Raw genomic sequence first — 57671 nt, forward strand, 5'->3', positions numbered from 1 at the left:
GGTATTTATATCTGACATAAAAGAAGACGATGTTAAAGTATTAGATACTTTAGACTATAAAATTATAAAAAGTATAAAGGTAGGAAAAGAGCCTACCACAGTTATATGTAAGTAGGCTACTTATTAATTAGAAGTTGTATAATCTCTCCGTATATGTCTGGAGCATTTTTTTTCCAATTATCACAGATGAGTTTAGCTTGTTTGTTAGAAGGTACATTTAAATCGATATTTATAAGCTCTGTTTGATTTTCTATTACCTTTAAATTTACTATGAACTCATTATTTCCTACTTTGGAGAAATTAGATTTAATTTGAGTTTCTTTTAGGATATTTTCTTTATTGTTCATTACGTATAAATCTATTTTTTCTTTTGTATCATCTGGTATTCTAGAGATAAAATACTCTAAGGTTTCTATACTTTTTTGAGTTAATGAGTAGTAGTCTTTTCCATCCTCTTTAACAATTTTAATAAATCTAGAGTCTGTAAGCTCAGAAATGAATTGCTGAAGAGAAAAATAATTTACAAACTCATTTTCCATTATTACTTGTGTTATTTGTGAATTAGTCAAAGGAATTTCCATTTTATTTAAAACATAAAGTATTAATAATTTATTTATTGCTAATTCTTCAGATGATCTTTCGAACATAGCACATCATCCTCCGTGTAATTGTTCTATATATATATTAAACCATTTTTATAAAAAATAAAAGAAAAAAATAAAGAGATTGCTAGGCAATCTCTTTATCTTGTGTTATTTTCCTGACATTTGTCTTTCAGCCATCTCAACTAGCTTCTTAGTCATGTATCCACCTACATAACCATTTTGTCTTGCTGTTAAGTTACCTTTGTCAACAGTGTCATAGTTTGATATACCAAGTTCTGTCGCTGTTTCTAACTTCATTTGATTTAATGCTGCTTGTGCCTCAGGAACTACTTTTCTGTTTCTGCTTGCCATAGTAAATTCCTCCCTTAGTTGTTATGTTGTTTCAACACCTTTTCTGATGTTGTAGTATTAATTTAACCAATTATAGAAAATATATGTTGGTAAATGTTGAAATATAAACATATATATGGAATAAAATATACAATTTAGTATAATGTTTTGATACAGAACACAACAAGATTATATTGTGAAAACTAGAGTGATTTTATTCAAAAATATAAGATAGGAAAAAATTCCCTATCTTATATATAAACTCTAAGAAAACTTTTTATGAATTCTTATTTTTTTATCCTTTCTTATTCCTTCGTGAATTGGATGAGCTTCTCTTAGATAGTGTCTAGGTTCTAATTTGTTAGTAACTCTTCCAAATTCAACTTGCTTTCCTTTGATATTAGAGAATTCGCTTCGTATATTAGACATACAATCACCTCCATTACTAATTTTCCCACTTTATAATATTAATCTTCTAGTAATTTTTTGAAGATGAAAAAAATAAGATTAATATAGAAAGATTATCATATAAGGAGGGTTTGAATTGAGAATATTTATAATACCACTCAAAAAAGCAATTATATCATTATTATTATTTGCATTGGCTATCATAGTATTACTTGTTGGTTTATATATGGTAAAAGATACTATGGCTTTAGTTCCGGAAAAGAAAATTCCTATATACAGTGTTGATACTAGAGATAAAAAAATAGCTATAAGCTTTGATGCTGCATGGGGAGAAACATATACTAAAGATATACTAGATATATTAGATAAATACGAAGTAAAAACAACTTTCTTCTTAGTTGGATTTTGGGTAGATAAATATCCTGAAATGGTTAAGGAAATTAGCAATAGAGGTCATGAAGTAGGAAATCACTCAACTTCTCACCCTAAAATGTCTCTTTTAAATAAAGATCAGATAATTAGAGAACTTGAGAATACTTCATCAAAGATAGAAAAAATAATAGGGAAAAGAACTACAGTGTTTAGACCGCCGTTTGGAGATTACAATAACACTTTATTAGAAACAGCCTCTGAACTTGGATACTATACTATTCAATGGGATGTAGATTCATTAGACTGGAAAGAATTGGGTGCAAATCATGTTGTAGATAGAGTAGTTAAAAATGTAAAAAATGGATCTATAGTTTTGTTTCATAACAATGCTAAATATGTAAGAGAATACTTGCCTTTAGTTCTAGAAAAATTAAAATCGCAAGGATACGAAATAGTTCCAGTATCAGATCTTATATATAAGGATAACTACACTATAGATTCTACGGGAAGACAAAAAAGTAATAATTAAAAATATCTTAAATATACCCATGTCATTATGTTAATATAGTGACATGGGTATTTATTAATTGTAAAAAGGTGTGATTTAAATGTTTTTATTTCCTAAAACGACTTTAGTAAAAAAAGTAATGTCTACACAAATGATAGTTGTAAAGCAAAATGAGTCCTTGAAAAAAGCTATATCTTTAATGCTTAGAAATAAATCAAATGACATTTTTATAATAGATGAAAATGATAAACTTATAGGATTAATATCTTTAACGGATATATCTAAACTTAATATAAATCAGTGTAATAAAGAGCTAGAAGTTAAAAATTTTATGTCTAAAGACTTAATAACTGTAAGCAAGGATGATAACTTATTAAAATGCAGGGATACAATGCTAAAGTATAAGATAGGCAGACTTCCTGTAGTTGAAAACAATAGTTTAATAGGGGTTATAAGAGAAGAACAAGTAAGAGATTACTTTTATATGAAAATAGAAGAATTAGGTGAAAAACTAAATCAAGTAATAAATAGTGTACATGAAGCTATAACTGTTATAGATGAAAATGGAAAAGTAGTTATATGGAATAAAAATGCAGAAAAATTATATGGAGTCCTTAAGGAAGAAATAATAGGTAAAGATATGGAGATATTTTTTCCTAATGCTTTAATGTTAGAGGTTCTCAAAACTCATAAGCCTATAGAGAACATATATCATTCACCTAGAAAAGATACATATGTTGTAGTAAGTGCAAAGCCTATATTTCTAGAGGGGAAATTAGTTGGAGTGGTTTCTAATGATAAAGATATTACTCAAGTTAAACAGCTATCATACCAACTTGAAAAAGCTAATGATACACTTAAATTTCTAGAAAATGAGGTTAGGAAGTTTTCTAATGATAACTTTGGTAATATAATCGGAAAAAGTGAAAAACTGATGAAAACTATCGATGTAGCAAGACAAGTTGCTAAAACTAGTGCAAGTATATTTATACAAGGGGAAAGTGGAACTGGAAAAGAAGTGTTTGCAAGAGCTATACATAATAATAGTCAAAGAGAAGGTTTGTTTGTACCTGTAAATTGTAGTGCTATACCGTCTGAATTATTTGAGAGTGAGTTCTTTGGATATGAAGGAGGAGCATTTACAGGAGCTAATAGGAAAGGAAAAATGGGTATATTTGAACTTGCAAATAAAGGAACAGTATTTTTAGATGAAATAGGAGATTTGCCTATGTATATGCAGGCAAAACTTCTTAGGGTACTTCAGGAAAATGAAATAAGAAGAGTAGGCAGTGAGAAAACGGTAAGTATAAATGTAAGAATAATATCTGCTACTAATAAAGATTTAAAAGAATTAGTCCGAAAAGGAGAGTTTAGAGAAGATTTATATTACAGATTAAATGTTGTTCAGATAGATTTGCCACCTTTAAGAGAAAGAAAAGGTGATATAGCTATACTGATAAATGAATTTCTAAGAGAAATATGTATTAAAAATAATAAGGAAATACCTAAGTTAAACAAAAATGTAATTGATATATTGCAAAAATATGAGTGGAAAGGAAATATAAGAGAACTTAAAAATACAATTGAGCATTTAGTTGTTTTGTGTAAAGACAATATTATAGATGAGGAGTTATTACCAAATTATATAGTAGAGTCAGTTAATGAGAATAAAAATGAAAATGAGTATCCACTTGATTTAAATGAAGCTGTAATGAAAATCGAAATAAATACAATAAAAAGAGCACTTAGTATGTCTGGTGGAAATAAAGCGAAAGCTGCAAAACTACTAAATATACCAAGAAGTACTTTGTATTATAAAATAGATACTTACAAAATAGAGTGTCAGTAAGTTGGCATATGTCAACTTACTGACACTTTTATTTTTGGAAGTATATAATGCTAGAAATTTAGTATTAATATATAGAATGTTGCATAAAATATGACGAAAAACTGACACATTTATTTTTTATATATTGTTTAATAAAATTTCATAATGGAGATAAATAAAATTAATAGAAGTAATTTCAAGTATTATAAAAAATTATATCTATAACTATATATTTTGGCATGATAATTGCTTTAGATATATAGTGTGGATGGGAGGTGATAGTGTGACAATAGTAATAAAATTAAAACAACATATAGGATCGCCTTGCAAACCTATAGTTAAGGTAGGTCAGAAAGTTAAAAAAGGAGAATTGGTTGCAGTGCCAGATGGACTAGGAGTTAATATGCATTCTAGTGTGTATGGTGAAGTAGTTGATATAAACGAGCATGAAATAATAATAAATGCATTTGATGAGCAACCAGAAGAATATGTAAAAATAAAAGATACTGACGATTTGCTAGAAAGCATAAAAGAAGCTGGAATAGTTGGAGCTGGAGGAGCAGGTTTTCCAACTCATGTAAAGCTTAACATCAATTTAAATGGTGGATGCGTCATAGCTAATGCAGCTGAATGTGAGCCAGTATTAAGTCATAATGTAGAACTTATGGAGCAAAACCCTGAAATTATTGTAAAGGGATTAAAGTATGTAATGAAAATTACTAATGCTTCAAATGGATATATAGCTATAAAGCCAAAGTACAAAAAAGCTGTGATAGCTTTAGGAAAGGCTTGTAAGAATGAAGATAATATAAAAATTAAGTTCTTAAGCGATATGTATCCAGCTGGAGATGAGAGAGTTATAGTAAGAGAAGTTTTGGGAATAGAACTTAAACCTGGTGAACTTCCACTTTCTGCAAATGCAGTTGTTTCAAATGTAGAAACTCTTAAGAACATAGTTTTGGCTATAGAAGATAGAAAGCCAGTTATATCTAAGGATATAACTTTAGGTGGAAGAATAAAAAATGCAAGAGAAGGTAAGGTATTTTTAGATGTTCCTATTGGAATGCCAGTAAAATACTTTATTGAAAAATGTGGAGGATATGAAATTCCGCATGGAGAAATAGTTTTAGGAGGCCCATTCACTGGAAGACATGGAGAAGAAGATATACCTATTGATAAAACTTTAGGTGGTATACTTGTAGCTATGCCATATCCTAATGAAAAAAGAAAAGTAGGAATAATCGCTTGTGAATGTGGAGCAGACGAAAAAAGATTAGAAGAAATAGCAAAAGGAATGGGTACCCAAGTAGTAGCTAAAGAAAAGTGCAAGAGAATGGTTGAGGTAAATGGAAGATATAGATGCGATATGCCTGGAATATGCCCAGGACAAGCGGAAAAAGTATTATCTCTTAAAAAGCAGGGTGCTGAGGTTATAATAACAGGAACATGTGAGGACTGAACTAACACAGTTATGAATGTAGCTCCTAGGTTAGGAGTGCCAGTTTATCACAGTACCGATCATGTCTTAAGAGCCTCAGGATATAGATTATATAGAAGAAAAAAATAAATATAAAAGGAGGATTTCTCATGGCAATTACACAAGAAACAGCGAAAGCTCATGCTAATGACCCAGCAATATCTTGCTGTAGATTTGAAGCTGGTACTGTGATTGAAGCATCAAACTTAGAAGATCCAGCAATATTCCCAGACTTAGTAGATTCAGGACTTTTAGAAATTCCTGATAACTGCTTAAAAATAGGTCAGGTTCTAGGGGCCAAACTAAAAAAGACAGTAGATGCATTAACTCCATTAACAGAAGATGTATTAGAGGGAGTATCTAAGTCTGAATCTAAAGAAGAGATAGTTAAGGAAGAAAAAACCACTCAAGAAATAAAGCCAGTAGCTCCAGTAACTCCGGTAGCTCCTGTTAATAGCTTAGGTGGAGTAATTAAGATACACATAGGAGAAGGAAGAGATATTAATTTAGAAATTCCTTTAAGTGTAGCTAGTCAAGCTCAATCTTTTAACACTTATGAAGTAAAAGAAGAAATAAAACCACAAGTACAAGTAAATGAAGAAGTTGTAGCTGACAAAGTAAAGCCAAAAGCAGTTAGAAAACTTACTAAGAAGCACTTTAAAATAGATAAAGTAGAATTTGGTAGTGAAACTAAGATTGAAGGAACAACTCTTTACATAAGAGAAGACATAGCTAAAGACGCTATTGATAGTGAAGAGTTAGTTGTTGATCTTAAAGTGGATATAATAACTCCAGATAAATACAACACTTACAGTGAAACAATTATGGATGTTCAACCTATAGCAACTAAAGAAGAAGGAGAACTTGGAACTGGAGTAACTAGAGTTTTAGATGGAGTTATAATGATGGTAACAGGAGTAGATGAAGGCGGAGTTCAAATAGGGGAATTCGGTTCTTCAGAAGGTGAATTAGACAGAAACATAATGTGGGGAAGACCAGGTGCTCCTGACAAAGGAGAAATATTTATAAAAACAGAAGTAGTTATAAAAGAACATACAAATATGGAAAGACCTGGACCTTTAGCTGCTCATAAAGCTTCTGATTTTATAACTCAAGAAATAAGAGAAGCTTTAAAGAAAGTAGATGATTCTTTAGTTACAGAAACTGAGGAACTTGTTCAGTATAGAAGACCAGGAAAGAAAAAAATAGTTATAGTTAAAGAAATAATGGGTCAGGGGGCAATGCATGACAATCTAATACTTCCTGTTGAGCCAGTAGGTACTTTAGGAGCAAAACCAAATGTTGACCTTGGAAATGTTCCGGTTGTATTATCTCCTCTTGAAGTTTTAGATGGTGGAATACATGCATTAACTTGTATAGGACCTGCGTCAAAAGAAACATCAAGACATTACTTTAGAGAGCCTTTAGTAATAGAAGCTATGAATGATGAAGAAATAGACTTAGCTGCAGTAATATTCGTAGGATCTCCACAAGTAAACTCAGAGAAATTCTATGTTTCTAAAAGACTTGGTATGTTAGTAGAAGGTATGGATGTAGATGGTGCTATAATAACTACTGAAGGATTTGGAAACAATCATATAGATTTTGCAAGTCATCATGAAGAAATAGGATCTAGAGGAGTTGCTGTTGTAGGTATGACGTTTGCAGCTGTTCAAGGTGCGTTAGTTGTAGGAAATGAATATATGAAATATATGATAGACAACAACAAATCTAAGCAAGGAATAGAAAACGAAATATTATCAAACAACACTCTTTGTAAGGAAGATGCAATAAGAGCACTTGCGATGGTAAAAGCTGTAATAGCTGGTGAAGAAGTTAAAGCACCTGAAAGAAAATGGAATCCAAATGTTAAGTCAAACAATATAGAAATGATAGAAAAAGCTACTAATTCTAAGGTAGATTTAGTTGAAAATGAGCAAGTTCTACCAAAGAGCAAAAAGAGAATGGAGATATACGAAAAAGAAGAGGCATAAAAATAGGTGATAAAAATGGAAAAACTAAAATATGCATCTACGGAAAGATATGTAGAAGGTGTAATAGTAGAAATAAGAGATGGAGCAGTTGGTATAGACTTAAAGGGAAGAATAGGTCATCTAAAAATACCAAAGAGAATGCTGATAACTAATTATGAGCTAAAACTTGGTCAAGAAGTTGGTTTTTTAATGAGCTACCCTGAAGTATTAGGAGAAGAAATAAACGAAAAGTATGCCCAAAATGTAAAGCATAACGAAAATAAATAAAGGAGGTAACGATATGAGTTTTACAGTGGTAAAAGGACTACAATCAGAAATATTTGTTCCTATAACACCTCAATCAGTTTGGACTCCGGTCACTAAAGAACTGAAAGATATGACTATAGCACTTGCCACAGCTGCTGGTGTGCACTTAAAAAGTGATAAAAGATTCAATCTAGCAGGAGATTTCACATACAGAGTAATCCCTGGAGATGCTAAACCTGAAGAAATGATGGTATCTCATGGAGGATATGACAATGCAGATGTTAATAAAGATATTAACTGTATGTTCCCTTTAACAAGACTTCAAGAATTAGCAGAGGAAGGATTTATAAAAGCAGTTGCCCCAGAGAACTTTGGATTCATGGGTGGTGGTGGAGACCAACAAAAATTCACTGAAGAAACTGGCCCAGAGATAGCTAGAAGACTTAAAGAAGAAGGCGTTGATGCTGTACTCCTTACTGCTGGCTGAGGTACTTGCCACCGCTCTGCCGTGATTGTGCAGAGAGCAATTGAGGAAGCTGGAATTCCAACTATAATAATAGCAGCTCTTCCTCCTGTAGTAAGACAAAATGGAACTCCAAGAGCAGTTGCTCCTTTAGTTCCAATGGGTGCTAATGCTGGTGAGCCAAATAACAAAGAAATGCAAACAGCTATAGTAAGAGACACTCTAAAGCAATTAATAGAGATACAAACACCAGGAAAAATAGTACCACTTCCATATGAATATGTAGCTAAAGTTTAGAACAAATTCCCGCTTCATTAATTAAAGGAGCGGGAAAGTTTTAATAAAATTGAAGGTGAAAAATATGGATAATGAAATAATATTGAGAAGGCTTGTTATAAGAGCCTTTCATATTAATAAAGTTATGATGGATGAAAGATGTAAAATAGAAAATAAAGTATTGATGATTGATAAAAAAATATCAAAACGTATATGTGAAAAAGAAGAATTGATAGAAGATATAACTGTAAATATAATAAATCCAAAAGAGCATGACATATATGTAAACAGTATAATGGACATTATTCCTGTATCTACAAAGGTTCTTGGAAGCTTAGGAGAAGGAATTACTCATACTTTAACAGGAGTTTATGTAATGCTTACTGGAGCTGATGTTGATGGAAATCAAATGGCTGAATTTGGCTCATCAGAAGGAATACTAAAAGAAAAGCTAAAACTGAATAAAGCAGGAACTCCATCAATAAATGATTATATAATTCATTTTGATGTAAAATTAAAATCAGGTGCTATGTCAAGTAGAGAGTATCCACTTGCAGCACACAGAGCGTGTGATTTATTTATTCAGGAGATAAGAAATGTTCTAAAAGATCTAGAAGGAAAAAGCGCAGATTCTTCACATGAATATTTTGATAAGATAAGACCACAAGGCAAGAAAGTAGTAATAATAAAGCAAATAGCAGGTCAGGGAACCATGTATGACAATATGCTATTTCCATCTGAGCCAAGTGGTTTCGCTGGAGGCAAATCTATAATAGATATAGGAAATGTTCCTATTATGATGTCTCCTAATGAATACAGAGATGGCGCATTAAGGGCCATGACTTAAGGTGGTGTATTTATGGGAATAGGACCGTCAACAAAAGAAACTACTCTTCATCACTTCAAAGATCCACTGCTTGATATAGTAGCTAATGATAAAGATATAGACTTGCTAGGGATCATGTTCGTTGGGACACCACAAGATAATAAGGAAAAATATTTTGTAGGAAAAAGAGCAGCTGTATGGGTAGAGGCATTAAGAGCAGATGGAGTTATAATTTCTGTAGATGGATGGGGAAACTCTCATGTTGATTATGCTAATACCATAGAAGAAATAGGAAAAAGAAATATCCCTGTAGTTGGACTAAGTTTTGTAGGTAAGCAGGCAAAATTTGTAGTAACTAATAAATATATGGACACAATAGTTGACTTTAATAAATCAAGTGAAGGAATAGAAACTCAAGTTGTAGGAGAGAACAACGTAGATTCCTTAGATTCAAGAAAAGCTTTAGCACTATTGAAACTTAAAATAAACAAAAAGGGGGAATATAAATGATAGCTATAAGAAGTATTCACGCAGTTGACTCACATACTATGGGAGAACCTACAAGAATAATCATTGGAGGTATTCCAAATATTCCAGGAAAGACAATGGCAGATAAAAAAGAGTATCTAGAAAAAAATATGGATAATTTAAGAACTGCTGTTATGTTAGAGCCAAGAGGTCACAATGATATGTTCGGTTCGATTATTACAGCTCCAGTTAACGAAGAAGCTGACTTTGGAATAATATTTATGGATGGTGGAGGATATTTAAATATGTGCGGCCACGGATCCATAGGAGCTGTAACTGTAGCTATTGAAACAGGTATGGTAACTCCTTTAGAACCTATAACAGAAGTTACTATGGATACTCCAGCAGGTTTAGTTAAAGCAAAGGCAAAAGTAGAAAATGGAAAAGTAAAGGAAGTATCTATAATAAATGTTCCTGCATTCCACTATAAAAAAGATGTAGAAATAGATGTCCCAGAAATAGGGAAAATAACTCTTGATATATCTTTCGGAGGAAGTTTCTTTGCTATATTACATGCAAATCAATTAGGACTTAAAGTAGAACCAAAAAATGCCCAAAAACTAACAGAACTAGGTCTTAAAATAAGGGATATAGTTAATGAAAAAATAGAAATATCTCATCCAACTTTAGAGCATATAAAAACTGTTGATTTAGTTGAAATATACGATGATCCTACACATCCTGAAGCTAACTATAAAAATGTAGTTGTATTTGGCCAAGGTCAAGTAGACAGATCTCCTTGTGGAACGGGAACATCAGCTAAGATGGCAACTCTTTATTCAAAAGGAGAACTGAAAAAAGAAGAATTATTTGTGTATGAAAGTATACTTGGAACTATATTTAAAGGTAGAGTACTTGGAACTGAAAATATAGGAGAGTATGAAGCTGTAATACCGGAAATAACAGGTTCTGCGTATATAACAGGATTCAATCATTTTGTTATAGATCCAGACGATCCAGTTAAATATGGGTTTATACTAAAATAAGTCTGATTTTTAACAAAATATGCACTTTTTATTAATCTATTGAATATAATGAGATAGATGGTATAATTATAAATATTTTATAAGGAGGTATCATAATGATAAATATTGTTTTAGGAATATTAGCTGTCCTTACTCTTTGGTTTACAGTTGTATTCGTAAGGGACTTTGCTGCAAACAAAAATAACCTAGAGGATAACTCATGGGCTAAAGTTTTCGGAATTGGATTTATAACAGACTTTTTCGATACTTTAGGAATAGGGTCGTTTGCTCCTACAACTGCACTTTTAAAAGGATTAAAGCAGACAAAAGATAGAATTATACCAGGAACACTTAATGTTTCTCATACTATTCCTGTTGTTCTTGAAGCATTTATATTCATGACAGTTATAGAAGTTGAAGCTGTAACTTTAATAGGTATGCTTTTAGCAGCAACTGTAGGAGCTTGGGTAGGAGCAGGTATAGTTTCTAAATTACCAGAAAGAACAGTTCAGTACGCAATGGGTATAGCTTTATTTATTACTGCATTTTTAATGTTCTCATCTAAAATGGGATGGATGCCAGGTGGTGGAGACGCTATAGGGCTTGAAGGTGGAAAGTTAATAATAGCAATAGTTGCTAACTTTATATTAGGAGCTTTAATGACTGCTGGAATAGGTCTTTACGCGCCATGTATGGCACTTGTATATTTCTTAGGAATGTCTCCAAGAGTTGCTTTCCCTATAATGATGGGATCTTGTGCATTCTTAATGCCAGTTGCATCTATTAAATTTGTTAAAGAAGGAGCATATGATAGAAAGGCTTCTATGGGTATAACAATAGGTGGAGTAATAGGAGTTATTATAGCAGCATATATAGTTAAGGAATTACCGCTTGAAACATTAAGATGGTTAGTTATAGGAGTTATACTATATACTTCAATAACAATGTTAAGAGCAGCATCAAAGAATAGAGAATTACCAGAAAAACCTGCTGAATAAATAAAAAGCTGTTGACATGTGTCAACAGCTTATTTTAATAGCAAATGTATGTAATGAGCAGATATACCAGCGAATATACCACCTATAGTATGAGATAATATAGCGTTATTAGTAAGCTTTCTGCAATTCAAAGCATCCATCATTCCAACATGAGTACTTAAATATCCACTCCAGCACATTCCCATAGCCGTAAACACTGCAATTTCATTAGGCCCTGCAATCCCATCACTTATAAACTTTGGAACTAAAGATATAGCAGCTCCTACAGCACCTAAAGAAGTAATAGGAAACGCTATAGCCTCAGATGATGTAAATCCGAATAAAGGATTTAATATAAACATAAATCTTTTTCCTATTGCAGGTAAAAGTCCAACACCCTCATAAGCAACACCATTATATACTTCCATTCCAGATGCAGGATCTATAGAAGGACCGAATGTCAAAATCATAACTAAAGTACATATAAATAAAACACCAGGTATTATAGCAAGTCCCATTTCAACTCCAGTTTTTCCACCTTCTAGTATAGAATCTAGAACTCTTTGAAATAGACCTTCATTTTTTATTTCTCTATACTTAAATACCTCAGGGTCGTAATCTGAAGTATCTTCAGTGTTTGAAGTATTTTTAAAATGCTCTTTAGTAAAGTAAATCATAAGTCTAACACTTATTATACTACCTATAATTGCCCCTACATTGCCTATTATAGCTGCTTTAATAAACTCTTTTCCTTGAGACATCATAAAAGTAGTTACTATAAGCCCCATACCGAATGAAGTTCCAAGATTGCATAAAGCAGGTAACTCGTAATCTTTAAAATACCTTTTGAATGTTTTATCATTAGCTAAAGATATTACTGCTGGGTTATCTGACAAATAAGTAGTTATTGCTCCGACTATAGCAGCACCAGGAAGGTTATAAAGTGGCTTCATAAGAAAAGCAAACATGTAATTAATTAGCGATATAACCCCAAACTCAGATAGTAAATTTGCTATAGCTCCAGCAAGAACTGCTATTGCCATGATAAAGAAAACCGTGTTCAAAAGCAGGTCGTGTGCAGTATACATTATGACTTTAAACATTGTTCCAACACCCATTTTCTGCGATAGATATAAGAATATGCACATAGATACTAACAAAAATGAAAACGTTTCCAAATTAACTGCTTTGACCCTTTTTTTCTCTGACTCTCTCTCTGTTATCAAGTTGTTTACCCACCTTTCAGATATATTTCATTAAGATTTTATCACGGTAAATAGTTAAATAGCAATCAAAAAATATCAAATATTTAGAATAAAACAATTATTGGAATAATATAATTATTTTAGATAACACATAAGATCATTGGGGGGAGCGAAAATGAGTAATTTAAAAGAAATCACAAATGTTGTAAATCTATGTGGTGAAATATGTAGTGAATTAGAAATGAGCCACGAAATATTCGGAGAAAAGTTTTATAACACTGCAATAAGAGTTAAAAGATTAAGTGATCTAGATGATGTTTTACCTATAACTATATCTGAAAGGCTTATAACAGATATGGAGCTAACACTTGGAAAACAAGTTAGTATTACTGGTCAAATAAGGTCTTACAATAAATTCTTAGAAGGAAAAAATAGACTTGTAGTGACAGTGTTTGTAAAGGAGATATCTGAAGACTTTGAAGATACTAAAGATCCAAATACTATATTTTTAGATGGATATGTTTGTAAACATCCAATTTATAGAAATACTCCTTTAGGTAGAGAGATAACAGATTTATTAATTGCTGTTAATAGGTCATACAACAAGTCTGATTACATACCTTCTATTGCATGGGGAAGAAATGCCAAGTTTTCTAAGAACCTTCAAGTAGGAGATAGAGTTCAGATCTGGGGAAGAATGCAAAGTAGGGAATATGAAAAGAAAACAGAAAATGGAGAAGTAGAGAGTAAAGTAGCATACGAAATATCTATATCAAAAATGAAAAAGATGCCTGAAAATAATGCCAAAGAATAAATTGTATTGATGAATGGAATTATATTTATTATAATGTTTACATACATTAATACGAAAGAGAAAGTAGTGGGTGAAAAGACTTGGGTAGTATATGCACAGAGGGTAAAATTGAGATAAATGGAAGTATTTGTCCTGATAAAAAACGAAACAACGTACAGAATTTCGTAGAGCGTATAAACCCTACTGTAGGAGAAAAAATATTGCTAGTAGGTAATGTATCTAATTATGGTAAATATCTAAATAAACTAGGTGTAGAAGTAACTATATTAGAAAATGAAAACGATATATACAAGTCTGCCGCATTGCAAAATTGCAACTGCAATGTTATAAAAGGAAACCTTGAGTATATACCTTTTAAAAAAGGATATTTTGATAAGATAATATTTTTAAATTATTTCAATTCATTTCAGGATGAAGAGAAAGTATTAAAGGAATTATGCAGGGTACTAAAATATAATGGAAATATAATAATACAAGAAAATAACCCTAAAAGTCTATATAGTAAATTAATAGCTATTAGTAAGAAGGTTTCTGGATGCAAGTGTAAATTTTATAACCTAGATGAAATTATGAATATGTTTCAAGCTAGTGGTTTTGATGGGATTTGCAAAAATATAGATAAATATAGTTTCATCTACGTAGGTAGAAAAATAAAAGAAACAATGGACTAGGGATTTCCTAGTCCTTTTTTTGAACAAAGGAGGAAACTATGAAGATATACTATAATGAGATATTTCTTGTGCTATTACTTATAATATTAATATCTATTCAGTACTCTATAAATAAGATTATAGTAATTCTAAAAGAGATAAGAAACATACTATGTGAAGTTAAAATAAAGGACAAGATGTAATATGATAGGATTAAAGCACATAAAAGAAGATATTGAAAATATAGCAAAAGTAATATCAACAGTTCTTAATGTAGATGTTACTATAGTTGATGAAGATTTAATAAGAATAGCAGGTACTGGCCACTATAAGAATAAAATAGGAGAAAAAGTAAGTGAACGATCTGCATTTGGAATATCATTATCAAGTGGCAAAAACTTTATAATAGAGAATCCAAGAGAAGATAACATATGTAATATGTGTAAAATAAAAGACATTTGTAATGAGTATGCAGAAGTGTCCTGTGCAATAAAGTTAGATGAAAAAGTTTACGGTGTTATAGGACTTATAGCTTTTAACGAAATTCAAAAGAACAACATAGTACAAAATAAAATAAAGTTAATGGACTTTTTAACGAAAATGGCTGATCTTATATGTAGTAAGATTATAGGTGAGAATAAATCATATGAGCTTAAAGTAGAAACAAGGAAACTTCAGATGCTTTTAAACACAATGGATAAAGCTGTAGTTTCTATAGATAAGTATGGAAAAATAGACAAATGGAATGAAAAATTCGTTGAAATATTTAAATTAGATAGTAATCTCAGAAGTTTGAACATATCTAGCATATTAAGTTTTATAGATATTAATAATTTGACTGATCAAAAAAATAGCTCTTCTTTTACGTATTCAAAGCAAGATTATACATTTAGTGGAATTTATAATGCTAATCCTATAATGATTGATAATGCTATACAAGGATATGTTTTTTACTTTGTGGATAATTTATCTACCATAAAGGACTTTAATGAAATCACAGCTAATGAATATGGTGTAAAGTTTAGCAATATAATAGGGAATAGTCCGTTGATGAGAAAAGTTAAAACTAAAGCTAATATAGCTTCAAAGTCTCTTTCTACAGTTCTTATAACAGGAGAAAGTGGAACTGGAAAAGAAATTTTTGCAAGAGCTATACATAATAATAGTGATAGAGCTAATAATTCTTTTATAGCTATAAACTGTGCAGCCATCCCAGATGCACTTTTAGAAAGCGAACTTTTTGGATATGAAGAAGGTGCATTTACTGGTGCTAAAAAAGGTGGGAAAGTAGGAAAGTTTGAACTTGCGAATAATGGAACATTATTTCTAGACGAGATAGGAGATATGAGTATACATCTTCAGGGAAAGCTTTTAAGAATACTGCAAGAAAGAGAAGTTGAAAAAGTAGGGGGGAGTATCAGTATACCTGTTGATGTAAGGATAATAGCAGCTACTAATAAAGACCTAGAAAAGATGGTCAGGTGTGGCGAATTTAGAGAAGATTTATATTACAGACTAAATGTAATACCTATAAATATTCCACCTTTAAGAGAAAGAAAAGAAGATATTCCTGATTTATTAGAATATATTATTTCAAAATATTCTAATAAGCTAAATAAAAGAATTTATAAAATAGATGATATAGCTATGGATAAAATCTTTGAATACCAATGGTATGGAAATGTAAGAGAACTTGAAAATGTAATAGAGTATAGTATAAATATGTGCAGTACAGGTATTATCAGATATGATGATTTACCAGAAAAAATAAAAAATAATGACAAAAGTTTTATGTATGATAATTATGAAAAAATAACTCCTCTTTGGGAGCTTGAAAGAAGAGAAATAATAAAAGCATTAGATAAATTCAAGGATTTTAAGAAAGATAAAGAAAAAGTAGCTGATTCTTTAGGGATATCTAGAGCTACATTATATAGAAAGTTAAAAGAGTACAAAATAGTCTCAAAATGATACTCAGTATCGTTTTGAGACTATTTTGTTTATAATATGATACAAAAACCGATAACCTAATTGCGTATATATTGAAATTTAGGCACATGAAATTTGGCATGATTATTGCTAAAAGATATAGTATAAAGATCAATTAGGGGGTTTTGATATGAAAAATATACTTTTAGAAATATTAAAGTCAGAGGTTAAGCCAGCTGTTGGCTGTACAGAACCTGTAGCTGTAGCATTAGCATGTTCAAAAGCGAAGGAAATACTTGATGATACTATAAAAGAATGTAGTGTAGTTGTAAGTTCTAATATATACAAAAATGGAATGTGTGTTGGAATACCAGGAACAGAAAGAATAGGTCTAAAAATAGCATGTTCAATGGGATTAGTTGCTGGAAAGTCCAGTGATGGACTTAGAGTGCTTGAAAATCTTACAAAACAAGAAGTATCAGCTTCTGAAGAGTTTGCAGACAAAAATATGATAAAAATAAATTCTATTAATACAAAGGAAAAAGTATATGTAAGAGTTGATTTGAAAGGAAAAAATAACACATCTAGTGTTATTATAATGGGAAAACATGATAATTTTGTGCATATACAAAAAAATGATGACATCATAATTGGTAAAGATATAAATTTAGAAATAGAAGAAGGTATAACGCAAAGTCCAATAGCTGAAATTACGATTAGTGAGCTTATAAAAGAGATAGAAAAATTTGATTTTGAAGATATAAAGTTTCTCTTAGAAGGTATAAAAATGAATGAGTCTATAGCTAAATTTGCTTTAGATAATAAAGTGGGTGTTGGAGCAGGATATGGAATAAAAAAAGCTATAGAAGATAATATACTATCAGATGATTTGATGAATAGAGCTATGATGATAACCGCAGCTGCATCTGATGCTAGAATGAGTGGTATAAATATGCCTGTTATGAGCTCAAATGGAAGTGGAAATCATGGTATCACAGCAATACTTCCTATAGCAGCATACAATTATTTATATCCACAAAGTGAAGAAAGACTAGCTAAGGCACTTGCTATAAGCCATTTGGTTACTGCGTATATAAAAAATTACACTGGAAGATTATCTGCTGTTTGTGGCTGTGGTGTAGCAGCTTCAACAGGAGCGTCAGCTGGTATTGTATGGCTTATGGATTGTGGGTATGATAAGATCAAAGGGTGTATAGATAATATGATTGCAAATCTAAGTGGAATGATATGTGATGGTGCAAAAGCTGGGTGTGCTTTGAAACTTGCATCTGCCGCATCTGCTGCAGCTCAAAGTGCACTTATGGCTAAATACGACTGTATAGTTCCCCCGCTTAATGGAATAGTTGGAAATCAAGTTGAGGAAAGCATCAAAAACCTAGGAAAAATAAGTACTGAAGGAATGATAATAACTGATGAGGTTATAATAAATGTTATGGAAAGCATGAATAGTAATTAATTCAATTGACAATATTCTACTTTTTAATTAAAATAGAGTATAAAATTATTAATTGGAGGTACCTAAATGGATATAGAAAAAAAGAAGTGGGAAATCCTATGTTCAGAGGATGATATAGCTAATAGACTTAAAGAATTAGGCAAAGAAATATCAGATGAATATAAAGATAAAAACTTAATGGTTATTTCTTTGCTTAAAGGAAGTTTTATATTCGCAGCTGATCTAGTGAGAAATATAAGTGTTCCTGTGAAAATAGGGTTTATGACTACATCAAGTTATGGTCATGGAAAAGAAACATCAGGTTCTGTTAGCATGCTTGCTGATGTTACTGATGATATAAAAGGATACGACGTTTTAGTTGTAGATGATATAACTGACTCAGGACTTACGATGAAATATGTTCTTGATCACTTAAAAACAAAAAATCCTGCAAGTGTTAAATCTTGCGTTCTTTTAGATAAGCCAAGTAGAAGAAAAGTTGAATTAATTCCTGATTATGTAGGATTTACTATAGAAGATAAGTTTGTCGTTGGATATGGATTAAACTATGGAGATTACTATAGAAATGTTCCATATGTATTTGTTGTAACTGATGAAGATAGATAAAAAAGGTGGCGTATGCCACCTTTTTTTATCCTCTTAAATCATCCAAAAGCTTTGTTTTTTCTTTGGTTTTATCATCTTTCATTTTGATTACCCTAGCAGGAGAACCTGCAACAACAGCATTTTCAGGAACATCACATGTTACTATAGCTCCGGCTGCAACCACAGAACCTTTTCCTACCTTAACACCTTCAAGTATTACAGCGTTAGCTCCTATCAATACATCATCCTCTATAATAACAGGATTAGCAGAAGGGGGTTCTAAAACTCCGGCTACAACAGCACCAGCACCAAGATGTACATTTTTTCCGAGTTTTCCTCTAGCTCCTATAACTGCATTCATATCAACCATTGTATTTTCGCCTATTTCTGCACCTATATTTATTACAGCTCCCATCATTATAACTGCATTTTTTCCTATAGAAACCATATCCCTAATTATTGCACCGGGTTCTATTCTAGCCTCAGTATTTAATGGATTATACATAGGTATAGCAGAGTTTCTTCTATCATACTCTAAGTGATAATCTATTATAGTATCCTTATTTTCTTTCAGTAACATATCTACATCTTCATATTCTCCGAAGATAGTATACAGATTCTCATCTCCAAATATTTTTAAATTAGGATACTTATTAGAAGCTATCTTTCCTTTCAAAAAAAGCTTAACTGGAGTTTTTTTCTTAACATTTTTGATGTACCTTGCGATTTCGTATGGATCAGTCATATTCATCATTAGTACAAATCCCCCCTTATAATGTATTTATCATATTTTTCATATTATAATAACCAGCTTGCTTAGTAACTATAAATTTGGCAGCTTTCTTAGCACCTTCAGCAAATACTTCTTTAGATAAAGCCATATGATTTATCTCTACTATTTCATCAGGACCTGCAAATATTGTTGAATGCTCTCCAACTATAGTTCCACCTCTTACTGCATGAATACCTATCTCAGATTCGTTTCTTTTTGCATCCTTACCATATCTTCCATAATTAAACTCACATTCATCGTTTAAAGCTGATTTTATTTCATTTGCTATCATTAAAGCAGTTCCACTTGGAGCATCTACCTTTTTATTGTGATGCTTTTCGATTATTTCTATATCAAAACCTGAAAGTGCTTTAGTAGCTATCTTTACTAAATCTAGGATTAAGTTTACACCAATTGACATGTTAGAGCTATGGAATATTGGGATATCTTTTGAAGCTTTTAATATATCATCAAGCTCTTCATTACTATAGCCTGTTGTAGCTATAACAAGTGCAGTTTTGCTATTTTTAGCATATGATAGCAAATCATTTAAACTTTCAGGTCTTGAAAAATCTATTATGACATCTACTTTCTCTTTAATATCTAAAGGGTTATTATAAACAGGAAAACTTAATGAAATATCTGTTTTTTTATCAATACCTGCTACTAGATTAAAATCAGGATCCCTACTTATAGAATTGATTAAAACCATTCCCATTTTTCCGAGGCATCCATTCAAAGCTACATTAATCATAAAAACCTCCTATGATAATTTAAATCCGTAGTTTATCAATTCTTTTTTCAATACTTCTAAATTATTTTCACTCATTTCTGTTAAAGGAAGTCTAAATTCTCCCATATTAAATCCTAAAAGGTTCATAGCAGTCTTAACAGGTATAGGATTTACTTCTATAAATAGAGAGTCTATTAGAGGTTTCATATCAAGTTGAAGCTTTCTAGACCCTTCGATATCTCCTTCTAAGAATTTATAAACTAAATCATGAGTATCACGTGGACATATATTAGCAACAACTGAAATAACTCCAATTCCACCTAATGATAATAAAGGAAGAATCATATCGTCGTTTCCAGAATATATAGCAAAGTCTTTAGGACAAATTCTAGCTATTTCAGCAATCTGAGAAATATCTCCGCTTGCTTCTTTAACACCAACTATATTTTTGATTTGTGCAATCTTAGCTAAAGTAGATGGCAATATATTTACGGCAGTTCTTCCAGGAACGTTATAAACTATTATTGGTATATTTACAGAATTTGCTATAGCCTCAAAATGAGTTATAAGTCCCTTTTGAGTAGCTTTATTATAATATGGAGTGATAACTAAAAGACCATCAGCACCTAATCTTTCTGCCTCTTTGCTAAGGTGAATAGAGTGAGCAGTATCGTTAGAACCAGTTCCTGCTATAACGGGTATTCTTTTATTAGTTTTTTCTATAACAAACTTTATAGCAGATAACTTCTCATCATCAGTCATAGTGGAAGCTTCTCCAGTAGTTCCACAAACTATAAATGCATCAGTTTTTTCTTTGATGTGAAATTCGATTACTTTTTCGAAAGCATCAAAGTCAATTTTACCATCTTTAAAAGGAGTAACAAGAGCAACACCAGAACCTTTAAATAGCATAAATAACCACCCTTTCTAGATTAAATTATATTTTAATATATATTCAGCAATTTGAACTGCATTTGTAGCCGCACCTTTTCTTATGTTGTCAGCTACTATCCACATATTAATTCCATTATCTAAGCTAAAATCCCTTCTAATTCTTCCAACGAATACTTCGTCTTTGCCAGTAACATTTAAAGCAAGTGGATATTCGTTAGAACTTGGATCATCTAAAACAACCACTCCATGTGCATTTCTTAAAGTTTTAAATATATCTTCAATTTCAAAAGTTTTTTCAAACTCCACATTCACAGATTCGCTATGGCAATTAAAAACTGGAACTCTAACAGTTGTAGAAGTTATTTTTAATGAGTAATCATTCAATATCTTCATTGTTTCATTTATCATTTTCATCTCTTCTTTTGTATATCCATTTTCTAAAAACGTATCTATATGAGGAAGACAGTTATTTGCTATTTGATGAGGATAAAATATATTTTTATTTCCTTTTAATCCTTCTTCAAGATCGTTAATACCATTTACCCCAGAACCTGAAACAGCTTGATAAGTAGAGTATACTATTCTTTTAATTTTGAATTTATCGTGAAGAGGTTTCAAGGCAACGACTGCTTGAATTGTTGAACAGTTAGGATTTGCTATTATTCCATTATGATTTTTTATATCTTCTGGATTAACCTCAGGTACTACTAAAGGAATATCTTTATGCATTCTAAATGCACTACTATTATCAACAACTATAACTCCTTTTTCCTTAGCTATAGGAGCGTACTTTAAGCTTACATTTCCTCCAGCTGAAAATAAAGCAATGTCTATATCTCTATCGAAAGAGTTTTCGTTTAATTCTTCAACTATGTAATTTTTACCTTTAAATTCTAAAGAAGATCCTGCAGATTTTTTAGATGAGAACAGATAAAGGTTTTCTATAGGAAAGTTTCTATCTTCTAAAACCTTTAAAAATGTTCTTCCTACCATTCCGGTAGCTCCTACTATTGCTATATTAGCCATTTTCAATTTACATACCCCCTATAAAGAATATATGATAATATACTTATATATAGTATAGTTCATTATAAATATATTCTAGATATCAAAATAGGTGAGTACTATTTTGTAAGGGGTGATTGCATTTATGATTAATATATTTAAAATAAAGGATAATGTGATAAATCATAGAAAAAAGCTAAGAGATATGGCAGAAATAGGAATGAAAGAATACAACACATCTAGATATATAAAGGAATATCTAAAAAGTATAGATGTAGAGTATGAGGAATTTTTAGACACAGCTATAGTGGGGATGATAAAAGGAAAAAAAGGAGATAAAACAATAGCGTTTAGAGCTGATATGGATGGACTAGATGTAGGTGGCAAAGTTAAACACTTATGCGGTCATGATGGACATATGAGCATACTTTTAGGGTTGATAGAGTATATAAAAGCTAATATAAATAGTTTAAATGAAAATATAGTATTTATTTTCCAACCCGCTGAGGAATCTCCAGGGGGTGCATTGCCACTTATAAAAGAAGGTGTTTTGGAAAAGTACAGAGTAGATGAAATATATGGCCTTCATATATACCCAGAAATCGATGAAGGGATAGTTGGTGTAAGGCCTAAGTATTTTTTAGCACAAACTGGGGAAATAGATATAGAAATAATAGGCAAAAGTGGACATGGAGCTATGCCACAAAACACTATAGATTCAATAGTTATAGCATCTAACTTTATAAACTCTATTCAGACTATAGTATCTAGAAATATAAGACCTTTAGATGAAGCAGTTTTAACTATCGGAAAAATAAATGGGGGAAGTAGAAGAAATATTATAGCTCAAAGAGTGAACATTGAAGGAACTATAAGGGCGTTTAAAGAAGAAGTGTATAACAAGTTAAAAAATAGAATACTTGAAATAAGTGAAGGTTTCGAAAAAAGTTTTAATTGTAAGATAAATGTGAGTATAAAAGATGATTATCCGGCTGTATACAATGACGAAAGAATGTTTGAGGAAATGAAAAATATTTTAGGTGAGGAATTAGAAGTACTAGAACCACTTATGATATCGGAGGATTTTTCTTATTATCAAAAGTATATACCTGGATTGTTTTTTATGCTTGGTTCTAAAAATGAAGAAAAAGGATTTGTTCACGGGCTTCACAATATAAACTTTGATTTTGATGATAAAGTTCTGTTAAGAGGAATATATATCTATATAAATATACTTACACATAAAGGGGTGTTGATTAATAATAATGAGGAAAATTACAATATCTAATATAATTTACTTGTTTTTGGCAGTACTGTTTTTGACGGTGGGTGCTTACTTTCAAAGAATGGATATAAATACTGGGTTACTTATAACTGAGTATGGAATAATTCTTATACCTGCTATACTATTTTCACTTTGGTTAAAGAAAGAGCAAAGCATAAAGACATTTCTAAGATTTAATAAGATAAATACTAAAACATTTATAATATCGATATTTATACCTGCTTTTTCTTATCCTATAGCAGTTTTTGGAAATGTTGTTTTTATGTTTATATTAAATAGTATTGGCATATACGATTCTCACTATATACCACTTGCATCTAACTTAAGTGAATATCTATGGTTTCTTATATTGATAGGAGTTACTCCAGGTATATGTGAGGAAGTATTATTTAGGGGATTTTTTCTTAGAATGAATGAAGAAAAGGGCTTTAGGTACTCTATAATATATTCTTCTTTTCTTTTTGCTTTATTTCATTTTAATGCATTTAATTTTATGGGACCGTTTGTTCTTGGAATTATATTCGCTTATATAACTATAAAAACAAATTCTATCTATCCTGCTATAATAGGTCATATAATTAACAACTCTATAGCGACAACACTCTCGTATGTACTTTTTAGAGGTGTAGAAGATATAGGCCCTGTTGATATACCACCACAAGTTGCACTAGCTCAGATGGCGTTTTGGGGAATTGTATCAATTGTTTCGTTTATTATATTGAGATTTCTGATAGGTATGATGGAAAGTAATGTAGAAAATGAGAATAAAGATGAAGAAAAGATGAATTGGAAAGCATATATTCCTGTTATCGCATGTATAGTTATTTATGTTTATTTTTCTATACAAATATAAAAAGGCCCTAAGGGCCTTTTTATATTTGTATATATTTGTTAAAAGGGGGAGTGGGAAAATATTATAATATTATTTTATCATTTATTTAAGAAAAATCAATATGTTTAGATAAAAATGATGAAATAAATCGAAAAAAGCAGAAAGAGAATAAGAATAAAAAAATATTTGAAAGTTAAAAATCAAATATATATTCTAATATAAAAATCACGGAGGGATATTAATGTCTAAAAATAAAAAGAAGAAAATACTTACAGAAAATGATATAATGAAATACGAGATAGCAAATGAACTTGGGCTTATAGATAAGGTTAATGAACTTGGTTGGGGTGGTCTTACTGCTAAGGAAGCTGGAAAAATAGGAGGAATAATGACTTCTAAAAAGAAAAAGAAAGTAGAAAATAAAGGAGAAATCGATGAATCAATATGAAGATTTTGCATTTATATATGATGAACTTATGAATGAAGTTGACTATAATGAGTGGACAAACTACATAGAGAGTATATATAAAAAAGAAAATGTAAAAGTAAAGAACATATTAGAACTTGCATGTGGAACAGGAAACTTAACTATTCCTCTAGCTAAAAGAGGGTATAATGTAGTGGGTATAGATATATCTGAAGAAATGCTTAGTATAGCTAGAGAAAAAATAAATAAAGAAGGATTAGATATAGTTCTTTTGAATCAAGATATGACACAGCTTGATTTTGATGTGTATGATATGGATTGTGTTCTTTGTGGATGTGATGGATTTAATTATATATTAGATGATGTACAGCTTGAAGAATTGTTTATAAAAGTATATTCTATCTTAAAAGAAGAAGGTTTGTTTGTATTTGATATAAGCTCTTACTTTAAGTTATCAAACATTCTTCATAATAATACATTTGGAGAAAATAGAGAAGATATAGCATATATATGGGAAAACTACTTTGATGAAAATGAGAATCTGGTAGAAATGAATTTAGCATTCTTTGTTAAAGAAGATGACAAATTCAAGAGATTCGAAGAAACTCACTATCAAAGGGCATATACAAATGAAGAAATTGTGATGCTACTTAAAAATGCTAATTTTAAAGATATAAAGGTATATAAAGACTTCACATTCCAAAGAGATGATGGAGAAGGTGAAAGAGTATTTTTTATAGCTAAGAAATAATTAATTTATAACCCTGACATGTGTCAGGGTATTTGTTAGTTTACACTAAGGAGGTAATTTTTATGAAAGATTATGTAATAAGAGCAACCAATAAAGAACATACTATTAGAATTTTTGCTGCACTTACAACTGAAATGGTTGAAAATGCAAGAAAAACTCACAACACTACTCCAGTTGCAACTGCAGCTTTAGGAAGAACTCTTACGGCTAGTTCTATTATGGGGCTTATGATGAAGGGTGAAAAGGATAAATTAACTATAACTATAAAAGGTAATGGTCCTATTGGAAGTATCGTTACCGTTGCAAACTCAAAAGGAGTTGTGAAGGGATATGTTTCAAACCCTGATGTAGATGTGCCTTTAAAGTATGCTGGGAAGTTAGATGTTTCAGCTGCCGTGGGAAATACTGGAAGTATGACTGTTATAAAAGATTTAGGACTTAAAAAGCCTTACGTAGGAAAATATCAAATAGTTAGTGGTGAGATAGCTGAAGATTTTACAGCTTATTTTGCACATTCAGAGCAGCAACCGTCTGCTGTAGCTTTAGGGGTTTTAGTTGATGTTGATTATTCTGTTAAAGCTGCTGGAGGGTTTATAGTTCAGCTTATGCCAGATGCTAGTGAAGAAATTATATCAACTTTAGAGAAGAATTTATCTAATATGCTTCCAATATCTAAATTGATAGAAGAAGGAAAAACACCACAAGATATAGTCGCTATAGTTTTAGAAGGTATTGAATACGAAGTTTTAGAAAAACACAATGTTAGATTTGAGTGCGATTGTAATAGAGAAAGAATAGAGAAAGCTTTGATAACTTTAGGAAAAAACACATTAAATGAAATTTTAGAACAAGATAAGAAAGCTGAGATTTCATGTCATTTTTGTAATGAAAAATATGAATTTGATGAAGAAAATATAAAAACAATAATAAAAAACATGGGGTAAGCCTATGTATAGCTGTCTTAGATTAGAAATACTCACAGAAGATAGGATAGGTATGGCTCTTGACATACTAAAAGAAATATTTGCAATAAACATAAGTGTTACATCTACGGAGGTATTTCTAAAGAAGGTATATATAAAGATAGATAAAATAGATGAAAATAAAAAAGATATACTAATAAGAAATATACGGAATTTAAACGGTGTATTGAATATAAAAGAAATAAAACTAATGCCAAGTGAGGAACATGAGAGAAGAATATTAGCTTTTATAGATTCTGTTGAAGAAGGAATAATAGCTATAAATAAAACTGGACAAATAGAAATATTCAATAATTACTGTGAAAAAATATTTAACTATACAAAGGAAGAACTTGTAGGAAAGCATATAACTAAGCTTCTTTCAAGTGACGCTCCTATAATAAGTCTAATAAAAGAAGGTCAAAGTTATAACAATCTAGAAATGAAGATAAAAACGAAAAGAGGAGAAAGTCACTATTTAACAACTGGAAGAGCTATAAAAGATGATTATGGAAATATACTAGGAGCAGTAGCATCCATAAAAGATATAAACAAGGTTATAGAACTTGCAAATATAGTATCTAATACTGATGAGAGTGTATTTAAAGATGTTATTGGAAATAGTATTGAAATAAATAAAATAAAGGAACTGATTAAAGCTATATCAAGTGGTAACTCTATAGTTTTGTTAAGAGGAGAAAGTGGTACTGGTAAAGAAGTTTTTGCAAAGAGTATACACCTTTTAAGCAAAAGAAGTGACAAACCTTTTGTACCTGTAAACTGTGCAGCTCTTCCAGAACAGTTATTAGAAAGTGAACTGTTTGGGTATGAAGAAGGGAGTTTTACAGGTGCATTAAAAGGTGGAAAAAAAGGTCTTTTTAAAGAAGCTCAAGGTGGGACTATATTTTTAGATGAAATAGGGGAGCTTTCTATGGTTCTCCAAGCTAAACTTCTTCGAGTGCTTCAAGAGGGTAAAATAAGAAGAATTGGTAGTAGTGAAGAAGAAGATATAGATGTAAGAATTATAACTGCTACTAATAAAAATTTAGAAAAAATGATAAAAGATGGTACATTCAGAGAAGATCTTTATTACAGACTAAACGTAATACCTGTATATTTACCTCCTTTAAGAAGTCGTAAGGAAGACATACCTTTGCTAGTTAACTTCTTTATAGATAAACTAAATAAAAAGTTAGGTAAAAAAATTATCGGGTTTGATATGAAGTTTATAAATAAGCTGATGGAGTATGAATGGCCTGGAAATATAAGAGAACTTGAGAATGTAGTTGAGAGAGCTATGAACTTATGTGATGAAAAAATATTAAAATGTAAAGACCTTATGATAGACTTTACAAATGGAATTATAGAAAATAATAAAAATAAGTCATTAGGTGTAGACCTATTTCTATCTGATGTGGTTGAGTTAGCTGAAAAAGAAGCTATATTAGAAGCTTTGAAAAAATATAATACTATACGAAAAAGTGCTAAAGCACTAGGGGTATCCCATACAACATTAGTTAATAAGATAAGAAAATACGATATAAAATGGAAATAAAAATTTACATGTGGAAATAAAAATTTACAATATAAAAAAGATGTGGAAAGAAATTTTTCCACATCTTTTTTTGATTGTAATAAATATTGATAAATGCTTAACTTTTAGAATGGCATAAAACTTGCTTTAGTAAAATTGTAAAGAACTATATTTAGTGGGAGGTAAAAATATGAAAAACTTAAATAACAAAGGTTTTGCTACTAAAGCTATACACGCAGGATATACTAAGGACCCTGTATCAGGATCTTTAGCAACTCCTATATACCAAACTTCAACGTATATATTTGATAGTGCAGAGCAAGGGGGGAGGAGATTTGCACTAGAAGAAGGTGGATATATATATACAAGACTTGGAAATCCTACATTGACTCAACTTGAAGAAAAACTGGCTGCATTAGAGGGAGCTGAAGCTTCTATGGCTGTAGCTTCAGGTATGGGAGCTATAACATCTGCGTTATGGACTGCTTTAAGAGCTGGAGATCATATGATTGCAGATAAAACACTATATGGATGTACATATGCATATTTAAGTCATGGAATTACTAGATACGGTGTTGAAGTAACTTTTGTTGATACATCTAATCCTGATAATATAAGAAATGCAATGAAAGACAATACAAAAGTTGTATACATAGAAACTCCTGCAAATCCAAACTTAAAAATAGTAGATATAAAAGCTATAAGTGAAGCAACGCATGAAAAAGAAGGGTGTATTCTTGTTGTAGACAATACATTCTGTACTCCTTACCTTCAAAGGCCAATAGAACTTGGTGCTGATGTTGTAGTGCACTCTGCAACTAAATATCTAAATGGACACGGAGATGTTATAGCTGGATTCGTAGCAGGAAGTGCAGAATTCTTAACTCAAGTTAGATTATTTGGAGTTAAAGATATGACAGGAGCTTCGCTTAGTCCATTTGATGGGTATTTAATATTAAGAGGAATGAAGACTTTAGAACTTAGAATGCAAAGACACTGTGAGAATGCTCAAAAAGTTGCTGAGTTTTTAGAAACTCATCCTGCAGTAGAAACAGTTTACTACCCAGGTCTTGAAAGTCATCCTCAACATGAACTTGCTAAAAAACAAATGGATGGATTTGGAGGGCTTATAGCATTTGAAGTTAAAGGTGGAGTTGAAGCTGGTAAAAAGCTATTAAATTCACTAGAATTATGTAGATTAGCTGTAAGTTTAGGTGACACTGAAACATTAATTCAGCATCCAGCATCTATGACTCACTCTCCATATACAAGAGAAGAAAGATTAGAAGCAGGAATTAGTGATGGACTTGTTAGATTATCCGTAGGACTTGAGAATGTTGAAGATATAATAGAAGATTTAAAACAAGGATTAGATAGATTGTAAAAAACTCCCAAAAGGGAGTTTTTTTTATAATGAATAGGAAATTATAAACTTCTTGAATTGTGGATAATTTATAATTTTCGTTATGAATTTCAAAAAAGTCTACCTTTAAAATCTTTCAAAGAAAGACTTTTTTACGGTCTTATAAACATCTGAGTCCAATAAGGAACTCCGGATTTATTAACGGCATATCCAACACCTATTTGAGTGAAATTTGAAGATAATATATTTCTTCTGTGACCTTCAGAACCCATCCATGCATTTACAACAGCTTGAGCACTTCTCTGACCGTAAGCTATATTTTCTCCTGCAGCAGAAAACTTAATACCAAAGCTTTTTATCATATCAAAAGGACTTCCATATGTTGGAGATGTATGAGAAAAATAGTTCTTATCTATCATATCTTGAGATTTATATCTAGCAACTCTAGATAACTCCCAATTATGAGAAAGTGGAGGAAGATTATGCTTAGATCTTTCTATATTAACAAGTCTTATAACTTCTTGCTCCATAGCTTTAACATTATCTATATTTGGTATTGTAAGTTTATCTCCAGGATATATTAAATCAGGATTTTTTATGTGTGGATTTGCATTTATTATCTCTGAAAGACCTATTTGATATCTAACAGCTATTTTCCACATGCTATCTCCACTTACGACTGTATACACTGTGTCTGCAAATACCATATTCAAACTAGTCAAAGTGAAAAAAGAAATTAAAATCAAAGTGCATATCTTTCTTGAAAATGATTTCACAAAAATACCTCCTCATAATTTTATTTACAGTAACTTACAATAACATTATTTCCTTGAAGACGTATAAATATATTGGAAGATACAGTATATGTTAAAAATATATGGATATTAAAAACAAGCTAAAAAAGACTTTTTTTGATATAATGAATGTAAACACTATAAAATTAGAAAATGGTGATAGCTTGTGGATATGAAATTTTCCTTAGACTTAAAGCAAACACAAAAATTGACATTAACTAAAGAGTTGAAACAATCTTTAGATATTTTGAATATGAGCAGTATAGAACTTGAAGAAAAAATAATAAGAGAGAATGAACAAAATCCTTTGATGGATATTGAAAAAAATGAAAATATAGATTGGAATAGATATATAAATGATTTATCTAAAAAAAGTAAAATAGTAAGTAGTGTAGATACAAGCGATGAAAATTATAGTTTAGAAAATATTATCAATTACAATGTGACACTATATGATTATTTAAAAGAGCAAATAAGCTATATAAAACTCGATACAGAAAATAAAAAAATATTAGAGTATATAATAGACTCAATAGATGAAGATGGATATTTAAGAATTGATATAATAGATATACAAAAAGATCTTAATGTTGATAATGACGCAATACTAAAAAATATAAAACTTATTCATACACTAGACCCATCAGGAGTAGGAGCTAGAAATCTAGAAGAATGCCTTTTGATCCAAATTAAGCAATTAGGAATCGATAATAATGTCTTAGAAAAAATAATAGGCGAAGATTTGAATCTGCTAGCTAAAAAGAAATATAAAGAAATCTGTAAAAAATATAAAATAACAACAGAAGAACTTATGGAAATATGTGATATAATTAAAAAATTAGAACCAAAACCTGGAAGAAAATTTGATATACATAATAACACTTATATAGTACCTGATGTTATAGTTGAAAAATTAGGGGATAAATTTCTTGTCAGAATCAATGAAAAAAATATACCAAGAATACACATAAATAGTTTTTATGAAGAAGTTTTAAAAAATACTAAAGATGATGAAGCGAGAGAATATATAAAAGAAAAATTAAATAGTGCTATTACATTAATAAAAAATATAGAAAGTAGAAAAAATACAATACTCAAAGTATCTAATGAAATACTAAATAAACAGCTCGAATTTTTTAGGCATGGAAAAAAACATCTAAAACCTATGACGCTAAAAGATGTAGCTAATAATCTTAATATTCATGAATCGACAGTCAGCAGAGCTGTAAATGGAAAATATATACACACACCATATGGGCTATTTGAATTAAAATACTTTTTTAGCTCCCATTTAAAGGAAAATGAGGACATAGCTTCTACAAGTATAAAGAATATAATAAAGGATATAATAAGCCTTGAGAACAAGCGTAGCCCACACAGTGATGCAAAAATATGTAATATTCTCAAAGAGAAAAATATAAACATCTCAAGAAGAACTGTAGCTAAATACAGGGAAGAACTTGGGATAGAATCTTCCTCGAGAAGAAAAACTTTCTAATTTACACAAAAATAACTTGAAAAAAAATATATAGTATTATAAAATTAAAAATGTGGGACGCAAGCTTGATATAGGGCAATAAATGTCCCACAAAAAAATTGTCTCTTTGGGACATAAAACGCATACTGGGATAAAAACAACCCCAGGGGGATAAAGATATGAGAAAGTTAATAGAAATCCAAAAAAAACTAGTTCCAGAAATTTTAGAGGTAACAGAAAGAAGATATTCTATACTAAAACAAATATCATTAAATGAACCTATAGGTAGAAGAGCATTAGCTAATTTACTAGAACTAAGCGAGAGAACTACAAGATCTGAAATTGAGTTTTTAAAAAATCAAGGCCTTATAGAAGTTCAAGTATCTGGAATGACTATAAATCAAAATGGATTAGATGTACTTGATGATTTAAAAGAGCTAATGGATGAAGTTATGGGAATTTCGCATCTTGAAGAGCAAATTAAGCAAAAACTTAAAATAAAAAAAGTAATAATAGTTCCTGGAAATAGCGATGATAACAAAGCTGTTATAAAGGATATAGGGAAATCTACATACAAATATTTAATGAGCATCTTAAAAGATAATGTAATAATAGGAGTCACTGGTGGAAATACTATGTTTGAATTTGCACAGTGTTTGCCAGAGTTCAAAAAAGAAAAGAATATCTTAGTAGTTCCGGCAAGAGGTGGACTAGGTAGAGAAGTTGAAATTCAATCAAATACTATAGCCGCTACAGTAGGCAAAAAACTTTGTGGAAGCTATAGACTACTTCATGTTCCTGATAATGTAGGAAAAGATATAATGGAAAGTTTGATGAGTGAGCCAGATATTAATACCACATTAGAATATATAAAGAATGTCAATATATTAATATTTGGAATAGGAAAGTCAGAAGATATGGCTGAAAGAAGGAAGATGGATTTAGAAGGAATTAGACTTATAAATTCAAGAGGTGCAGTTGGGGAGGCTTTTGGACATTACTTTAATAGAAATGGAGAAAAAGTCTATGAAACTAGCACGATAGGAATAACTGTTGAGGACTTCAAGTCAATAGAAAATGCCATAGGTATAGCAGGTGGAAGTAAAAAAGCAGAAGCTATAATAGCTATATCTAAAGTAAAAAAAGATTTAGTATTGATAACAGATCAAGGTGCAGCAAACAAAATATTAGAGTTAATTTAGTTTAATTATATTAGTTTATATAAAATTAAAATTATAGGAGGAATAATCATGATTAAAGTTGCTATTAATGGTTTTGGAAGAATAGGAAGATTAGCATTAAGATTAATGCTAGATAAGCCTGAGTTTGAGGTTGTTGCAATAAACGACCTAACAGATGCTAAGACACTAGCACACTTATTCAAGTATGACTCAGCTCAAGGACGTTTCAATGGAGAAATAGAAGTTAAAGAAGGAGCATTCCTTGTAAATGGAAAAGAAATAAAAGTAACAGCTGAAAGAAATCCAGAGAACTTACCATGGGGAGAGCTAGGAGTAGATGTAGTACTTGAATGTACAGGATTCTTTACTTCTAAAGAAAAAGCAGAAGGTCATATAAAAGCTGGAGCTAAAAAAGTTGTTATATCAGCACCAGCAACAGGAGATCTTAAAACAGTTGTATTTAACGTAAACCACGAAATATTAGATGGTTCAGAAACAGTTATATCAGGAGCTTCTTGTACAACTAACTGTTTAGCTCCAATGGCTAAAGTTTTAGAAGATAGCTTTGGTATAACAAAAGGATTCATGACTACTATCCACGCTTACACAAATGATCAAAATACATTAGATGCACCTCACGGAAAAGGAGATCTTCGTCGTGCTAGAGCTGCAGCAGCTAATATAGTTCCAAACTCAACTGGAGCAGCTAAAGCTATAGGATTAGTTATACCAGAATTAAAAGGAAAATTAGACGGAGGAGCTCAAAGAGTTCCTGTAATAACTGGTTCTTTAACTGAACTTGTTTGTACATTAGGAAAGAAAGTAAGTGTAGATGAAGTAAATGCAGCTATGAAAGCAGCAGCTAATGAATCATTCGGATATACTGAAGAAGAATTAGTATCTTCTGATATAATAGGAATCCACTATGGATCATTATTTGATGCTACACAAACAAAAGTTATGGAAGTAAACGGAGAGCAATTAGTTAAAGTTGCAGCTTGGTATGATAATGAAATGTCATATACAGCTCAATTAATAAGAACTTTACAACACTTTGTAAATATTTCAAAATAATTACCTAAAATATAAGACACAAAATGGTCCGGGTTTTGTAGTGATTACTACGGGACCGGACTATTTTTATGAAAGGGGATTAATTTATGTCGATGTTTAATAAAAAAACAATAGAAGATATAGATGTAAAAGGTAAGAGAGTATTAGTAAGATGTGACTTTAACGTGCCGTTAAAAGATGGAGTTATAACAGATGAAAATAGACTTATAGGAGCACTTCCTACTATTCAATACTTAATAGAAAAAGGAGCTAAAGTAATTCTTTGCTCACATCTTGGAAAGCCAAAAGGAGAACCTAAACCAGAACTTTCTTTAGAACCAGTTGCTAAAAGACTTTATGAACTTTTAGGAAAGGCAGTTCATTTTGCTCAAGATGATAATGTAGTTGGAGAAAATGCTATAAAAGCAGTAGAAAATATGAAAGACGGAGATATAGTACTTCTTCAAAACACAAGATACAGGAAAGAAGAAACTAAAAATGAAGAAAACTTCTCTAAAGAATTAGCATCTTTAGCAGATATATTCGTAAATGATGCATTTGGTACAGCACATAGAGCTCACTGCTCAACTGTTGGAGTTACAGAATTTGTTGATACTTCTGTATGCGGATACTTAATTCAAAAAGAGCTTAAGTTTTTAGGTGAAGCTGTAGAAAATCCACAAAGACCATTTGTTGCTATCTTAGGTGGAGCTAAGGTTTCAGATAAAATAAATGTAATAAACAATTTACTTGAAAAAGTTGATACTTTAATAATAGGTGGAGGAATGGCTTATACATTCTTAAAAGCTCAAGGTTTCGAAGTAGGAAACTCATTAGTTGAAGAAGATAAACTTGACTACGCTAATGAAATGGTTAAGAAAGCTAAGGATAAGGGAGTTAATTTATTACTTCCAGTTGACCATATTACAGCCGACAAGTTTGCAGCTGATGCACAGCCTGTAACAACGGAAGATCAAAATATAAAAGATGGATATATGGGACTTGATATAGGACCGAAAACTAGTGAAATTTACTCAGATGCAGTAAAAAATGCTAAAACAGTTATATGGAATGGACCTATGGGAGTATTTGAATTTGAAAACTTCGCAAATGGAACTAAAGCTGTTGCTAAAGCTATGGCAGAGAGTGAAGCTACAACTGTTATAGGTGGAGGAGATAGTGCAGCTGCTGTAAACATATTAGGTTTTGGAGATAAAATGACTCATATTTCAACAGGTGGGGGAGCATCTTTAGAATTTTTAGAAGGTATACAGCTTCCAGGTATAGTTGCTTTAAATAACAAATAATTCTAAGGGGTGTTAAATATGAGAAAACCAATAATTGCTGGAAACTGGAAAATGCACAAAACTATAAAAGAAGCCGTAGAATTTGTAAATGAAGTTAAAGACAAAATAAACAATACTGATGTTGAAGCTGTGATATGTGCTCCATTTACTATGCTTACAGAACTTAAAAAAGCTACTGAAGGAACTAACATAAAATTAGCAGCTCAAAATATGCACTTTGAAGAAAATGGTGCATTCACAGGAGAAGTATCTCCTTTAATGCTTAAAGAGATAGGTATAGATTATGTGGTTATAGGACATTCTGAAAGAAGACAGTATTTTAATGAAACTGATGAAACTGTAAACAAAAAAACATTAAAAGCTATAGAGCATAACATAATGCCTATAGTATGTGTTGGAGAAACTTTAGAAGAAAGAGAAACTGACAAAACTAAAGATGTTGTAAAGGTTCAAGTTGAAGAAGCATTTAAAAGTGTATCTTCTGAAGATGCTAAGAAAGTAGTTATAGCATATGAGCCTGTTTGGGCGATAGGAACTGGTAAAACAGCAAGCAGCAAAGATGCTAATGATGTGATCGGATATATAAGAGAAGTAATAAAGAACATTTACAGTGAAGATGTATCAGAAGAAGTTAGAATACAGTACGGCGGAAGTGTAAAACCTAGCAATGTAGAAGAAATAATGAACGAAGACGATATAGATGGAGCTTTAGTTGGAGGAGCTAGCTTAAATCCAGCAGATTATGTAGAACTGGTTAATTTTTAAGGAGTGATTAAGTATGAAAAAACCTGTAGCCTTAATAATATTAGATGGTTGGGGCATCAGCAATTCTAAAACTGGAAATGCTATAAAGGAAGCAAATACTCCGAATTTTGATAAATATATTGCTACTTATCCAAATGTTGCAATAAAAACAAGTGGTATGGATGTTGGACTTCCAAATGGACAAATGGGAAATTCGGAAGTAGGACATTTAAACATAGGCTCAGGTAGAATAATTTATCAAGAACTTACTAGAATAACAAAGTCTATAGAAGATGGGGACTTCTTTGAAAATCCTGAACTGTTAAAAGCAGTTGAAAATGCAAAGAAAGAAGGAAACAATCTTCATGTTATGGGACTTTTATCAGATGGAGGAGTACACAGTCATATAGATCACCTAAAGGGTGTGCTAAGACTTGCTAAAAAAGAAGGCTTAAACAATGTGTATGTTCATGCATTTTTAGATGGAAGAGATACTCCACCAAGCAGTGCACTACAGTATATAGCTGAAATAGAAGAATATATGAATGAAATAGGAATAGGTAAAATAGCTACTGTTTCTGGAAGATACTATTCTATGGATAGAGATAAAAGATGGGAAAGAACAGAGCTTGCCTATAAAGCTATGGTAAATGGAGAAGGGCAAACTTGTGAAAGTGCACTAAAAGCAGTAAAGGATTCTTACGATAAAGGTCAAACTGATGAGTTTGTAGATCCTACTGTTATATTAGAAAATGGAAATCCAGTATCTAAAATAAAAGAAAATGATTCTATTATATTCTTTAACTTTAGACCTGACAGAGCTAGACAAATAACAAGAGCTATTGTTGATGAAGAGTTTAATGGATTTGAAAGAAAACACATTAAAACAGTTTTTGTATGTATGACTCAATACGATATAACTATTCAAAATGTACACGTTGCGTTTAGACCTGAGAAAATTACTAATACGCTTGGAGAGTATCTAAGCAAAAAAGGTATGAAGCAACTTAGAATAGCAGAAACTGAAAAATACGCTCATGTTACGTTCTTCTTTAATGGCGGAGTTGAGGAGGCAAATGAAGGCGAAGATAGAAAATTAATACCATCTCCGAAAGTTGCAACATACGATCTAAAACCAGAGATGTCAGCTTATGAACTTACAGAAGAACTTATAAACAAAATAGATGAAGATAAGTATGACTTTATAGTCTTGAACTATGCAAATCCTGATATGGTAGGTCATACAGGAGTTATAGATGCAGCTGTTAAAGCTGTAGAAGCTGTAGACGATTGCTTAGAAAAGGTAGTTCAAAAGATAGTTTCATTAGGTGGAAGTGTTATAATAACTTCAGATCATGGAAATGCAGAAGAAATGCTAAATGAAGCTGGAGAGGTTGTAACAGCTCATTCAACTAATGAAGTTCCATGTATAGTTGTAACTAATGAGAGTGTTAAACTAAGAGAAGGTGGAAGACTTTCTGATTTAGCACCTACAGTATTAGATATAATGGGACTTGATAAGCCAATTGAAATGACAGGACAAAGTTTAATAATAAAATAATTAATATAAAAACATAAAAAGAGAGGAGCAACAAATATGACAACAATTCAAGATGTATTTGCTAGAGAAATATTAGATTCAAGAGGAAACCCAACTGTAGAGGTTGAAGTTATATTAGAAGATGGAGTAATGGGTAGAGCTGCTGTTCCATCAGGAGCATCTACAGGAGCTTTCGAAGCAGTTGAGTTAAGAGATGGAGAAAAGGATAGATACTTAGGTAAAGGTGTTCAAAAAGCTGTTAACAATGTTAACGAAATAATAGCTCCAGAACTTGTTGGTATGGACGCATTAGATCAAGTAGGAATAGACAAATTATTATTAGAACTTGATGGTACTAAAAACAAAGGAAAATTAGGAGCAAATGCTATACTAGGAGTATCTATGGCTGTTGCAAAAGCTGCAGCAGAAGCTTTAGGAATGCCACTTTTCCAATATATTGGTGGAGTAAATGCTAAGCAACTTCCAGTTCCTATGATGAATATATTAAATGGTGGAGCTCATGCAGATAACAATGTAGACATTCAAGAATTCATGGTAATGCCAGTTGGAGCTAAGTCATTTGCAGAAGCTCTAAGAATGGGAGCTGAAATATTCCACAACTTAAGAACTGTATTAAAAGGAAAAGGATTAAACACTGCAGTAGGTGACGAGGGAGGATTTGCTCCAAACCTTGGATCAAATACAGAAGCGTTAGAAGTTATAGTAGAAGCTATTAAAAACGCTGGATATGAGCCAGGAGTAGATGTTAAACTTGCACTTGACGTTGCTGCTACAGAATTATACAACAAAGAGAAAAATGCATATGTTCTTGAAGGAGAAGGAAGAGAATTAACTTCAGCTGAAATGGTAGATTTCTATGCTGAATTAGTATCTAAATTCCCAATTGTATCTATAGAAGATGGATTAGATGAAGAAGATTGGGATGGTTGGAAATTACTTACTGATAAATTAGGAGACAAAGTACAATTAGTAGGAGACGATTTATTCGTTACAAATACTGAAAGATTAAGAACAGGAATACAAAATAAAACTGCTAATGCTATACTAATAAAACTTAATCAAATAGGTACAATAACAGAAACTCTAGATGCTATAGAAATGGCAAAAAGAGCTGGATACACAGCTGTTATTTCTCACAGATCAGGAGAAACAGAAGATGCTACAATAGCAGATTTAGCAGTTGCTGTTAATGCAGGACAAATCAAAACAGGTGCTCCATCTAGAACAGATAGAGTTGCTAAATACAACCAGTTATTAAGAATAGAAGAAATAATAGGTGAAGTAGCACAATATCCAGGAATGGAAGCATTCTACAATATAAAGAAATAATTTACAGAAAATAGAATAAATTAAAATATACATGGGCAGAATAAAGCGATGTAAATAGCTTTGTTTTGCCTTGTTTTTCTGTTGATTTATGGGTATTGATGTGTTAAAATAGGTATGTTGATTTTGTTGATAAAGGGGGGTATACAGTGAGGACATTTCTAATGGTAATACAGCTAATAACTAGTATAGTTTTAATAGCTAGTGTATTGTTACAATCTGGAAAAGGTTCTGGAATGTCAGAGGCATTTGGTGGAAATTCAAATCAAATGGCAGCAAGTAGAGGAAGAGGAACGGATGCTATACTTGCAAAAGTAACATCTGTTTGTGCGACACTATTTATAGTAGTTGCTATAGCACTTGTCGCAATACAATAGTGAGTTATCCCATTAAATTGGGATTTATTATTTAAATGCAAAAACAAAAATTAATAGAGGAGGAAAAAACATGAACTACACAATTTTAGCACCTGTAGTTGGCCTTGTTGCTTTATTGTTTGCTTATACATTAACAAGCAAAATAAATAAAGTTGACGTTGGCAATGATAGAATGAAAGAAATTTCTTCTTACATACATGAAGGTGCGATGGCATTCTTAACTAGAGAGTACAAAACTCTTGTACCATTCATTGCAATCTTATTTGTTGTTTTAGCAGCTGGAATCAACGTAATGACAGCTATTTGTTTCTTAGTAGGAGCTTTATTCTCAACACTTGCAGGATTCTTTGGAATGAAAGTTGCTACAAAAGCTAACGTTAGAACTGCTAATGCAGCTAAAGAAGGCGGAATGAACAAAGCTTTAGACGTTGCTTTCTCAGGTGGAGCAGTAATGGGTATGTCAGTTGTTGGTCTTGGATTACTAGGAGTAGGGCTATTATATTTCATTCTTACTAATATGGGATATGATCCAAGTGTAGCAGCTAATATATTAACAGGTTTTGGACTTGGAGCTTCATCACTAGCACTATTTGGACGTGTTGGTGGAGGTATATATACAAAGGCTGCAGACGTTGGTGCAGACCTTGTTGGTAAAGTTGAAGCAGGAATACCAGAAGATGACCCAAGAAACCCTGCTGTTATAGCAGATAACGTTGGAGACAACGTTGGAGACGTTGCTGGTATGGGTGCAGACCTTTTCGAATCATATGTAGGATCAATAATATCATCAGTGACTTTAGGTTTAATAGCTTACGGAGTAAATGGAGCAGCATTCCCATTAGCTTTAGCTGCTGTAGGAATAGTAGCTTCTATAATAGGAACTTTCTTTGTTAAAGGTGATGAAAATTCAGATCCTCACAAAGCTTTAAAAATGGGTACTTATGTATCAGGTATAATAACAGTAGTAGTAGCATTTGTTTTATCTAGACAATTATTAGGAAATCTACAAGGGTTCTGGGCAATAGTAATAGGACTTGCTGTAGGTATGATAATAGGACAATTAACAGAAGTATATACATCTGGAGAATATTCTCACGTTAAAAAGATAGCTGATCAATCAGAGACTGGACCAGCTACTACAATAATTTCAGGACTTGCTGTAGGTATGGTTTCTACTGCATGGCCGATATTAGTTTTAGCAATAGGTATATTATTAGCTTATGGTGTTGCAGGACTTTACGGTATAGCTATAGCAGCAGTTGGAATGCTTGCTACTGCAGGTATGACAGTTGCAGTTGACGCTTACGGACCTATAGCAGATAATGCTGGTGGTATAGCAGAAATGTGTGAACTTCCAAAAGAAGTTAGAAAAGTTACTGATAAGCTAGATGCTGTTGGTAATACTACAGCTGCAATCGGTAAAGGATTTGCAATAGGATCAGCTGCTTTAACAGCTCTTGCACTATTTGCATCTTATACTGCAGCTGCTAATTTATCATCTATAAACTTAACAAGCCCAGCTGTTATAGCAGGTATGTTAATAGGTGGAATGCTTCCATTCTTATTCTCAGCTATAACTATGGAAGCAGTTGGTAAAGCTGCATTCCAAATGATAGAAGAAGTTAGAAGACAATTTAGAGAAATACCAGGAATAATGGAAGGTAAAGGAAAGCCAGATTACGCAAGATGTGTTGATATATCAACTGGAGCAGCATTAAAAGAAATGAGAATCCCAGGATTCTTAGCAGTATTATCTCCTTTAGCTACAGGATTATTACTTGGAACTGAAGCATTAGGTGGATTACTTGCTGGATCATTAGTATCAGGAGTTCTTATGGCTATAATGATGGCTAACGCTGGTGGAGCATGGGATAATGCTAAGAAGTATATAGAAGAAGGACATCACGGTGGAAAAGGTAGCGATCCTCACAAGGCTGCTGTTGTTGGAGATACTGTAGGTGACCCATTCAAAGATACTTCTGGACCATCTATAAATATATTAATTAAGCTTATGACAATAGTTGCATTAGTATTCGCTCCATTATTTGTTCAATATGGTGGAATGCTACTAAAATTCTTTGAATAAAAAATAAAAGCTTCTGGGTTATAACCCAGAAGCTTTTTTCGTTAAATTTAATTATAGAAATACTACATTTAGTAGTATAATAGTATTAATACAAGTAGAATATATTGGAAAGTAACATATAGTTAATATAGAAAGGAGAGATATATATGCAAAAGCAGATATATAAATCAAATCAAAATAAAATTATAGGTGGAGTATGTGGAGGTATAGCAGAATACTTCGAAATAGATCCTACGCTAGTTAGATTGTTTTGGGTCTTAATTTCTACTATGGGAGTAGGGGTAGGAGCATATATTATATGTCTTATAATAATACCAGAAAGAAAAGATGCTAGTGCATTGGTTAAAGAAAATGAGTATAAAAAGGAATATAATGGTCAAAATGATAAAAATAGGATTTTATTTGGAGCAGTGTTAATTTTTTTAGGTATAGGATTTATGAGTAGAAGATATTTAGGGTGGATAGATTTTAAAAGTCTAATTCCAGTTATAATGATATGTGCAGGTGCTTTTCTTATATTAAAAAAGGAAGGGGATAAGTAACTTGAACAAAAATAATTCATCTTTAGGTATATTCCTTGTTATGTTAGGTGGATTTTTGATACTTAAAAATTTAAATATTATTACTTGGTCTATAATACCAGGAATATTTGATCTTTGGCCGATTGTATTAGTTATAATTGGGATAAATATAATATTTAACAAAAATAAAATGATAAATACTATAAGCTGGATTTTATTTTTTTTGATTCTTGTAGCTTACGGCTACATACAGGAAGAAAAATATATAAATATGAATGCTATGGGCAACGAAAGCATAATTATAGAGAATAAGTTAGATGTAGAAAATGGGAGTTTAGATTTAAAGCTTGGTGCAGTGAATTTAGATATAGATTCAACTGAAAGTGTACTAGTTAAGGGGTATGTTCCAAAAGGAAGAGTAGATTATAATGTGGATTTTAAAAATGATAATAAAAGAGCTATAGTAAGCTTTGAGGAAAATAATAATTTGAATATGTACAATAGAATAAGAGAAAAAGACTATATGTTTTATATAAATGAAGATATATTATGGAATATAGATGCTAAGATAGGGGCTGCAAATTCAAAGTTTGATCTTAGTAATTTAAAAGTAAAAGATTTAAATATAGATTCAGGTGCTGGGAACTTTAAGTTAATATTAGGAGATAAATTATACAATAATAATATTAATATAAATATGGGTGCAGGTAATATAGAAATTTTTACAAAAGAAGATTTAGGACTTAAAGTAGATTTTAAGGGTCTTGTTAAAGATATAGAATTGCCAAATTCAAATTGGGAAAAATTTGATACCTATTATTTGTCCCCAAACTATAATACTTCACAGAAAAAAGTAAATATAGATATTAAAATGGGAGCTGGAAATATTAAAGTGATTGAAAAATAATATAAATTAATTTAGAAATGGATAAAATATATACATTAAATATATGTTTTAATATACACCTTATTAGGAGGAAATAAAATGAATGTAGAGTTAAAAAACTCATTGCTTCAATTTATGAAAGAAAAGGCATACAATCCTTTAAGTGCAGAAGAACTTGCAAGTATATTTGATATACACAAATCAGAAAAGGCTATGTTTTTTAATATGCTAGATGAAATGGAGCAAGATGGGTATATATACAAAACTAAAAAGAATAAATATGGATTGCCAAGTAAAATGAATTTATTTGTAGGAAGACTCTTAACTCATCAAAGGGGGTATGGATTTGTAATTTCAAATGAAGAAGCTATGGAAGACTTATTTATACCTGCTAATTGTATGAATGGAGCACTTCACAACGACAAAGTAATAGCAAGAATAATGGAAAGCTCAACAGAAAGCAAAAGAGCTGAAGGAGAGATAATAAGGATAATAGAAAGAGCAACCAAAACTGTTGTTGGAACTTATGAAGGAAGCAAGAATTTTGGATTTGTAGTTCCGGATAATAAGCGTTTTGGAATGGATATATATATACCAAAAAGTCAAAATATGAATGCCAGAGATGGATACAAAGTTGTATGTGAAATAACCCAATGGCCACAAAAGGGAAGAAACCCTGAAGGAAGAATTATAGAGATCTTAGGTAAAAAGGAAGATGTAGGTATAGATATATTATCTATAATAAGACAACATGACCTTCCTGAAGAGTTTCCTAATAAAGTATTAGCAGAGGCTGACAAGGTAGATGAAAATATACCTGATGAAGAAATAGAAAGAAGATTAGATTTAAGAGATAAAATAACATTTACTATAGATGGAGCAGATGCTAAAGATTTAGATGATGCTGTATCAATTGAAGTTTTAGAAAATGGAAATTATAAACTAGGAGTTCACATAGCAGATGTTACTCACTATGTAAAAGAAAACTCTAAACTTGACAAGGAAGCTTTAAAAAGAGGAACTTCAGTATATTTAGTAGATAGGGTTATACCTATGCTTCCTAAGAAACTTTCAAATGGAGTATGTAGTTTGAATCCGAATGTAGATAGATTGACACTATCTATATTCATGGAAATTGATAAAAATGGAAATGTATTAAATTATGACATAGCAGAAACAGTTATAAATTCTAAAGCTAGAATGGTATATACGGATGTATCTGATATACTCGAAAATGAAGATCAAGATTTAATAAAAAAATACGAAAATTTAGTTCCTTATTTTAGAAATATGGAAAAGTTAGCAAGAATACTAATGGAAAGAAGATATAAAAGAGGGGCTATAGATTTTGATTTCCCAGAAGCTAAGATATTATTAGATAAAAAAGGTCGTGTGGAAGATGTAGTAAAATATGAAAGAAGAATAGCTAATAGGATAATAGAAGAATTCATGCTTGTAAGTAATGAAACTATAGCTGAGCATTTCTATTGGTTATCAATTCCTTTTGTCTACAGAGTTCATGAAACTCCACACGTAGAGAAAATTGAGAATTTTAATAAGTTCTTATCGGCTTTTGGATATTTTATAAAAGGAGATCTTGAAAGCGTACAGCCAAAAGCTTTACAACAACTTCTTGAAGAAGTTGAAGGAAAAAAAGAAGAAAGAGTTATAAATACACTTATGCTAAGGTCTTTAAAACAAGCAAGATATTCTCCTGAATGTATAGGACACTTTGGTCTTGCTGCAAAATACTATTCACATTTTACATCTCCTATAAGAAGATATCCTGATCTTCAGATACACAGGATAATTAAAGAATTCTTAAACAAAAAGATAACTAGCTCAAGAAGTGAAGCTTTAAAGCATATAGTAGCATATTCAGCTGAACAATCTTCACTAAGAGAAAGAGCAGCAGAAGATGCAGAAAGAGATGTAGAAGATCTCAAAAAAGCAGAGTATATGTCAAGTAAAATAGGAGAGGAATTTGATGGTATCATATCAAGTGTTACCTCTTTTGGAATATTTATAGAACTTGACAATACTATAGAGGGTCTGGTAAGATTATCTTCGCTAGATGATGATTACTATATATTTGATGCAAATAGCTATACCTTAAGAGGAGAACATACTAAGAAGACATATACAATAGGAGATGAAGTTAAGGTAAAAGTTAGCAAAGTGAATATAGAGCTTAAAGAGATAGAGTTTTCAATACTTCAAGACTAGGACCCCCTAGTCTTGACACTTAAAATTTATTGTGGTAAGATAGATTTCACAGTAAGGATTCAACAAATAGAGGGTGGGTTTATGAGTGAAGGAATAAAGATTTTAGCACAAAACAGAAAAGCAAAATACAATTTCTTTATAGAAGAAACATATGAAGCAGGGATAGAGCTAAAAGGTACCGAAGTAAAATCTATAAGAGGTGGAAAAGTAAATCTTGCTGAAGGTTTTGCATCTGTAGATAATGGTGAAGTTTTTTTAAAACAAGTTCATATAAGCCCATACGAACAAGGAAATATATTTAATGTTGATCCTGTTAGACCTAGAAAGTTATTACTTCATAAACATGAAATAAGAAAATTAATAGGAGCAATAAAAGAGAAAGGATACTCACTAGTTCCGCTTAGTATGTACCTAAAAAGAGGAAAAGTTAAAGTATCTATAGGACTTGCGAAAGGTAAGAAATTATACGATAAAAGAGAAGATATAGCTAAGAAAGATGCTCAAAGACGTATGCAAAGAGAATTATCAGGAAAGTATTAAACCCTTAACATGGGGGCGTAAAGGTTTCGACGGGGGTTTGGACCCTAGAGTAGCGAGTCGTGTTTCTCTGGACACGTAAAAAACTGGGGATTAAATATAAACGCAAACGATAATTACGCTTTAGCAGCTTAGTAGCTGCTCGTCCTACCTAGCTGCCCACAAGCTAGACTAGGGCGTCGACTCAGTGGGGAACTATCTTTAGGGTGTCTCGACTAAAGATGGATTGATTGAGACTAGCTGATCTCAAAGCCTTCTATTGGGCGTTGGGTGATGCGAAGCTCTAAAACAATAGATACGCTCGTAGAAGCTTTAGGCAAAGGACTTTCGGACAGGGGTTCGATTCCCCTCGCCTCCACCAATATGCTATATCCTATTGATACGATACTAACCTGCTGATTTTAGTGGGTTCTTCTGTTTTTGGGAAATTTGTTCACAAAGGTGATTTTAAAATATATATTAAAAACAAGAGGCATAGAAAATTATATACTATTAACGCATAGAAAAACCTATTTTAGTCTTTATACATAGTTTTTTTGAAACCTTAGTCAAAATAGATTGATTAATGTCTAGAGCAGTATAAAATTCTTATACATATTATGGATAGGATTTAATTTAACAGTTGAAAAAACTGATTTTGGGGAGTTTTGAAAAATGACCTATAGGACTTAAATCTTTCAATGGTTTAAGATGGGTACAGAGGAAGTAAATGTGACATGTTTGAAGGGATTAGTATTTTCTATAGATATAAGATTAAAAAGTCATGACATTTTAATTTGATATTAAAAAAAAGAAGCAGATAGTGAACGAACATGTTTACTACCTGCCTTTATTTTTGCCTGCTGACTTATAATCTTCCAAAAAACTAGGGGGCGGTAAAGCGGGCTTGAAGTATTTAAAAACTTAGAAAATCATCTATTAACTAAGAAAAAGAAACAATTTGACAATTTAGAAAACATACGAAAAATAGATAATCATAAGGGTTGTAGACTACCTATGAGGGATTGAAATGTTCTATAACTTTATGTAAGACTTTTCTCTAGCTATACTTTCAATAAGATGAAGTATATACCTGGTGAGACGCTGTAAAGATATATACTGACTTTCACGTTACGGTGATGTTATTATTTTGACAATTCTATCGGAGTCAGCAATAACAAGAGCATCTTTAAGGTCAGTTTTATCAATATCTACAAAGGAATTCTTGTAATCAGCAATAATTTTTGGATTCAGAGAGTAACTTTTGATCTAAACCGATAATTCCCCATGAGATGATAAGAAATTTGCTAAGTGTCAGCTATGGAGTAGGGTTGATTCCACAACTAAGGTAAGATATGACAGATTCTTTCCTGAAGGTAGTGCAGTATTTTGACACTATATGGTTGATTATTTGTTGCCTAAAATGATAAAGGAAACACTCTTAAACAGAAGCAGCACGATAGTGGCCAAAAGGTAGAGTTAGAATATACATATACTGATTCATCTCTTCTACTACTATGCAGGGGTATATCTGCACTAGTCTTATACTATATAATTTCCACCAATTTTATTGTTTTAATGGTAAGCTTAGTCACAGGAAATTAATTTAAAACTGACTACTAAATTAATTATAAGAGGAGTGATACAATGTTAAATATTATTGCACTTTTAATAGGATTAGCACTATTTTTATTGATGGCACCTGTTTTTATTTTTTTACTTGTAATGTTTATTATTTATAAAATTTATGAGTCTCTGTACTTTAGAAGTAAAAAATTTAATCAAATTAAAGAGGAAATAGAAGCTTATGTTAATGAATGCAATGATTTAAATCAACATATTGAAGAATTAAAGCAATCCTATGTAATTTTAAATAAAAAAGACTATGGTTTAGCGTAGGTAAAAGATAATAGTAAATATAATTATAAGAGAAAAGAATTAGATAAATTTTCATGTTCAAAGCATGTCTATAATTGTAGCTTAAGTGTATGTAGAAATGCACAGGTACAACCATTTAAATATATCTCCAAATACTTTAATATTGATAAAAATGAAGAGACACTTGAACACTTTGAAGAGTTATTAAATAACTTTTCTGCTGTTGAAGAAGGTAAAAATTATTTGATGATCAAGAAAGAAAAAATACTTAAAGATATTAAAAATAGAATTACGTTCTTAATAAAGCATCTTTCAAAAAAGAAATTAGAAGAAAAGTTGGGATTTGAAGAAATTGATTTTTCAGATTTGTATTTTCCAAAGTATACCTTTCAATATATTAGTCCTGGTGGAAATTCTTCTATGAGTGTAGATGTTAAATTTGATCTCGAAAATTTAGAAAAATTTATTGAGTACCTGAGTGAAAAGATTAAATGGCAAAATAGTGTAGAAGGACAAAGAGCTTTAATGACACCAAAATTAAGAGAATTTATAAAAGAAAGAGATAATTATACATGTCGTATTTGTCATAACTCAACAGAAAAAGAACCTAATTTGTTATTAGAAATTGATCATATAGTGCCTATATCTAGGGGTGGAAAGACAGAAGTAGAAAATTTACAGACACTTCGTTGGAAATGCAATCGTAGAAAAGGTGCAAAATTGGTAGTGTAAGTATTTAAAATAATCTGTGCACTTTAAATAATTTATTTTTGGTTCATTGTTAATAGCTAGGGTGGGCGTTTATTAAAATGCCTGTCCTTTCTTATTTGATAAGTATTTTAGAAAGATAGGCTTGAAAGGGAGACATCTACCTTAAAAATTACATGACAAAAAGAGCAACGGAAGTGGTTTATGATGAAATTGTTAATGTCCACTTGTTGGATACTTCCTTTCAGATAGTATTTTGTGTGTAATTTAGTTTACCAGGTATCTAAAGCAGGTGCACATTTTGCGTAAAAAATATACTGGGGATACGTCTCAACATTTATTTAAAAATACATAGTAAGAAGAAGGGACACTAAGGATTATATACAATTAACGTATAGAAAAAACTATTTTAGTCTTTATATATAGGGCTTATAAGTGATTTTCTGCATGAGCTTTATTTAATTGCATGATTAGATCATTACAAGAAATAAAGTAGTTAATATATCTTTTCTTAGCTGCAGCTATTCCTAGTGCACAGCTAAGTGAGTTTTTTATCAGCCCCAGAAGATCCAAAAATAAAACGTTTTCTTTATTTTCCATAAATCTCAAACTCTCTAAATCTAATAACCGAGATTTATTGATATAAGGTTGAAAATCAAAATCTGATAGAGTTTTATTGTAGGGGAAAGTAGAAACGGCTATTTGTATTTTAGAAGCCCTTTCATTTCTAAAATCAAGTTCTTTTCCAACTAGCTCTAGAAGGGCGTCTGTAAAAGGAATTTCGCGCTTAGCTACCTCATTTAAATAATTAGGTAAAAAGGTTCTAAACCTCTCTAATTTAAGAGACTCTAAGTTATTGAGTAGTTTAGTATATGAACTCATTCAATTAATCCTCAAAAAGAACATCCGTATTTTTAAAATTTTGCTCAATGAATAACTCAATATCTTGGTCAGAGCAGTGCCTAAAAGCATCTGACTGCAATATGTGCTTTGCATGGGTCTTTTTTGTACTGGAGAATTTTATCGGAAATTTGATGACAAACAACCAAGTCTTTATTAAAATAAATGTATAATTGAGAATCAATTTGTTATACTGTTAAATAGCTACCAATATAATTGGTTGAAACAGAGTATTTTTTACCTTTATATCTGATCATGGATTCGTTAGTATCTTATATTGTTTTTCTTGGTGGAAATATGATAAAAGGATATCCATTGTAGGTAAAGGGTTTAGATACTCTTTTTCTTTTTCATATCTTAAGGCTGGGATTTTGTTTGTTGCTTGTGGAATTTAATTATTTATATCTTCCTTCATTAAAAGATTTAGCGATACTTTCTAACTAATCAATGTATCAAACTCTCCATTATACGGCGTTAGCTTATCTACTAGCTTTGCAAGTGCCTTAACCTTTCCTTTACTTTTTGGTCGGTAAAGACTACATGTTATTACTTCAAACCCAGCATCCATTTAAAAATGTTTAAGAACTTTATTTATTAAAACATTTTTAAAGGTATTATTATTTCTATCAACAACTGTTGACATATTATCAAATAGAATTTCTAGAGGCACATCTTCATAGTATCTAAAACCTTCAAACAAACACTCAAATAGTGTTTCTTGAGTTCTATTAGTTATGAGTTTTAAGAAATTAAGTCTAGAATAGCCTAAGACTATTAAAAATATATTTAATTTAAATATTTCTCCATGCCTATTAATCATTTTTATACTTTCCTTCCAGTCAACCTGTGCTTGAAGACCACAACTAGTATAGAATCTAATAGTTGCTTTTTCTATTTCAGATTTTTTGTGCCTTTTAATAAGGTTGTTTACGGTCTAGTAACCTCCATCATATCCATTTTGAATGAATTTAAAAACTGCCATAGAATTTGAACTAGAGTTATCAACGTTATCTATTAGGATTTCTTTATATTAATCAAGTTTACTTTTTAATTTTCTTGGTTTTCTTAATTCATTTCCTAGATTGGCAATGGATCTACCTAAAGTTCCTCTATCACAGTTAAATCTTCTAGCTAGTTCATTTTTATTCAATAGTCCAAACTCCTCTCTCATAAGTTTTATTTGATTAGACATATCTTTATGCATAATATTTCCCCAATTGTTTTTGAAATATTATACTAAAAAGTGTACAAATCTGTGTACTTTGAGATTAGAATTTTTGGCTAATTTAATTATGTAATCTAGAGCTATTTCTTACAGACATAAGACTTAAAAGTCATGACACAGCAATTTGATATAAAAAAAGAAGCAGAGAGTGAGAGAACATGTTTCTATTTGCATTTATTTTTGCTGTCAACCTATAAATCAGACAAAAGGGTATTCTCAAACACGGCCTGCTTACGCTAATATAGCAATAGCAAAAGATTGCTTTTTATATCTTCATAAATTTCTTATAGAAATTATTATCACTTTACTATTACAAAACACAATTTTAGATGATATAATGACATAGATTTTATATTTAATCAAGGGTGATAATTATGAATATACAACAGCTAAAGAAACAATGCGATATAAAAATATTGAGATTAATCTTTTATACTCTTGTTATTATGGGGAGTATACTAGCAGTTCTAATCAATAGCCATAACTATTATAGAGATATCGTCATAAAGTCACAGCAGGAAAATATATTAAATATCGTTACTGCAGCCTCATCACAGCTAGAGCAATACTTCAGTTTGAAAGAACATCATTTAAGAGAAATATTAAAGGATTTAGAACTACAACAAGAATTTGCACAGCTTGCAAATGGCGAAAAAGAGAATATTAATTTAATAGATTTACTATATAGATTAGGAAAGAATGAATATATAGCAATTGAATTGATTGATAGGGATGGAGATATATTAAAGGTTTATACCGACTATAATGATTATGAATATAAGGAAGGGGAAGATATTGCTAAAGCTATAAGGACTCATAAAGATGTATATTTCATAGATGTATTTGGAAATCAAAGCATTAATATTACTCAAGCTGTTAAATCGGACGATGAGTTATTAGGTTTTGTAAGAGTAAAAATAGATTCAGACTATATATATCACGTTTATTTAGCGGACTATCAATTGAACCAGAAGGGGTATATTTCTCTTAAAGATAATCAGGGGAGATTGTTTTTACATCCTTCTATGAAATTTATAGGAGAGGAAGTTGTACATGCTAGGAAACAACAATATCCAAATTATGATTGGAGCGAATTAGAGGAAAATGTTAGGAGGCAGATAAATAAAGAAACGGGAGTGGGAATATATCACTCAATATGGCCTGGGGATGATACTAGAGTCAAAAAGCTAAATGGGTTTACCTTTGCAGATATAGGGGATACATTTATTATATTAAACTTTTCTGCAGACTATAAAGAAACTATGGTAAGTTTTGAAGGTATTACTAATGCAACAATAGCTATAGCTATTCTACTAATTATAACTAGTTTGATTATTATTATATATATTTATAGGGTAGAAATGAAAAAAAATGAAATTGTACTGGAGTCTATTTATTTCAATGAACTTAAAGAGAAGAATGCTCTAATTATGCATCAGTCTAAATTTGCCGCAATGGGAGAAATGCTTGCAGCAATAGCACATCAACTCAAGCAGCCATTAAATGCTTTAAAGATATCTTTGTATAATATTGAGGACTACTATAATTACAAGGAGAATAATGAAGAGTATTTAAATATACTACTACGATCGAATTATAAATTCGTAGATAAGATTTCTAAAACAATAGATGACTTTAAGTACTTTTTCAAACCACAAGATGAGGATCAAATATTCAATATATATGATGCGATTGAATTTGCGATTGAATTAAATATGTCAAGAATAAATGAGTTAGAAATAAAAGTCGATATCTACGGGGATAAACAGTTAAAGATAAATGGCGAAAGTAATATTTTCTCACAAGTCGTCCTAAATCTATTAAACAACTCCATAGATGCACTAAAAGAAATTAAAGAGAATAAAAGTATAAAAATTTATATAGAGGATAAGAAAACGGAAATCATTATACAAATTATAGATAATGGTGGAGGTATAAAAAAAGAGGTGATTGAGAATTTATGGAAGCCGTATGTTACAACTAAGGGGAACAAAGGAACTGGGCTTGGCTTATATATATCTAGATATATTATCAAAGAAAAATTTAATGGAGAATTAGTTGTTGAGAATGTAATGGATGGAGTGAAAGGAAAGATTATTATACCAAAAGAAAAGCGGTATTAACAAATTTAGTAAGTTTTTCCTATGCAAATAATTGATTTAAGGGGTTGTTTAGATGTTGAATAATGAAAAAATATATAATGTAAATGATACTGCTTTTATTATAGGGAATTTTGCGGTAGAAGCAATGCTTTATGAAGTTTCGTGTTATCCATCGCCAGGACTTGTTTCTCCAGTATCAAATGGAGCTCACAAAGATATGAACTATTTTACGTTTATTGATAGTACGATGGCTCTTAGTAAATATTTTATTCTATTTGCCCAGGAAGGTTTCACAGATTGTTCATATAAGGAAATGTTTAAACGAATTAGAAAAATAGGTATCGATGCTGAGAAAGATATGTTTGCTAAGACTAAAGGGGTTAATACTCATAAAGGTATGCTATTTCTTATGGGCATTTCTTGTGCAGCAACAGCAAAAGCTATACATGAGAAAAGAAGTTTTAGTGAAATTCAAGGTATTATTAAGATGATGACAGAAGGTATTGTAAAAGAAGAACTTTTAACATTGGATGAAAGAGAAGGTTTGTCAAATGGTGAGAGATTATATCTAAAGCATAAAGTAGCAGGAATAAGAGGGGAAGTAGAAAGTGGAATACCAACTGTTTTCGATTTTTCCTTAGATATTTACAAAGATTGCGGTGGTTTATCGATAAATGATAGATTAATTCATACTTTAATAGCGATTATGCAAAAATGTGACGACTCAACAATTCTTCATAGGCATTCTATTCAAGTACTAAATGAAGTAAAAGGAAAATCAAGAGAAATTATAGCTAGTGGTGGAATGAAAACAAGTATTGGTAAAGAAAAAATTGACCAGTTGTGCATAGAATTTATTGAAAGAAACATAAGCCCAGGAGGAAGTGCGGACTTACTAGGAGTGACAGTATTTTTTGATTTAGTTGAGAAATATATGAAAAAGTCAACTTAGGATTTACCAAGTTGACTTTTCATCCGTTTAGTCTATATCAATGTCAGCTAGGGCTAAAACTTTTGAAGCAGTTGAAGCATCTGAAATTAAAACATTAATATACTTTCCTCTTAATGCTCCTAATATTGATTCAGCCTTATACTTTCCAGAGGCAACTCCGATAGTGTATTTAGCTTGGCGAATTGCACTTAAGTCTGTTCCAATTATCTTTTTATTTATATCTATATCTACTTCTTCTCCATTAATATCAAATAAACGAGCATATATGCAGCCAACCGATTTTTTAGAATTTATATAAAAATTCTTATTTTCAACTAAATAATTTGACCATAGAGTAGATGCGAAAACTGCATCTATGGTTCCAATACCAGTTAGAATAACATCACATTTGCTAGCTAAAAATAGAGTGTCGTTGATAACTGGTTCTTGAAGTAAAGCTGTCCTCACATAATCATTATCTATATATAAAGGTGCATATAAATATTTATATCTACCACCATAAGCATTCGCAAAGTTGCGAATTAATTCATGGGAATCAATAAGTGGGTTATCTTTTGCTGCTGCCCCAAGAACCTGAACTGCTGTGATGGATTTTTTATTTTTAGGATGTAGGTGCTTAATCACGTTAAAAATTGTTTTTCCCCACAATATACCTACGATTGAATTCTCAGTTATTATACTATCTATATACTCAGCACCTAATTTTCCTAAGTAATGGATTGTTTCGTCGTGGGACATAGTATGATTGTTTAGTACAATTGCATGGGTTAGTTTAAAGTGCTTCATCAGCAAATCTTCAATTTCTGTTGATCTTTCATTAGGTTGATTTATGATTATCTCAACAACATTTCTATCTCTGGCTTCTTGAAGTAGTTTAGATATTTTAAAACGTGTTGTAGAAAAATGGTTAGCAATTTCAGATTGTGTCATATTTCCTTCGTAATACATATCAGCAAGTTTTGCGAGAAATTTTAATTTTTCTGCGTCACTCATCTTTTCGTAATCCTTCATAATATTGACTCCTCAAATAATAATTTTAATTATTTTATTTCTGTTAATTAATAATATTATATCTTACAAATTATTGACTAACAAGGTAAAAGGACTTCTATCATATGTTTTAATTTCTAACAAATGATAAACAAATTAACGAATGTTATAGAAATATGTGTAGATACATTGAAATTAATAATAACAAACAGGCTTTATTGAAAAAAAGTAGATACAAGTAAAAAAAAAAAAACTAAACATATGTTAAGTGTTCAAAACAAATGTTTTGACGAATAGATATCTTTTTGGTATTATGAATTTAAAGAAAAGCTAACACCAGTAAAATTACTTTTATACAAAGTCTAAGGGGGTGGCTGAAGTGGAATTCTTAAATCTAAGGGAATGTATTATTGAAAACAATGATATTATTCAGAGAAGATTAATAAATAAATTCCTTGTAGATCAAGGATTGAAAGTTGAAGACAATGTAGAATACACTTTTGCTTTGTTAAATGAAGAAAGTGTTGTAGCAACTGGTTCATTAGATGGTAAAGTTATAAAATATGTTGCAGTAGATGAAAGTTATCAAGGGATTGGTATTGCAAACAAGATCGTTTCAAACCTGATAAATGAAGCTCATAGAAAAGGAACACAACATCTATTTGTTTATACAAATCCAAAGAACTTAAATATTTTCTTAGATTTAGGTTTTTATGAAATAGCACAAGTTCCAGGAATGGTTGTATTGTTAGAAAACCAAAATAGAGGCATCGATAACTTTATGAAAGAAATTTCATCTTCAAGAAAAGATGGCTTAAAGATCTCAGCTATTGTGGTTAACTGCAATCCATTCACATTAGGGCACCAGTATTTGATAGAGAAGGCTGCTGAGGAAAGTGATATTTTACATATCTTTGTTGTGTCTGAAGATAAATCAGACTTCCCTACAGAAATCCGTTTAAGACTAGTAAAAGAAGGGACTAAACATCTGGAAAATGTTGTAGTGCATCAAACTAAAAACTATTTAATTTCCAGTGCTACATTTCCATCGTATTTTATGAAAAGATATGATGATATAGTAAAAACTCATGCATTATTAGATATTGAGATTTTCGCAAGATATTTTGTACCAGCTTTAGGCATTAATCATAGATATGTTGGAGAAGAACCATTTTGCCAATTAACTTCAACATACAATGATACTATGAAGATAGTACTACCAAAATATGGTATTAAAGTTGTTGAAGTGCCTAGAATGAAAGAAGGCACAGAAGTTATCAGTGCATCAAGGGTAAGGAAATTACTAAGAGAAGGTAAGTTAATTGACACAAAGAAATTGCTACCAATAACAACTTATCAATTTCTTACATCTCAAGAGGGTCAAAAAATAATAGAAAAAATAAAATAGCTAGGCTAGTCAAATATAGGAGGTAAACTATGGAGATAAAAACTATTGCAATGGCGGGGACATTGGAATCTAGTGATGTTTCAATTATTGTTGAACCAAATCATGGCGAAGGAATAATACTAGAATTAAATAGTCTTGTAGAAAAGCAATATGGTGAACAGATTAAAAGTGTTGTGTTGCAAACCCTTGAAGAGTTAAAAGTGAAGAATGCAACTGTTAAGATTAATGATAAAGGGGCTTTAGACTGTGTAATTATAGCAAGATTACAAACAGCAGTATCAAGAGCTGCACAGATAGAAACCTTCAATTGGGGGGAGGAGAAATAATGTTGAAATTAAGAAGGACTATGATGTATGTTCCAGGAAATAATCCAAGTATGGTAAAAGATGCTCATATTTTTGGTGCTGATACAGTTATGTTTGATTTAGAAGACTCAGTATCAATTAATGAAAAAGATTCTGCAAGGTTTTTAATTTACAATGCGTTAAGAAATATTGATTACGAGGGAACTGAAATAGCAGTTAGAATTAATGGACTAGATACACCATTTGGATTGCAGGACCTAGAAGCTATTGTTAGAGCAAAGCCAGACATTATTCGTCTACCTAAAACTGAGACGCCTCAAGATGTAATTGAGGTAGAGAAAATTATAGAAGGAATCGAAAAGAAAATAGGTATGGAAGTTGGAACAATTAAAATGATGGCAGCTGTAGAAAGTGCACTTGGTATTATTAATGCTCATCAAATTGCTACTGCTAGCTCAAGATTAGTTGGAATAGCTATTGGTGCAGAGGACTTTGTTACTGATATGAAAACTACTCGTTCCTTAGATGGTGTTGAACTATTAACTGCGAGAAGTCAACTATTATTAGCTGCAAGGGCAGCTGGAATCTACGCTCTCGATACGGTGTTTTCAGATGTAAATGATGAGGAAGGTTTCGCAAATGAAGTTAAGCACATTAAACAGCTAGGATTTGATGGTAAATCTGTTATTAATCCTAGACAAATAGATATTGTACATGATATATATACACCTACTGATAAAGAGATAGAAAAATCTATACGCATAATCAATGCAAGTAAAGAGGCTCTAAAGAAGGGATTAGGCGTTGTTTCGCTTGATGGTAAGATGATAGATAAGCCTATTATTGAGCGAGCAGAAAGAGTATTAACTTTAGCTCAAGCAGCCGGTGTATATACAATTGAAGGAGGGGAAAAAATTGGCTACTAATAAAATAGGAAGAGAAATTCCAGATTATATAGAAGGAATTGGAGAGCTGAGGGCGTATAAAGGACCTTTTAGTATCAAACCTACAACGCGTAAATTTGGTCGAAAAATTTCAACAATAACCCCTAAAGAGAGTAAAATGTTGGAGAGTATCGAAGAAGCTATCATTGAAACTGGATTAAAGGATGGTATGACAATTTCTTTTCACCATCATTTTAGAGAAGGGGACTACATCATAAATATGGTAGTAGACGCCATTGCTAAACTAGGTATAAAAAACATTACCTTAGCTCCAAGTTCTCTGAATAGTGTACATGCACCAATTATTGAGCATATTGAGAATGGCGTTATTACTAAAATAGAAACTAGTGGGTTGAGAGGTTCTCTTGCAGATGCTATCTCAAAAGGTATTTTAGAATATCCCGTTAAGATCCGCTCCCATGGAGGCAGAGCTAGAGCAATAGAGGCAGGAGAAGTGAAGATAGATGTAGCATTTTTAGGTGTACCTGCATGTGATGAATATGGTAATGCAAATGGGCATTCAGGAAAATCATTCTGTGGTTCATTAGGTTATGCTAAAGTAGATGCACAATATGCTGATAAAGTTGTTTTAATTACTGATAATTTAGTTCCATATCCTAATGTTCCTGCAAGTATCTCACAAACTGATGTAGACTTTGTAGTTAAGATTGATGCTATAGGAAACCCTAAGGGGATAGTTTCTGGTGCTACTAGATATACAAAAAATCCTAGAGAATTACTAATTGCTAAATATGCTGCAACGGTTATTAAGGAATCTGGATACTTAGTAGATGGCTTTTCTATGCAATGTGGTACAGGAGGTGCATCTCTTGCAGTAGCTAGGTCTATTAAGCAGACGATGATAGAAAAAAATATCAAAGCGAGCTTTGCGTTAGGAGGTATTACAGGCCAGTTTGTAGAAATGTTAGAAGAGGGATTGATTGGTAAACTATATGATACTCAGTGCTTCGATTTAACTGCTGCTAAATCAATAGGAACAAACCCTAACCATGTTGAAATAGATGCAGGATTCTATGCTAATCCACATAACAAAGGTTGTGCAGTAAACATGTTAGATATTGTCATTCTAAGTGCATTAGAGATAGATACTGACTTTAATGTAAATGTTATAACAGGCTCGGATGGAGTATTAAGAGGAGCGTCAGGAGGTCATTGTGATACT

Annotated in this window: 57 protein-coding genes, 1 other RNA gene and 1 pseudogene (2 of these 59 cut by a window edge); 45 read left to right on the top strand and 14 right to left on the bottom strand. The window is 31.2% G+C overall.

Annotated elements, in window-relative coordinates; genetic code table 11:
- Positions 1 to 115 carry the 3' portion of a YncE family protein gene (locus CLOTH_RS03995; protein ID WP_079411453.1) on the top strand. It extends 746 nt beyond the left edge of the window, so the window shows 115 of its 861 coding nt (coding positions 747–861); its start codon lies beyond the left edge, outside the window; the stop codon is at positions 113 to 115.
- Position 116: 1 nt separating this feature from the next.
- Here the strand turns inward: CLOTH_RS03995 and CLOTH_RS04000 are convergent, their stop codons facing one another.
- The 3 genes from CLOTH_RS04000 to CLOTH_RS10565 form a co-directional block, all read right to left on the bottom strand.
- Positions 117 to 647: a DUF4364 family protein gene (locus CLOTH_RS04000; protein WP_079411455.1), complete on the bottom strand. Its 531-nt coding sequence runs from the start codon at positions 645 to 647 to the stop codon at positions 117 to 119.
- 105 nt (positions 648 to 752) lie between these two features.
- On the bottom strand, positions 753 to 956 hold the full coding sequence (locus tag CLOTH_RS04005) for an alpha/beta-type small acid-soluble spore protein (RefSeq protein ID WP_079411457.1): 204 nt from the start codon (positions 954 to 956) through the stop codon (positions 753 to 755).
- Between the two features lie 243 nt (positions 957 to 1199).
- Positions 1200 to 1364, bottom strand: a complete 165-nt coding sequence (locus tag CLOTH_RS10565) for a hypothetical protein (RefSeq protein ID WP_158080455.1) — start codon at positions 1362 to 1364, stop codon at positions 1200 to 1202.
- A gap of 115 nt (positions 1365 to 1479) precedes the next feature.
- On the opposite strand from CLOTH_RS10565, the gene pdaB reads away from it, so the two are divergent.
- From pdaB to CLOTH_RS04055, 9 genes and pseudogenes are all read left to right on the top strand, one after another.
- Entirely contained in the window at positions 1480 to 2244 is a 765-nt protein-coding gene (gene pdaB / locus CLOTH_RS04010; protein WP_331721998.1) for a polysaccharide deacetylase family sporulation protein PdaB, read from the top strand.
- Between the two features lie 79 nt (positions 2245 to 2323).
- Positions 2324 to 4072 carry a sigma-54 dependent transcriptional regulator PrdR gene (prdR, locus tag CLOTH_RS04015; RefSeq protein WP_079411458.1) on the top strand — a complete coding sequence of 583 codons (1749 nt, stop codon included), beginning with the start codon at positions 2324 to 2326 and terminating at the stop codon, positions 4070 to 4072.
- A gap of 262 nt (positions 4073 to 4334) precedes the next feature.
- Entirely contained in the window at positions 4335 to 5618 is a 1284-nt protein-coding gene (prdC, locus tag CLOTH_RS04020; RefSeq protein WP_331721999.1) for a proline reductase-associated electron transfer protein PrdC, read from the top strand.
- Between the two features lie 20 nt (positions 5619 to 5638).
- Positions 5639 to 7522: a D-proline reductase (dithiol) proprotein PrdA gene (prdA, locus tag CLOTH_RS04025; protein WP_079411461.1), complete on the top strand. Its 1884-nt coding sequence runs from the start codon at positions 5639 to 5641 to the stop codon at positions 7520 to 7522.
- 15 nt (positions 7523 to 7537) lie between these two features.
- Positions 7538 to 7789, top strand: coding sequence for a CBO2463/CBO2479 domain-containing protein (locus tag CLOTH_RS04030; protein WP_079411463.1), 252 nt, complete (start codon positions 7538 to 7540; stop codon positions 7787 to 7789).
- A gap of 13 nt (positions 7790 to 7802) precedes the next feature.
- Complete coding sequence (prdB, locus tag CLOTH_RS04035) at positions 7803 to 8528, top strand: D-proline reductase (dithiol) protein PrdB (protein WP_079411465.1); 726 nt, start codon at positions 7803 to 7805, stop codon at positions 8526 to 8528.
- 64 nt (positions 8529 to 8592) lie between these two features.
- Positions 8593 to 9843: pseudogene (gene prdD / locus CLOTH_RS10895) on the top strand (proline reductase cluster protein PrdD).
- Positions 9840 to 10847: a proline racemase gene (locus CLOTH_RS04050; RefSeq protein ID WP_079411468.1), complete on the top strand. Its 1008-nt coding sequence runs from the start codon at positions 9840 to 9842 to the stop codon at positions 10845 to 10847. The pseudogene prdD and the gene CLOTH_RS04050 overlap by 4 nt, the downstream one beginning before the upstream one ends.
- 95 nt (positions 10848 to 10942) lie before the next feature.
- Positions 10943 to 11824, top strand: coding sequence for a sulfite exporter TauE/SafE family protein (locus tag CLOTH_RS04055; RefSeq protein ID WP_079411469.1), 882 nt, complete (start codon positions 10943 to 10945; stop codon positions 11822 to 11824).
- A gap of 29 nt (positions 11825 to 11853) precedes the next feature.
- Here CLOTH_RS04055 and CLOTH_RS04060 read toward each other — a convergent pair whose 3' ends face one another.
- A complete protein-coding gene (locus CLOTH_RS04060) occupies positions 11854 to 13029 on the bottom strand; it encodes a CD0519/CD1768 family membrane protein (RefSeq protein WP_331722000.1) in 1176 nt (391 codons plus the stop codon).
- A gap of 154 nt (positions 13030 to 13183) precedes the next feature.
- Here CLOTH_RS04060 and CLOTH_RS04065 point away from each other — a divergent pair, with 154 nt between their 5' ends.
- The 6 genes from CLOTH_RS04065 (at position 13184) to hpt (ending at position 18484) form a co-directional block, all read left to right on the top strand.
- Positions 13184 to 13822 (top strand): single-stranded DNA-binding protein, encoded by a 639-nt coding sequence (locus tag CLOTH_RS04065; protein WP_079411470.1) that lies wholly within the window; start codon positions 13184 to 13186, stop codon positions 13820 to 13822.
- An 80-nt stretch (positions 13823 to 13902) separates the two neighbouring features.
- Positions 13903 to 14493: a class I SAM-dependent methyltransferase gene (locus tag CLOTH_RS04070; protein ID WP_079411472.1), complete on the top strand. Its 591-nt coding sequence runs from the start codon at positions 13903 to 13905 to the stop codon at positions 14491 to 14493.
- 38 nt (positions 14494 to 14531) lie between these two features.
- Positions 14532 to 14675 (top strand): hypothetical protein, encoded by a 144-nt coding sequence (locus CLOTH_RS10705; protein ID WP_169835120.1) that lies wholly within the window; start codon positions 14532 to 14534, stop codon positions 14673 to 14675.
- A 1-nt stretch (position 14676) separates the two neighbouring features.
- Entirely contained in the window at positions 14677 to 16443 is a 1767-nt protein-coding gene (locus CLOTH_RS04075) for a sigma-54 interaction domain-containing protein (RefSeq protein WP_079411473.1), read from the top strand.
- A 148-nt stretch (positions 16444 to 16591) separates the two neighbouring features.
- Positions 16592 to 17878, top strand: coding sequence for an L-cysteine desulfidase family protein (locus CLOTH_RS04080; RefSeq protein WP_079411475.1), 1287 nt, complete (start codon positions 16592 to 16594; stop codon positions 17876 to 17878).
- A 66-nt stretch (positions 17879 to 17944) separates the two neighbouring features.
- On the top strand, positions 17945 to 18484 hold the full coding sequence (gene hpt / locus CLOTH_RS04085) for a hypoxanthine phosphoribosyltransferase (RefSeq protein WP_079411477.1): 540 nt from the start codon (positions 17945 to 17947) through the stop codon (positions 18482 to 18484).
- Between the two features lie 25 nt (positions 18485 to 18509).
- Here the strand turns inward: hpt and dapD are convergent, their stop codons facing one another.
- From dapD to CLOTH_RS04105, 4 genes are read right to left on the bottom strand one after another with little or no spacing between them, the layout of a single operon-like run.
- Positions 18510 to 19217 carry a 2,3,4,5-tetrahydropyridine-2,6-dicarboxylate N-acetyltransferase gene (dapD, locus tag CLOTH_RS04090; RefSeq protein ID WP_079411478.1) on the bottom strand — a complete coding sequence of 236 codons (708 nt, stop codon included), beginning with the start codon at positions 19215 to 19217 and terminating at the stop codon, positions 18510 to 18512.
- A 16-nt stretch (positions 19218 to 19233) separates the two neighbouring features.
- Positions 19234 to 19989, bottom strand: coding sequence for a 4-hydroxy-tetrahydrodipicolinate reductase (gene dapB, locus CLOTH_RS04095; protein ID WP_079411480.1), 756 nt, complete (start codon positions 19987 to 19989; stop codon positions 19234 to 19236).
- A 9-nt stretch (positions 19990 to 19998) separates the two neighbouring features.
- Entirely contained in the window at positions 19999 to 20880 is an 882-nt protein-coding gene (dapA, locus tag CLOTH_RS04100) for a 4-hydroxy-tetrahydrodipicolinate synthase (RefSeq protein ID WP_079411482.1), read from the bottom strand.
- A 15-nt stretch (positions 20881 to 20895) separates the two neighbouring features.
- Positions 20896 to 21894, bottom strand: coding sequence for an aspartate-semialdehyde dehydrogenase (locus CLOTH_RS04105; RefSeq protein WP_079411483.1), 999 nt, complete (start codon positions 21892 to 21894; stop codon positions 20896 to 20898).
- 118 nt (positions 21895 to 22012) lie between these two features.
- On the opposite strand from CLOTH_RS04105, the gene CLOTH_RS04110 reads away from it, so the two are divergent.
- The 7 genes from CLOTH_RS04110 (at position 22013) to megL (ending at position 29042) form a co-directional block, all read left to right on the top strand.
- Positions 22013 to 23155, top strand: a complete 1143-nt coding sequence (locus CLOTH_RS04110) for an amidohydrolase (RefSeq protein ID WP_079411485.1) — start codon at positions 22013 to 22015, stop codon at positions 23153 to 23155.
- A complete protein-coding gene (locus tag CLOTH_RS04115) occupies positions 23133 to 24005 on the top strand; it encodes a type II CAAX endopeptidase family protein (protein ID WP_079411487.1) in 873 nt (290 codons plus the stop codon). The genes CLOTH_RS04110 and CLOTH_RS04115 overlap by 23 nt, the downstream gene beginning before the upstream one ends.
- A gap of 220 nt (positions 24006 to 24225) precedes the next feature.
- Positions 24226 to 24432: a small, acid-soluble spore protein, alpha/beta type gene (locus tag CLOTH_RS04120; RefSeq protein WP_079411488.1), complete on the top strand. Its 207-nt coding sequence runs from the start codon at positions 24226 to 24228 to the stop codon at positions 24430 to 24432.
- Positions 24419 to 25162, top strand: a complete 744-nt coding sequence (locus CLOTH_RS04125) for a class I SAM-dependent DNA methyltransferase (RefSeq protein ID WP_079411490.1) — start codon at positions 24419 to 24421, stop codon at positions 25160 to 25162. The genes CLOTH_RS04120 and CLOTH_RS04125 overlap by 14 nt, the downstream gene beginning before the upstream one ends.
- Before the next feature lie 62 nt (positions 25163 to 25224).
- Positions 25225 to 26106 (top strand): Hsp33 family molecular chaperone HslO, encoded by an 882-nt coding sequence (gene hslO / locus CLOTH_RS04130; RefSeq protein ID WP_079411492.1) that lies wholly within the window; start codon positions 25225 to 25227, stop codon positions 26104 to 26106.
- Between the two features lie 4 nt (positions 26107 to 26110).
- The gene (locus tag CLOTH_RS04135) at positions 26111 to 27679 is read left to right on the top strand and encodes a sigma 54-interacting transcriptional regulator (protein WP_079411493.1); all 1569 of its coding nucleotides are present in this window, start codon (positions 26111 to 26113) and stop codon (positions 27677 to 27679) included.
- A gap of 169 nt (positions 27680 to 27848) precedes the next feature.
- A complete protein-coding gene (gene megL, locus CLOTH_RS04140) occupies positions 27849 to 29042 on the top strand; it encodes a methionine gamma-lyase (protein WP_079411495.1) in 1194 nt (397 codons plus the stop codon).
- A gap of 131 nt (positions 29043 to 29173) precedes the next feature.
- Here the strand turns inward: megL and safA are convergent, their stop codons facing one another.
- A complete protein-coding gene (gene safA, locus CLOTH_RS04145; protein WP_331722001.1) occupies positions 29174 to 29797 on the bottom strand; it encodes a SafA/ExsA family spore coat assembly protein in 624 nt (207 codons plus the stop codon).
- 190 nt (positions 29798 to 29987) lie between these two features.
- Here safA and rpoN point away from each other — a divergent pair, with 190 nt between their 5' ends.
- From rpoN to CLOTH_RS04225, 16 genes are all read left to right on the top strand, one after another.
- Positions 29988 to 31313, top strand: a complete 1326-nt coding sequence (gene rpoN, locus CLOTH_RS04150; RefSeq protein WP_331722008.1) for an RNA polymerase factor sigma-54 — start codon at positions 29988 to 29990, stop codon at positions 31311 to 31313.
- Between the two features lie 158 nt (positions 31314 to 31471).
- The gene (locus CLOTH_RS04155; protein ID WP_079411498.1) at positions 31472 to 32494 is read left to right on the top strand and encodes a sugar-binding transcriptional regulator; all 1023 of its coding nucleotides are present in this window, start codon (positions 31472 to 31474) and stop codon (positions 32492 to 32494) included.
- A gap of 48 nt (positions 32495 to 32542) precedes the next feature.
- Positions 32543 to 33547: a type I glyceraldehyde-3-phosphate dehydrogenase gene (gene gap / locus CLOTH_RS04160; RefSeq protein ID WP_079411499.1), complete on the top strand. Its 1005-nt coding sequence runs from the start codon at positions 32543 to 32545 to the stop codon at positions 33545 to 33547.
- Between the two features lie 86 nt (positions 33548 to 33633).
- Positions 33634 to 34833, top strand: coding sequence for a phosphoglycerate kinase (locus CLOTH_RS04165; protein WP_408605808.1), 1200 nt, complete (start codon positions 33634 to 33636; stop codon positions 34831 to 34833).
- Positions 34834 to 34851: 18 nt separating this feature from the next.
- Positions 34852 to 35598, top strand: coding sequence for a triose-phosphate isomerase (tpiA, locus tag CLOTH_RS04170; protein WP_079411500.1), 747 nt, complete (start codon positions 34852 to 34854; stop codon positions 35596 to 35598).
- A gap of 13 nt (positions 35599 to 35611) precedes the next feature.
- Positions 35612 to 37138: a 2,3-bisphosphoglycerate-independent phosphoglycerate mutase gene (gene gpmI, locus CLOTH_RS04175; RefSeq protein ID WP_079411502.1), complete on the top strand. Its 1527-nt coding sequence runs from the start codon at positions 35612 to 35614 to the stop codon at positions 37136 to 37138.
- 36 nt (positions 37139 to 37174) lie between these two features.
- Positions 37175 to 38467, top strand: a complete 1293-nt coding sequence (eno, locus tag CLOTH_RS04180) for a phosphopyruvate hydratase (RefSeq protein ID WP_079411504.1) — start codon at positions 37175 to 37177, stop codon at positions 38465 to 38467.
- Between the two features lie 146 nt (positions 38468 to 38613).
- Positions 38614 to 38841 (top strand): preprotein translocase subunit SecG, encoded by a 228-nt coding sequence (gene secG, locus CLOTH_RS04185; protein WP_079411506.1) that lies wholly within the window; start codon positions 38614 to 38616, stop codon positions 38839 to 38841.
- 70 nt (positions 38842 to 38911) lie between these two features.
- Positions 38912 to 40927, top strand: coding sequence for a sodium-translocating pyrophosphatase (locus CLOTH_RS04190; RefSeq protein ID WP_079411508.1), 2016 nt, complete (start codon positions 38912 to 38914; stop codon positions 40925 to 40927).
- Positions 40928 to 41073: 146 nt separating this feature from the next.
- Complete coding sequence (locus CLOTH_RS04195; RefSeq protein WP_079411510.1) at positions 41074 to 41469, top strand: PspC domain-containing protein; 396 nt, start codon at positions 41074 to 41076, stop codon at positions 41467 to 41469.
- A gap of 1 nt (position 41470) precedes the next feature.
- On the top strand, positions 41471 to 42355 hold the full coding sequence (locus CLOTH_RS04200; protein ID WP_079411512.1) for a LiaF transmembrane domain-containing protein: 885 nt from the start codon (positions 41471 to 41473) through the stop codon (positions 42353 to 42355).
- Between the two features lie 78 nt (positions 42356 to 42433).
- Positions 42434 to 44560 carry a ribonuclease R gene (gene rnr / locus CLOTH_RS04205; RefSeq protein ID WP_079411514.1) on the top strand — a complete coding sequence of 709 codons (2127 nt, stop codon included), beginning with the start codon at positions 42434 to 42436 and terminating at the stop codon, positions 44558 to 44560.
- A gap of 81 nt (positions 44561 to 44641) precedes the next feature.
- Positions 44642 to 45100, top strand: a complete 459-nt coding sequence (gene smpB, locus CLOTH_RS04210; RefSeq protein ID WP_079411516.1) for an SsrA-binding protein SmpB — start codon at positions 44642 to 44644, stop codon at positions 45098 to 45100.
- An 11-nt stretch (positions 45101 to 45111) separates the two neighbouring features.
- Positions 45112 to 45458: a transfer-messenger RNA gene (gene ssrA / locus CLOTH_RS04215) on the top strand.
- Positions 45459 to 46723: 1265 nt separating this feature from the next.
- Positions 46724 to 46975 (top strand): hypothetical protein, encoded by a 252-nt coding sequence (locus tag CLOTH_RS04220; protein ID WP_079411518.1) that lies wholly within the window; start codon positions 46724 to 46726, stop codon positions 46973 to 46975.
- Positions 46976 to 47200: 225 nt separating this feature from the next.
- On the top strand, positions 47201 to 47686 hold the full coding sequence (locus CLOTH_RS04225) for an HNH endonuclease (protein WP_143715415.1): 486 nt from the start codon (positions 47201 to 47203) through the stop codon (positions 47684 to 47686).
- Positions 47687 to 48091: 405 nt separating this feature from the next.
- On the opposite strand, the gene CLOTH_RS04230 is transcribed toward CLOTH_RS04225, so the two are convergent.
- From CLOTH_RS04230 to CLOTH_RS10570, 4 genes are all read right to left on the bottom strand, one after another.
- On the bottom strand, positions 48092 to 48544 hold the full coding sequence (locus CLOTH_RS04230; protein ID WP_079411522.1) for an ATP-binding protein: 453 nt from the start codon (positions 48542 to 48544) through the stop codon (positions 48092 to 48094).
- A 454-nt stretch (positions 48545 to 48998) separates the two neighbouring features.
- Complete coding sequence (locus CLOTH_RS10785) at positions 48999 to 49130, bottom strand: hypothetical protein (RefSeq protein ID WP_331722002.1); 132 nt, start codon at positions 49128 to 49130, stop codon at positions 48999 to 49001.
- Positions 49131 to 49382, bottom strand: coding sequence for a hypothetical protein (locus tag CLOTH_RS04235; protein ID WP_079411524.1), 252 nt, complete (start codon positions 49380 to 49382; stop codon positions 49131 to 49133).
- A gap of 210 nt (positions 49383 to 49592) precedes the next feature.
- Positions 49593 to 49766 carry a hypothetical protein gene (locus CLOTH_RS10570; RefSeq protein ID WP_158080456.1) on the bottom strand — a complete coding sequence of 58 codons (174 nt, stop codon included), beginning with the start codon at positions 49764 to 49766 and terminating at the stop codon, positions 49593 to 49595.
- Positions 49767 to 50161: 395 nt separating this feature from the next.
- On the opposite strand from CLOTH_RS10570, the gene CLOTH_RS04240 reads away from it, so the two are divergent.
- Positions 50162 to 51910, top strand: coding sequence for a sensor histidine kinase (locus CLOTH_RS04240; protein WP_079411526.1), 1749 nt, complete (start codon positions 50162 to 50164; stop codon positions 51908 to 51910).
- A 52-nt stretch (positions 51911 to 51962) separates the two neighbouring features.
- Positions 51963 to 52841, top strand: coding sequence for a triphosphoribosyl-dephospho-CoA synthase CitG (gene citG, locus CLOTH_RS04245; protein WP_331722003.1), 879 nt, complete (start codon positions 51963 to 51965; stop codon positions 52839 to 52841).
- Positions 52842 to 52868: 27 nt separating this feature from the next.
- Here the strand turns inward: citG and CLOTH_RS04250 are convergent, their stop codons facing one another.
- Positions 52869 to 53834 carry a sugar-binding transcriptional regulator gene (locus CLOTH_RS04250; protein ID WP_331722004.1) on the bottom strand — a complete coding sequence of 322 codons (966 nt, stop codon included), beginning with the start codon at positions 53832 to 53834 and terminating at the stop codon, positions 52869 to 52871.
- Positions 53835 to 54201: 367 nt separating this feature from the next.
- Here CLOTH_RS04250 and citC point away from each other — a divergent pair, with 367 nt between their 5' ends.
- The 4 genes in view from citC to citF are tightly spaced (at most 29 nt apart) and all read left to right on the top strand, a layout consistent with a single transcriptional unit that may run on beyond the window.
- Positions 54202 to 55239, top strand: a complete 1038-nt coding sequence (gene citC / locus CLOTH_RS04255; RefSeq protein ID WP_331722005.1) for a [citrate (pro-3S)-lyase] ligase — start codon at positions 54202 to 54204, stop codon at positions 55237 to 55239.
- A 29-nt stretch (positions 55240 to 55268) separates the two neighbouring features.
- Positions 55269 to 55565 (top strand): citrate lyase acyl carrier protein, encoded by a 297-nt coding sequence (citD, locus tag CLOTH_RS04260; protein WP_079411532.1) that lies wholly within the window; start codon positions 55269 to 55271, stop codon positions 55563 to 55565.
- Complete coding sequence (gene citE, locus CLOTH_RS04265; protein ID WP_079411534.1) at positions 55565 to 56470, top strand: citrate (pro-3S)-lyase subunit beta; 906 nt, start codon at positions 55565 to 55567, stop codon at positions 56468 to 56470. Before citD ends, citE begins: the two co-directional genes overlap by 1 nt.
- A protein-coding gene (gene citF / locus CLOTH_RS04270) for a citrate lyase subunit alpha (protein WP_143715416.1) crosses the window boundary here: on the top strand, positions 56460 to 57671 show its 5' portion. It continues 330 nt past the right edge of the window; only the first 1212 of its 1542 coding nucleotides appear in the window; the start codon lies at positions 56460 to 56462; its stop codon lies beyond the right edge, outside the window. The genes citE and citF overlap by 11 nt, the downstream gene beginning before the upstream one ends.

It is taken from the genome of Alkalithermobacter paradoxus (assembly GCA_002029295.1).
In the GTDB taxonomy this organism is placed as follows: Bacteria; Bacillota; Clostridia; order Peptostreptococcales; family Peptostreptococcaceae; genus Alkalithermobacter; species Alkalithermobacter paradoxus.

Excerpts from the sequence above, each read along its gene's own strand:
- CLOTH_RS04155 (WP_079411498.1), top strand. The coding sequence starts at position 31,472 with ATGAGAAAGTTAATAGAAATCCAAAAAAAACTAGTTCCAGAAATTTTA.
- dapB (WP_079411480.1), bottom strand. The coding sequence starts at position 19,989 with ATGATTAATGTAGCTTTGAATGGATGCCTCGGAAAAATGGGAATGGTT.
- citD (WP_079411532.1), top strand. The coding sequence starts at position 55,269 with ATGGAGATAAAAACTATTGCAATGGCGGGGACATTGGAATCTAGTGAT.
- CLOTH_RS04000 (WP_079411455.1), bottom strand. The coding sequence starts at position 647 with ATGTTCGAAAGATCATCTGAAGAATTAGCAATAAATAAATTATTAATA.
- dapD (WP_079411478.1), bottom strand. The coding sequence starts at position 19,217 with ATGATGAATATGACTGATCCATACGAAATCGCAAGGTACATCAAAAAT.
- eno (WP_079411504.1), top strand. The coding sequence starts at position 37,175 with ATGACAACAATTCAAGATGTATTTGCTAGAGAAATATTAGATTCAAGA.
- CLOTH_RS04005 (WP_079411457.1), bottom strand. The coding sequence starts at position 956 with ATGGCAAGCAGAAACAGAAAAGTAGTTCCTGAGGCACAAGCAGCATTA.
- CLOTH_RS04050 (WP_079411468.1), top strand. The coding sequence starts at position 9,840 with ATGATAGCTATAAGAAGTATTCACGCAGTTGACTCACATACTATGGGA.
- CLOTH_RS04080 (WP_079411475.1), top strand. The coding sequence starts at position 16,592 with ATGAAAAATATACTTTTAGAAATATTAAAGTCAGAGGTTAAGCCAGCT.
- CLOTH_RS04230 (WP_079411522.1), bottom strand. The coding sequence starts at position 48,544 with ATGAGTTCATATACTAAACTACTCAATAACTTAGAGTCTCTTAAATTA.
- CLOTH_RS04030 (WP_079411463.1), top strand. The coding sequence starts at position 7,538 with ATGGAAAAACTAAAATATGCATCTACGGAAAGATATGTAGAAGGTGTA.
- CLOTH_RS04065 (WP_079411470.1), top strand. The coding sequence starts at position 13,184 with ATGAGTAATTTAAAAGAAATCACAAATGTTGTAAATCTATGTGGTGAA.
- CLOTH_RS04055 (WP_079411469.1), top strand. The coding sequence starts at position 10,943 with ATGATAAATATTGTTTTAGGAATATTAGCTGTCCTTACTCTTTGGTTT.
- hslO (WP_079411492.1), top strand. The coding sequence starts at position 25,225 with ATGAAAGATTATGTAATAAGAGCAACCAATAAAGAACATACTATTAGA.
- gap (WP_079411499.1), top strand. The coding sequence starts at position 32,543 with ATGATTAAAGTTGCTATTAATGGTTTTGGAAGAATAGGAAGATTAGCA.
- CLOTH_RS04135 (WP_079411493.1), top strand. The coding sequence starts at position 26,111 with ATGTATAGCTGTCTTAGATTAGAAATACTCACAGAAGATAGGATAGGT.
- citG (WP_331722003.1), top strand. The coding sequence starts at position 51,963 with ATGTTGAATAATGAAAAAATATATAATGTAAATGATACTGCTTTTATT.
- dapA (WP_079411482.1), bottom strand. The coding sequence starts at position 20,880 with ATGCTATTTAAAGGTTCTGGTGTTGCTCTTGTTACTCCTTTTAAAGAT.
- CLOTH_RS04190 (WP_079411508.1), top strand. The coding sequence starts at position 38,912 with ATGAACTACACAATTTTAGCACCTGTAGTTGGCCTTGTTGCTTTATTG.
- smpB (WP_079411516.1), top strand. The coding sequence starts at position 44,642 with ATGAGTGAAGGAATAAAGATTTTAGCACAAAACAGAAAAGCAAAATAC.
- CLOTH_RS10565 (WP_158080455.1), bottom strand. The coding sequence starts at position 1,364 with ATGTCTAATATACGAAGCGAATTCTCTAATATCAAAGGAAAGCAAGTT.
- CLOTH_RS10705 (WP_169835120.1), top strand. The coding sequence starts at position 14,532 with ATGAAGATATACTATAATGAGATATTTCTTGTGCTATTACTTATAATA.
- tpiA (WP_079411500.1), top strand. The coding sequence starts at position 34,852 with ATGAGAAAACCAATAATTGCTGGAAACTGGAAAATGCACAAAACTATA.
- CLOTH_RS04075 (WP_079411473.1), top strand. The coding sequence starts at position 14,677 with ATGATAGGATTAAAGCACATAAAAGAAGATATTGAAAATATAGCAAAA.
- prdA (WP_079411461.1), top strand. The coding sequence starts at position 5,639 with ATGGCAATTACACAAGAAACAGCGAAAGCTCATGCTAATGACCCAGCA.
- prdR (WP_079411458.1), top strand. The coding sequence starts at position 2,324 with ATGTTTTTATTTCCTAAAACGACTTTAGTAAAAAAAGTAATGTCTACA.
- rpoN (WP_331722008.1), top strand. The coding sequence starts at position 29,988 with ATGAAATTTTCCTTAGACTTAAAGCAAACACAAAAATTGACATTAACT.
- CLOTH_RS10570 (WP_158080456.1), bottom strand. The coding sequence starts at position 49,766 with ATGCATAAAGATATGTCTAATCAAATAAAACTTATGAGAGAGGAGTTT.
- CLOTH_RS04225 (WP_143715415.1), top strand. The coding sequence starts at position 47,201 with ATGATCAAGAAAGAAAAAATACTTAAAGATATTAAAAATAGAATTACG.
- CLOTH_RS04165 (WP_408605808.1), top strand. The coding sequence starts at position 33,634 with ATGTCGATGTTTAATAAAAAAACAATAGAAGATATAGATGTAAAAGGT.
- CLOTH_RS04250 (WP_331722004.1), bottom strand. The coding sequence starts at position 53,834 with ATGAGTGACGCAGAAAAATTAAAATTTCTCGCAAAACTTGCTGATATG.
- rnr (WP_079411514.1), top strand. The coding sequence starts at position 42,434 with ATGAATGTAGAGTTAAAAAACTCATTGCTTCAATTTATGAAAGAAAAG.
- CLOTH_RS04110 (WP_079411485.1), top strand. The coding sequence starts at position 22,013 with ATGATTAATATATTTAAAATAAAGGATAATGTGATAAATCATAGAAAA.
- CLOTH_RS04240 (WP_079411526.1), top strand. The coding sequence starts at position 50,162 with ATGAATATACAACAGCTAAAGAAACAATGCGATATAAAAATATTGAGA.
- hpt (WP_079411477.1), top strand. The coding sequence starts at position 17,945 with ATGGATATAGAAAAAAAGAAGTGGGAAATCCTATGTTCAGAGGATGAT.
- citE (WP_079411534.1), top strand. The coding sequence starts at position 55,565 with ATGTTGAAATTAAGAAGGACTATGATGTATGTTCCAGGAAATAATCCA.
- CLOTH_RS04220 (WP_079411518.1), top strand. The coding sequence starts at position 46,724 with ATGTTAAATATTATTGCACTTTTAATAGGATTAGCACTATTTTTATTG.
- CLOTH_RS04235 (WP_079411524.1), bottom strand. The coding sequence starts at position 49,382 with ATGATTAATAGGCATGGAGAAATATTTAAATTAAATATATTTTTAATA.
- CLOTH_RS04125 (WP_079411490.1), top strand. The coding sequence starts at position 24,419 with ATGAATCAATATGAAGATTTTGCATTTATATATGATGAACTTATGAAT.
- CLOTH_RS04195 (WP_079411510.1), top strand. The coding sequence starts at position 41,074 with ATGCAAAAGCAGATATATAAATCAAATCAAAATAAAATTATAGGTGGA.
- CLOTH_RS10785 (WP_331722002.1), bottom strand. The coding sequence starts at position 49,130 with ATGGATGCTGGGTTTGAAGTAATAACATGTAGTCTTTACCGACCAAAA.
- gpmI (WP_079411502.1), top strand. The coding sequence starts at position 35,612 with ATGAAAAAACCTGTAGCCTTAATAATATTAGATGGTTGGGGCATCAGC.
- megL (WP_079411495.1), top strand. The coding sequence starts at position 27,849 with ATGAAAAACTTAAATAACAAAGGTTTTGCTACTAAAGCTATACACGCA.
- CLOTH_RS04120 (WP_079411488.1), top strand. The coding sequence starts at position 24,226 with ATGTCTAAAAATAAAAAGAAGAAAATACTTACAGAAAATGATATAATG.
- CLOTH_RS04115 (WP_079411487.1), top strand. The coding sequence starts at position 23,133 with ATGAGGAAAATTACAATATCTAATATAATTTACTTGTTTTTGGCAGTA.